Origin of the sequence: Nitrincola alkalisediminis, assembly GCF_009821115.1 — a bacterium.
In the GTDB taxonomy this organism is placed as follows: Bacteria; Pseudomonadota; Gammaproteobacteria; order Pseudomonadales; family Balneatricaceae; genus Nitrincola; species Nitrincola alkalisediminis.
The window spans coordinates 1-57,671 of record NZ_VYTY01000010.1; the positions used below are offsets into that span (position 1 = coordinate 1).

53 protein-coding genes and 3 tRNA genes (1 of these 56 running past the window's edge) are annotated in these 57,671 nt (G+C 46.6%); 43 read left to right on the forward strand and 13 right to left on the reverse strand.

Annotated elements, in window-relative coordinates; translation table 11 throughout:
* A partial coding sequence (locus tag F5971_RS14315) for an IS3 family transposase (RefSeq protein WP_193495613.1) occupies positions 1-119 on the forward strand: 119 nt, incomplete at its 5' end.
* Here F5971_RS14315 and F5971_RS14320 read toward each other — a convergent pair.
* Positions 112-636 carry a nitrogen regulation protein NR(II) gene (locus F5971_RS14320; RefSeq protein WP_193495615.1) on the reverse strand — a complete coding sequence of 175 codons (525 nt, stop codon included), beginning with the start codon at positions 634-636 and terminating at the stop codon, positions 112-114. The genes F5971_RS14315 and F5971_RS14320 overlap by 8 nt on opposite strands.
* On the reverse strand, positions 633-1,448 hold the full coding sequence (locus F5971_RS14325) for an alpha/beta fold hydrolase (protein ID WP_193495617.1): 816 nt from the start codon (positions 1,446-1,448) through the stop codon (positions 633-635). The genes F5971_RS14320 and F5971_RS14325 overlap by 4 nt, the downstream gene beginning before the upstream one ends.
* Before the next feature lie 245 nt (positions 1,449-1,693).
* On the opposite strand from F5971_RS14325, the gene F5971_RS14330 reads away from it, so the two are divergent.
* The 3 genes from F5971_RS14330 (at position 1,694) to F5971_RS14340 (ending at position 4,734) form a co-directional block, all read left to right on the forward strand.
* Positions 1,694-2,074 carry a response regulator gene (locus F5971_RS14330; protein ID WP_036508248.1) on the forward strand — a complete coding sequence of 127 codons (381 nt, stop codon included), beginning with the start codon at positions 1,694-1,696 and terminating at the stop codon, positions 2,072-2,074.
* Between the two features lie 293 nt (positions 2,075-2,367).
* The gene (locus F5971_RS14335) at positions 2,368-3,954 is read left to right on the forward strand and encodes a peptide chain release factor 3 (RefSeq protein WP_036508250.1); all 1,587 of its coding nucleotides are present in this window, start codon (positions 2,368-2,370) and stop codon (positions 3,952-3,954) included.
* 3 nt (positions 3,955-3,957) lie between these two features.
* Positions 3,958-4,734, forward strand: a complete 777-nt coding sequence (locus tag F5971_RS14340) for a TatD family hydrolase (protein WP_193495619.1) — start codon at positions 3,958-3,960, stop codon at positions 4,732-4,734.
* Here F5971_RS14340 and F5971_RS14345 read toward each other — a convergent pair.
* On the reverse strand, positions 4,722-5,129 hold the full coding sequence (locus F5971_RS14345; RefSeq protein ID WP_036508253.1) for a hypothetical protein: 408 nt from the start codon (positions 5,127-5,129) through the stop codon (positions 4,722-4,724). The genes F5971_RS14340 and F5971_RS14345 overlap by 13 nt on opposite strands.
* Before the next feature lie 22 nt (positions 5,130-5,151).
* Positions 5,152-7,065: a beta-ketoacyl synthase gene (locus F5971_RS14350; RefSeq protein ID WP_193495621.1), complete on the reverse strand. Its 1,914-nt coding sequence runs from the start codon at positions 7,063-7,065 to the stop codon at positions 5,152-5,154.
* A 192-nt stretch (positions 7,066-7,257) separates the two neighbouring features.
* On the opposite strand from F5971_RS14350, the gene F5971_RS14355 reads away from it, so the two are divergent.
* A complete protein-coding gene (locus tag F5971_RS14355) occupies positions 7,258-7,896 on the forward strand; it encodes a YiaD family glycine zipper/OmpA-like lipoprotein (RefSeq protein WP_036508257.1) in 639 nt (212 codons plus the stop codon).
* Positions 7,897-7,952: 56 nt separating this feature from the next.
* On the opposite strand, the gene zapB is transcribed toward F5971_RS14355, so the two are convergent.
* The 6 genes from zapB to map all read right to left on the reverse strand — a co-directional run bounded on the left by zapB (position 7,953) and on the right by map (position 14,709).
* Positions 7,953-8,147, reverse strand: coding sequence for a cell division protein ZapB (zapB, locus tag F5971_RS14360; RefSeq protein WP_036508260.1), 195 nt, complete (start codon positions 8,145-8,147; stop codon positions 7,953-7,955).
* 76 nt (positions 8,148-8,223) lie between these two features.
* A complete protein-coding gene (locus tag F5971_RS14365) occupies positions 8,224-9,432 on the reverse strand; it encodes a flagellar assembly protein T N-terminal domain-containing protein (RefSeq protein ID WP_036508263.1) in 1,209 nt (402 codons plus the stop codon).
* A gap of 70 nt (positions 9,433-9,502) precedes the next feature.
* The gene (locus tag F5971_RS14370; RefSeq protein WP_193495624.1) at positions 9,503-10,486 is read right to left on the reverse strand and encodes a LysM peptidoglycan-binding domain-containing protein; all 984 of its coding nucleotides are present in this window, start codon (positions 10,484-10,486) and stop codon (positions 9,503-9,505) included.
* A 50-nt stretch (positions 10,487-10,536) separates the two neighbouring features.
* A complete protein-coding gene (locus tag F5971_RS14375) occupies positions 10,537-11,106 on the reverse strand; it encodes an LPP20 family lipoprotein (protein WP_081763719.1) in 570 nt (189 codons plus the stop codon).
* A gap of 107 nt (positions 11,107-11,213) precedes the next feature.
* Entirely contained in the window at positions 11,214-13,913 is a 2,700-nt protein-coding gene (locus tag F5971_RS14380) for a [protein-PII] uridylyltransferase (protein ID WP_193495626.1), read from the reverse strand.
* A 25-nt stretch (positions 13,914-13,938) separates the two neighbouring features.
* Entirely contained in the window at positions 13,939-14,709 is a 771-nt protein-coding gene (gene map / locus F5971_RS14385; protein WP_036508271.1) for a type I methionyl aminopeptidase, read from the reverse strand.
* A 311-nt stretch (positions 14,710-15,020) separates the two neighbouring features.
* Here map and rpsB point away from each other — a divergent pair, with 311 nt between their 5' ends.
* From rpsB to rpoS, 26 genes are all read left to right on the forward strand, one after another.
* On the forward strand, positions 15,021-15,755 hold the full coding sequence (gene rpsB / locus F5971_RS14390; RefSeq protein ID WP_036508272.1) for a 30S ribosomal protein S2: 735 nt from the start codon (positions 15,021-15,023) through the stop codon (positions 15,753-15,755).
* A 107-nt stretch (positions 15,756-15,862) separates the two neighbouring features.
* Positions 15,863-16,723 (forward strand): translation elongation factor Ts, encoded by an 861-nt coding sequence (gene tsf, locus F5971_RS14395; protein WP_193495628.1) that lies wholly within the window; start codon positions 15,863-15,865, stop codon positions 16,721-16,723.
* 114 nt (positions 16,724-16,837) lie between these two features.
* Positions 16,838-17,593, forward strand: a complete 756-nt coding sequence (pyrH, locus tag F5971_RS14400; protein ID WP_036508274.1) for a UMP kinase — start codon at positions 16,838-16,840, stop codon at positions 17,591-17,593.
* Positions 17,586-18,143, forward strand: a complete 558-nt coding sequence (gene frr, locus F5971_RS14405; RefSeq protein ID WP_036508277.1) for a ribosome recycling factor — start codon at positions 17,586-17,588, stop codon at positions 18,141-18,143. Before pyrH ends, frr begins: the two co-directional genes overlap by 8 nt.
* 45 nt (positions 18,144-18,188) lie before the next feature.
* Entirely contained in the window at positions 18,189-18,953 is a 765-nt protein-coding gene (gene uppS, locus F5971_RS14410; protein WP_081763721.1) for a polyprenyl diphosphate synthase, read from the forward strand.
* Positions 18,946-19,755 (forward strand): phosphatidate cytidylyltransferase, encoded by an 810-nt coding sequence (locus F5971_RS14415; protein ID WP_193495630.1) that lies wholly within the window; start codon positions 18,946-18,948, stop codon positions 19,753-19,755. Before uppS ends, F5971_RS14415 begins: the two co-directional genes overlap by 8 nt.
* Before the next feature lie 25 nt (positions 19,756-19,780).
* On the forward strand, positions 19,781-21,133 hold the full coding sequence (gene rseP, locus F5971_RS14420; protein ID WP_193495632.1) for an RIP metalloprotease RseP: 1,353 nt from the start codon (positions 19,781-19,783) through the stop codon (positions 21,131-21,133).
* 46 nt (positions 21,134-21,179) lie between these two features.
* The gene (gene bamA / locus F5971_RS14425) at positions 21,180-23,525 is read left to right on the forward strand and encodes an outer membrane protein assembly factor BamA (RefSeq protein WP_193495635.1); all 2,346 of its coding nucleotides are present in this window, start codon (positions 21,180-21,182) and stop codon (positions 23,523-23,525) included.
* 14 nt (positions 23,526-23,539) lie between these two features.
* A complete protein-coding gene (locus tag F5971_RS14430) occupies positions 23,540-24,034 on the forward strand; it encodes an OmpH/Skp family outer membrane protein (protein ID WP_193495637.1) in 495 nt (164 codons plus the stop codon).
* A 10-nt stretch (positions 24,035-24,044) separates the two neighbouring features.
* Positions 24,045-25,082, forward strand: a complete 1,038-nt coding sequence (lpxD, locus tag F5971_RS14435) for a UDP-3-O-(3-hydroxymyristoyl)glucosamine N-acyltransferase (protein WP_036508287.1) — start codon at positions 24,045-24,047, stop codon at positions 25,080-25,082.
* 13 nt (positions 25,083-25,095) lie between these two features.
* Complete coding sequence (fabZ, locus tag F5971_RS14440) at positions 25,096-25,533, forward strand: 3-hydroxyacyl-ACP dehydratase FabZ (protein WP_081763722.1); 438 nt, start codon at positions 25,096-25,098, stop codon at positions 25,531-25,533.
* 2 nt (positions 25,534-25,535) lie between these two features.
* Entirely contained in the window at positions 25,536-26,306 is a 771-nt protein-coding gene (gene lpxA / locus F5971_RS14445) for an acyl-ACP--UDP-N-acetylglucosamine O-acyltransferase (protein ID WP_081763723.1), read from the forward strand.
* 15 nt (positions 26,307-26,321) lie between these two features.
* Positions 26,322-27,509, forward strand: a complete 1,188-nt coding sequence (gene lpxB, locus F5971_RS14450; RefSeq protein ID WP_036508292.1) for a lipid-A-disaccharide synthase — start codon at positions 26,322-26,324, stop codon at positions 27,507-27,509.
* On the forward strand, positions 27,502-28,068 hold the full coding sequence (gene rnhB, locus F5971_RS14455; RefSeq protein WP_237748515.1) for a ribonuclease HII: 567 nt from the start codon (positions 27,502-27,504) through the stop codon (positions 28,066-28,068). Before lpxB ends, rnhB begins: the two co-directional genes overlap by 8 nt.
* A gap of 63 nt (positions 28,069-28,131) precedes the next feature.
* Positions 28,132-31,635: a DNA polymerase III subunit alpha gene (dnaE, locus tag F5971_RS14460; RefSeq protein WP_193495640.1), complete on the forward strand. Its 3,504-nt coding sequence runs from the start codon at positions 28,132-28,134 to the stop codon at positions 31,633-31,635.
* A 94-nt stretch (positions 31,636-31,729) separates the two neighbouring features.
* Positions 31,730-32,689: an acetyl-CoA carboxylase carboxyl transferase subunit alpha gene (gene accA / locus F5971_RS14465; RefSeq protein WP_036508298.1), complete on the forward strand. Its 960-nt coding sequence runs from the start codon at positions 31,730-31,732 to the stop codon at positions 32,687-32,689.
* 17 nt (positions 32,690-32,706) lie between these two features.
* Positions 32,707-34,008, forward strand: coding sequence for a tRNA lysidine(34) synthetase TilS (gene tilS, locus F5971_RS14470; RefSeq protein ID WP_193495642.1), 1,302 nt, complete (start codon positions 32,707-32,709; stop codon positions 34,006-34,008).
* 45 nt (positions 34,009-34,053) lie between these two features.
* Positions 34,054-35,682, forward strand: coding sequence for a CTP synthase (pyrG, locus tag F5971_RS14475; RefSeq protein WP_036508300.1), 1,629 nt, complete (start codon positions 34,054-34,056; stop codon positions 35,680-35,682).
* Positions 35,683-35,717: 35 nt separating this feature from the next.
* Complete coding sequence (gene eno / locus F5971_RS14480; RefSeq protein WP_036508303.1) at positions 35,718-37,013, forward strand: phosphopyruvate hydratase; 1,296 nt, start codon at positions 35,718-35,720, stop codon at positions 37,011-37,013.
* Between the two features lie 78 nt (positions 37,014-37,091).
* Complete coding sequence (gene ftsB, locus F5971_RS14485; protein ID WP_036508306.1) at positions 37,092-37,391, forward strand: cell division protein FtsB; 300 nt, start codon at positions 37,092-37,094, stop codon at positions 37,389-37,391.
* On the forward strand, positions 37,388-38,455 hold the full coding sequence (truD, locus tag F5971_RS14490; protein WP_193495645.1) for a tRNA pseudouridine(13) synthase TruD: 1,068 nt from the start codon (positions 37,388-37,390) through the stop codon (positions 38,453-38,455). The genes ftsB and truD overlap by 4 nt, the downstream gene beginning before the upstream one ends.
* Before the next feature lie 55 nt (positions 38,456-38,510).
* On the forward strand, positions 38,511-39,266 hold the full coding sequence (surE, locus tag F5971_RS14495; RefSeq protein ID WP_036508311.1) for a 5'/3'-nucleotidase SurE: 756 nt from the start codon (positions 38,511-38,513) through the stop codon (positions 39,264-39,266).
* Positions 39,267-39,292: 26 nt separating this feature from the next.
* Positions 39,293-39,928, forward strand: coding sequence for a protein-L-isoaspartate(D-aspartate) O-methyltransferase (locus F5971_RS14500; RefSeq protein ID WP_081763740.1), 636 nt, complete (start codon positions 39,293-39,295; stop codon positions 39,926-39,928).
* A gap of 15 nt (positions 39,929-39,943) precedes the next feature.
* Positions 39,944-40,861: a polyprenyl-phosphate transporter gene (locus F5971_RS14505; RefSeq protein WP_036508317.1), complete on the forward strand. Its 918-nt coding sequence runs from the start codon at positions 39,944-39,946 to the stop codon at positions 40,859-40,861.
* Between the two features lie 17 nt (positions 40,862-40,878).
* Entirely contained in the window at positions 40,879-41,799 is a 921-nt protein-coding gene (locus F5971_RS14510) for a peptidoglycan DD-metalloendopeptidase family protein (protein ID WP_193495647.1), read from the forward strand.
* Between the two features lie 72 nt (positions 41,800-41,871).
* Complete coding sequence (gene rpoS / locus F5971_RS14515) at positions 41,872-42,870, forward strand: RNA polymerase sigma factor RpoS (protein ID WP_036508669.1); 999 nt, start codon at positions 41,872-41,874, stop codon at positions 42,868-42,870.
* Between the two features lie 57 nt (positions 42,871-42,927).
* Here the strand turns inward: rpoS and mutS are convergent, their stop codons facing one another.
* The gene (gene mutS, locus F5971_RS14520; RefSeq protein WP_193495649.1) at positions 42,928-45,513 is read right to left on the reverse strand and encodes a DNA mismatch repair protein MutS; all 2,586 of its coding nucleotides are present in this window, start codon (positions 45,511-45,513) and stop codon (positions 42,928-42,930) included.
* Between the two features lie 98 nt (positions 45,514-45,611).
* On the opposite strand from mutS, the gene F5971_RS14525 reads away from it, so the two are divergent.
* The 12 genes from F5971_RS14525 to F5971_RS14580 all read left to right on the forward strand — a co-directional run bounded on the left by F5971_RS14525 (position 45,612) and on the right by F5971_RS14580 (position 56,250).
* Positions 45,612-46,094, forward strand: a complete 483-nt coding sequence (locus F5971_RS14525; RefSeq protein WP_036508325.1) for a CinA family protein — start codon at positions 45,612-45,614, stop codon at positions 46,092-46,094.
* 81 nt (positions 46,095-46,175) lie between these two features.
* Complete coding sequence (recA, locus tag F5971_RS14530; RefSeq protein ID WP_036508328.1) at positions 46,176-47,219, forward strand: recombinase RecA; 1,044 nt, start codon at positions 46,176-46,178, stop codon at positions 47,217-47,219.
* Between the two features lie 69 nt (positions 47,220-47,288).
* Entirely contained in the window at positions 47,289-47,750 is a 462-nt protein-coding gene (locus F5971_RS14535) for a regulatory protein RecX (RefSeq protein WP_193495651.1), read from the forward strand.
* A 98-nt stretch (positions 47,751-47,848) separates the two neighbouring features.
* Positions 47,849-50,446, forward strand: a complete 2,598-nt coding sequence (gene alaS / locus F5971_RS14540) for an alanine--tRNA ligase (protein WP_193495734.1) — start codon at positions 47,849-47,851, stop codon at positions 50,444-50,446.
* 53 nt (positions 50,447-50,499) lie between these two features.
* Positions 50,500-51,735: an aspartate kinase gene (locus tag F5971_RS14545; protein ID WP_193495654.1), complete on the forward strand. Its 1,236-nt coding sequence runs from the start codon at positions 50,500-50,502 to the stop codon at positions 51,733-51,735.
* A 62-nt stretch (positions 51,736-51,797) separates the two neighbouring features.
* Positions 51,798-51,980, forward strand: coding sequence for a carbon storage regulator CsrA (gene csrA, locus F5971_RS14550; protein WP_036508336.1), 183 nt, complete (start codon positions 51,798-51,800; stop codon positions 51,978-51,980).
* Positions 51,981-52,046: 66 nt separating this feature from the next.
* Positions 52,047-52,136 (forward strand) — tRNA-Ser (locus tag F5971_RS14555).
* A 10-nt stretch (positions 52,137-52,146) separates the two neighbouring features.
* A tRNA-Arg gene (locus F5971_RS14560) sits at positions 52,147-52,223 on the forward strand.
* Positions 52,224-52,250: 27 nt separating this feature from the next.
* Positions 52,251-52,327: transfer RNA gene (locus F5971_RS14565), tRNA-Arg, on the forward strand.
* Positions 52,328-52,835: 508 nt separating this feature from the next.
* Positions 52,836-53,087 carry an OadG family protein gene (locus tag F5971_RS14570; RefSeq protein WP_193495656.1) on the forward strand — a complete coding sequence of 84 codons (252 nt, stop codon included), beginning with the start codon at positions 52,836-52,838 and terminating at the stop codon, positions 53,085-53,087.
* Positions 53,088-53,120: 33 nt separating this feature from the next.
* Entirely contained in the window at positions 53,121-54,935 is a 1,815-nt protein-coding gene (gene oadA, locus F5971_RS14575) for a sodium-extruding oxaloacetate decarboxylase subunit alpha (RefSeq protein WP_193495658.1), read from the forward strand.
* A gap of 13 nt (positions 54,936-54,948) precedes the next feature.
* Positions 54,949-56,250, forward strand: a complete 1,302-nt coding sequence (locus F5971_RS14580; protein WP_036508340.1) for a sodium ion-translocating decarboxylase subunit beta — start codon at positions 54,949-54,951, stop codon at positions 56,248-56,250.
* 55 nt (positions 56,251-56,305) lie between these two features.
* Here F5971_RS14580 and F5971_RS14585 read toward each other — a convergent pair whose 3' ends face one another.
* Together F5971_RS14585 and F5971_RS14590 are read right to left on the reverse strand one after the other, a co-directional pair.
* Complete coding sequence (locus tag F5971_RS14585) at positions 56,306-57,400, reverse strand: TRAP transporter substrate-binding protein (RefSeq protein ID WP_036508343.1); 1,095 nt, start codon at positions 57,398-57,400, stop codon at positions 56,306-56,308.
* A gap of 111 nt (positions 57,401-57,511) precedes the next feature.
* Positions 57,512-57,671, reverse strand: partial view of a DMT family transporter gene (locus F5971_RS14590; RefSeq protein ID WP_036508346.1) — the 3' end only. The gene runs 755 nt beyond the window's last position; 160 of the gene's 915 nt are visible here — the last part of the coding sequence; its start codon lies beyond the right edge, outside the window; the stop codon is at positions 57,512-57,514.

The following is a 57,671-nucleotide window of genomic DNA, read 5'->3' on the forward strand; positions in this document are numbered from 1 at the left end:
AAAAAGATGTCGCTGAATATATGCGATATTACAACTTGGAAAGACTGCACACAGCCAATGGCGACAAAACGCCGGTGGATTATGAAAACGAGCTAAAAAAAGTGTCCGGTTTTAGTTGACCAGTACAGTCATGCCTGTATTTGCAAAGCGAATGAGTCCCAAGTTTGAAACAGCCAATATTCCTATGTCTTGTGTTCCATCCAAAACAGTTTGAAGCATATAGCGGCTCTCGTCTGCATCCTTCGCCAAGAGCTGCAATTGTTTTCGAGTGCTTAAAAGCTCTTGTTCAAAGCTGGCTCTTTGTTCTGCAGGGAAAATAACCCAGAAGTAGCATGAGCACTCTTTGAAGTCACCTTTCGATACGTTTAATAGAACCGGTAAAGGAGATTGATGAGTTCGATTCATTTTTAAGTAGATTTCATTGATAGCACCGTCGTTGCGCAATAAAGGCCATAGATGTGTATGAAGGAAAATCTTTGCAGATGATGGAAAAAGCGCTTCAATTGTATGGGTCGTTAAAGGAAGCGTGAGTCCTAGAGATGTCAGTGCGAAATCATTGATAAATACGATGTGACCTGATAGGTCAGTAACAATGACAGAGCAGGGAAGTGCGTTGAGTTCTAAGTTGACTTTCAAAGGGAAAATTCCGGTTTTAGATAGTCGCTCATGGCTTCAATAACCAGTGAAGGATGACTCATATGTGCGGCATGACCTGCAACATTTAGAACATTTAATCTACTGTGTTCTATTTTTTGATGGACGTAATCTCCAACTGATAATGGAACAAGCGCATCTTCTTTGTGTTGAAGGATTAGGCTTGGTACTTTTAAGTTTGAAAAGTCTTGACGGTTATCAGAAAAAAACGTTGCGTTTGCAAAGTGGCGTGTGATGATTGGATCTGTAGAGCAAAAACTTTCAGATAATCGACCGGAAATCTCTGAGGCGGTACTCACGCCAGCAACAATGGGTGCTAAATAGCTTGCCCAACCTAAATAGTTTTGATCCATTAGATCAAGTAAACCTTCTAGGTCTTCACGATCAAATCCACCGAGATACTCTGGAGGAAGGTTTAAGAAGCAAGGTGAAGGACCCAAAAGTATCATTTTTTTAAAGAGGTGTGGTCGAGCGTTCGCAGCCAGTATGCCTATGCTGCAACTCACTGAGTGACCTACGAAAATGATGTCCTGATGAATGTCTAAGGCATCGCAAATTTCAAGAATATCCTGAGCATATCCTGCAGGCGTTTCGTAGCGATTGAAACAATAGTGACGAACGTCAGACTGGCCACTGCCTACATAGTCAAAAAGTATTTGCTGTGATTGAGTGTCAAACGCGGGTGTTATGCTAGACCACATGGCTTGACTGCAACCAAAGCCGTGGGCGTAAAGTATCGTGGGTTGCGTTGGGTCACCCGATATTTTGACATTGTTACGAAGTAGAATGTCCATGTTTTTCCCTGTTGGGCCTAAGAGGCTTTCTGTGATGTAAGAAAATAACGATTGAGGTGGATGGTTTTGCCGACTAGCGCATTTTGAATGTCGCATTGAATAGACAAAATCTAAGTGAACTATAGCGTATTTTTGTTCACCTAATCGTGGATGAATGAAATACTTCAGGTTGGACTGAAACATTTTTAACTAAATTTGAGCTATAGTGTAACCAGACGGATCCTAGTGCGGGTATGGGGGCAATCATGCAACTGAAAAAAATTCTACATGTAGATGATGATGAGTCGATTAGAGATATTGTAGAAATTGCACTGGTTGATCTTTCAGGGTTTACGCTGGTTTCAACATCAAGTGGTCAAGAGGCTATAGAACGGCTAGAACATTTCCAGCCTGATTTGATTTTGCTTGATGTGATGATGCCTGAGATGGATGGCTTGGAAACCTTGCGACGGATTCGAATTAAAAGTGAAACACAACGTACGCCTGTTGTCTTCATGACAGCAAGGGTTCAAGAGAATGAAAAGCAACAATACCTTAAGGCAGGAGCTGTTTCTGTTATAGAAAAACCCTTTGATGCAGCATGCCTTGGTGATCAATTAACGTCTATTTTTTTGTCTCAGAGTTAACGATTCACGTAAGTGGATGATCCTTTATTGCTCTTTTCTAAGCTTCTTTGTCTACTGAGGTGTCAGGCACCAGAAGTGTTGGTGATGGCCTAGTGTTTCAAACGTTGAACACCTACCCAAGCGGTAGGCACGTTATTGTGCGTGCTTCGGTTACTAGATAGATTGTGTATCGGTGCAAGATCAGCGAAAATAGCCGTCATTCATCATTAACCTACTAGGCCATTCGTGTGTACGCAATTTGCATGGTCTAATAAAGGTTGATATATCTGCATTCAAATCAAAAGAATCATTTAATGTCACACCAGAATTTTATTAACGAAGTTAACAAACGACGCACTTTTGCTATCATCTCCCACCCTGATGCGGGTAAAACCACGATTACCGAAAAATTACTCTTACTCGGCCAGTTGATTCAGGTCGCTGGTACAGTGAAAGGGCGTGGCAGTGATCGCCATGCGACGTCAGACTGGATGACGATGGAGCAAGAAAGGGGGATTTCTATTACCTCCTCGGTGATGCAGTTTCCGTTTAACGGACGCACGGTTAATCTTCTGGATACGCCTGGACACGAAGACTTCTCAGAGGACACCTATCGTACCCTAACGGCTGTTGATTCGGCATTGATGGTGGTCGATGGCGCTAAAGGGGTTGAGGAACGTACCATTAAATTGATGGAGGTTTGTCGTTTGCGCGACACGCCCATATTTTCGTTTGTAAACAAACTCGACCGCGACATTCGTGATCCAATTGATTTGCTTGATGAGATTGAGCAAGTACTGAAGATAGAAGCCGCTCCAATCAACTGGCCAATAGGTTCGGGAAAATGGTTTAAAGGCGTATACAACTTGTACACCGATACTCTGCACCTATACACCTCTGGGCAGGGGCATACCTTGCAGGATGATCGTCGTATTCATGGACTTGCCAGCGATGAAGCCAAAGCCTTGTTAGACGATGAGTACGAGAATTTTGTTGATGAGATCGAGTTGGTTAAGGGTGCCACTCATGCTTGGGATCAACAGGCCTACCTTGACGGAAAACTAACACCTGTATTTTTTGGAACAGCGCTGGGCAATTTTGGTGTTCGTGAAATGCTAACGGATTTTGTTGAGTGGGCTCCTGCACCACCCGCGCGACCGACTGAAACTCGACCTGTCGATGCGAGAGAAGAAACTTTCAGTGGCTTCGTTTTCAAAATTCAAGCGAATATGGATCCGAAACACCGAGATCGCATTGCATTTATGCGCATTTGTTCAGGCAGTTATACTCGCGGTATGAAAATGCGCCATGTGCGCACAGGCAAAGAGGTTCGGATCGCCGATGCCGTGACGTTTTTAGCCGGAGATCGTGAAAATGTTGAAGAGGCGTGGTCAGGTGACATTATCGGCTTACACAATCACGGCACGATACAAATTGGCGATACCTTTACGGCAGGTGAAGTGCTTAAGTTTACAGGTATTCCTCACTTCGCCCCTGAAATGTTTCGGCGTGTTCGCCCCAAAGATCCATTAAAAATGAAGCAGTTGCAGAAAGGCTTGCAGCAGTTATCAGAAGAAGGTGCGGTGCAATTGTTTATGCCGCTGAAGAACAATGACTTGATTTTAGGCGCGGTCGGGCAGCTGCAGTTCGAAGTCGTGGTGTATCGTCTTCAGGATGAATACAAAGTCGAGTGCTTATACGAAGGTGTTTCTGTTCAGACAGCCCGTTGGGTTGAGTGCAAGGATACCAAAATGCTTGAAGAATTTAAGCGTAAGGGGTATGAAAACCTTGCCCTTGATGGTGCAGGGCTCTTAACCTATTTAGCCCCTACCCGAGTTAATCTATCCTTAACACAAGAACGTTGGCCTGATATTGCTTTCAGAGCAACACGCGAGCACTAAGCTATGCATCTCATTGACACCCATTGTCATTTAGACTTTGAAGTGTTTGATGATTGCCGTCAGCAGATTGTCGAACAGGCCCTGCAAGTGGGTGTTCGACAATTTGTTGTACCCAGTGTGATACGTGCCCGCTTTCAAAACGTTTTGCAATTGGCCAACGATTTTCCCTGCATTTATCCAGCCTTAGGGCTGCATCCTTGCTTTATTTCAGTGCATCAGCGCAGCGATCTAGATGTACTGCAAGGCTTACTCTCTCATTCCCGTGTCTGTGCCTTAGGTGAAATAGGTCTTGATGCCAGAGAGGGGATGGCGGCAATGGAGGTCCAGCTTGCTTTGTTTGATGAGCAGCTCCTGTTAGCGAGACGTTTAGGCAAGCCTGTGATCTTGCATGTTGTTAAGGCGCATGATTTGGTGCTCTCTCGCTTAAGGCGGGTGCGGGGAGAAGCGGGAGGTGTGGTGCATGCGTTTTCAGGAAGTGAGCAGCAGGCGCGCGAATATGCCAAACTTGGCTTTTATCTAGGGATGGGAGGAAGCTTAACCTATTCGCGGGCGACAAAGCTTCAAGGGTTAGTGCAGCGTTTACCACTTAAATGGTGGGTGCTTGAAACGGACTCTCCGGATATGCCTTTGCAAGGGTTTCAAGGGCAACCCAACACACCGTCTCAAGTGCGTCGGGTTGCTGAAACATTTGCAGAGCTCAGTGGTGTCAGTCTTGAGGATGTCGCTGAGCAAACGAATCGTAATGCTCGGCAGTGTTTTGGTGTGAATTACTTACTGTAAATGGTTTTGAAAATATTATCGATAGTACGCCATGCCAAATTCGTGTGGTCATTGGCAGGCAGTCGATAGATTTGACCGTCTACATCAACACGCTCACTGACATAGCTTTGATCCGGAGGATTAATGAGCATCATGGCTAGGCTTCTCGGGTAATTTGGACGTTGAACAGTCTGACCGTACTTATCTTCAATGGGTTTGAACATGAAGCGAGCCCCAGCGATTCTGTTTAGCTCAAAACACTGTGTGCGACTGTCCCCTTGGCACAGGCGTAATGCTTGAGCATCAAGCGTGTAGTAGCGGTTATGTGCACTGTTCTCGTTAGGTTGCGTTTGCCCAAGACTCAAACAGCCCGACAGCAAGACTAGGGGGGCTAAGGCGAGAAATCGTTTTTTCACAACTAATGCTCCATGCTAAAACTTATTTTTGAAAATCCGCATAGGGGTTTTCAACGTCAATTGAAATCGCGTGCTCGTAACCAGGTAGCTTGATTTCAGTGTCACTAATACCGAGGTCTTCGCCATTGAGAACATGATTATCGTATAAATAGATCGGCTTGCTGAGACCTTTTTGGCTATCTTGGTCATATTGCTGTGCCTGCGCAAGGGTCGATTCTTGCTTATTTCGCCACGTGCTCAAGACGTCTTTCGAGTAGCGTTTTTCCAGCATTTGGTTGACAACATGTGGCGAGAGCAAAACGGCACTTGCATTGTTACCCCCAAAACCTTTGGCATTAATGATTGCACTGTCCATTCCTTTTGGACCGACATTCTGATGCTGTAAGGATAAATTCAAATGACTGTGATGCACATCGTCGGCGATAGCGGGTGTTGTGATCAGACCTGGAAGAATGCCGTATTGCCAAACACCTAGAGAGGCCATAATTTGGTCACCACCTGCGCAGCCTTGTGAGTGTCCCACAAAGGCCTTAACCGCGGATACGTTCCAGTGTTCAATACCAAAGGCTTTGGCGGTCTCATTAATAACATGAGATTCTGTGACTCTATTCTGAGGTGTGCTCGTGCCATGCGCCTGGACAAAACTACGTTCTTTGAGAGACGTCTCTCCCAGCATCTTTCGGATAAAGGAAGCGGCCTTTCCAAGCGTCATGTAGTTGCCAATACCGGGGGCTGAAATGGATTTTTTATGGCCATCGGCGTGAACATACACATCGCCAATTGCACCAAAAATCTGTGCACCTGTTTCAATGGCCAGATCGTCGCTCATGAGCACGAGGTATTGGCTGGACTCACCGATGGTAAAACCACAGTTATTACCAAATGGGCGACATGCTTTACGGTAGTCCGCATTGCTCAAGGATTCTAGGTTATCAAGCGCTTGTAGATACTTGTCTTCAGCCAAGGCGCCCATGGCTCTGAAACCTTCGATGATTTCAGGCGTGACGGGGGCATCGCTTCCGCCAACAAGTACAAGTTTGCGACGACCGCTTCGTATTTCTTGAACACCATTGTAAAGGTTGTACAAGAAGGTCGCACAGGCTCCTAAGGCGCCTCCAGTCATGCCCGCATTGCCGAGTAAATACGCATTAATAAAGTCTGCAGGCATTTGAGCATAACCCAACGGCATTTGCTTTGACGTGGTTCTTTTGCCTAAGGCGGCAAATTTGGTTAATCCACCAAACCCATTGTCATCCAGTTGTCCGATTGAATTACTCGCAAAGACAGCGATCTGATCGGGCGAAAGGCGTGCTGCGATTGAGTCATAATCGATCCCTACCGAACGTAAGGCATCGGATGCAGCAAAGACGCTCATTTGTAAGCCACGAGGATGGTTGCGAGATTGATACAGTTTGCCTGGATCAAAACCGGTGGGTAGCATGCCTGCACTTTGAACCGCAGCAACCCGTGTGTCATTAAACAAGACATCACAGCCACCCTGAATACTGACTTGAGTTTCGCTAGTGTTTAGGGGAGTGAGTATCCAGTTGGCCGGGATCTGTGCCGGTAAATGCTTATTGCGTAATTTGAAAACCAGTGAGCCATCACTGCCTTGCAGAGTGGCAGGGCGATTGAAAAGAAGATGATTCACATCAAACCAGTCGGGATGGATTCGACGGATGAGCGTGTTGTCTAAGATCTGCTGCGTGAGCCCCATCGGAAAATCAGGAAACGAAATGACGTCGCCGAGTTGATCCTCAAACTGACCATTATTAAAACGGATGAGCCCCATGAGCGACGCAAGCGATACAAGTGTTTCATTTCGACTGTTAGCGTCAAGTTGATCTAAAATTAAGCGGCGATACGCATGATGGGAAGAGGATCTTCCGGCTGGGTTGATGCCGCCGAAACCGACGATAACAGGAAGCTGTGACAAGGGGTGGCTCCTTGATGGGCTAATGCAAATGAACGTTCAATCACCGTATTTTATCCCTTCAGGCAGATCCATACCAGTATTCTCGGCAAGTGATTGTTTGAGTTTGTCGATAATATGGGCGCTTAATCAAAGGTTAAGCTAAACTGGTTTTAGATAGCGCTTATCAATACATAGCAGTCTTAGGAGTTCATAATGATTAAAAAAATAGCAGTGGTGTTGGCTTCAGCCGCGCTTGTGGGTGGATGTACAACCATGCAGCCTGCGGGTGGAAATACGGTTCGTGGCGGCGCGGGCGGTGCGCTGGGTGGAGCAGCACTGGGCGCGGCTGTTGCAGGTAAGGGGAATCGCAATGAAGGCGCCTTGGTTGGTGCCTTATTAGGTGCCGCGGTGGGTGGCGGTATTGGGTATTATATGGATCAACAAGAGGCGCAATTGCGTCAGCAGTTGCAAGGTTCGGGCGTTGATGTCAATCGTGTGGGTGATGAAATCCAATTGGTTATGCCAGGCAGTATTACCTTTGCAACCAATGAGGATCGGATAGACCCTTCTTTCTATCAAACGCTAGACTCCGTTGCCAATGTGTTACGCCAGTATGATCAAACCTACATCAATGTAGAGGGCCATACGGACAGTACGGGTGCTTTGCAATATAACCAGTCTTTATCAGAAAGACGTGCTCAGAGTGTATCCCAGCGTTTAATTTCTTCTGGTGTAAGTCCGATGAGGGTAAATGCGGTTGGCTACGGTCCGAGTCGTCCGGTTGCGGATAACTCAACAGCCCATGGTCGTGCTCTCAACCGTCGCGTTGAAATAAACATCCGCGGTCAATAAAGCCCTAGGCTCAAGTGTATTAAGTAGCTTGGAAAAGGTCCAAGCTACTTAAACAATCAAAGATCGGCACTGTCTGCTAAACGGTCAAACTTACCTAATAGCGCTTGCAGTCTATCTTGTGTGTGATTGCGTTCATGTTCAAGTGCGGTTTGAGCGCCTTTTAGCTCACTGATTTCAAGACGAAGTGTTTCAACCTCTTCAATCAGACTTTCAATTTTTTCTTCTAGCTGGTTAAACAGCTCGCTTTGCATGTTGGGCTCCGTTCACTTTCAGGTAAGGGTGTAAAAGTCAGGAAGCCTAAGGCGAGTCGAGCAGCCTGTCAACACCTCAGTGGCTTCTAACGATATCATCGACTTGTATATTTACATTCTGAGATGAATCATTAATCCGGCCGCTGGCAAAATTGGGTTGAACATTATCAAGCGTAAGCGTGACATGCGTATTATTAAGCTCGGCATACGGCATATGAAGTGGGTCGTAATAGGTCATGCGACGGTAAACACTGAGTCGATCGCCAGCCTTCAAACCGCTCATGGCACCCGCATTTATCCACAACCGATCATTTTCAGCGCGGGTGATGCGCGCACTAAAGGGTTGGCAGCGTAACTGATCACGGATGTCTAAGCTGGCTTGGCGCAACAGATTCAACACTTGAATACCATAGTCTTCTTGCCAGAAGGCTTGAGTCGCAAACCCTGTTTGTTTTTGTCCCGCATTCCAGCGGCCACTCGTGCTATAGCTCTGTCGATAGAAAAGAGCACCCGTGAGAGCATCATGGATAAACAAGTCAAAGACAAAATTGCGTTGATGACGAGTATGGGTCTGATCCATACGATGGTAAAGATCAACCAGAAGGTTGGGCTCTCTTGGACCAATCGGGCTTAGAGGCTGCATATCGCGTATTACGCCTGACACGATGTACTGCACTTGCGTTTGTTCGGTGTGACGTTGAATATTGGTGAGCGTTCCATCATCTAAGGTTTGAGTGGGAGCATTGTTTAGATTTGGATGAAGCGTCATATGCGTTGCAAGGTGTGTGTCGAATCCGGGCTGTTGAAGAACTTGTTGTGCGAGTAGGTCGGGCATTTGGTGCACAATTTTATGCAGACCACCTGTGTTTGCATGGATGGGGTGTTGTAAGGGGAAAGCGGTAAAGGCTACTTTTTTATGGTAAGCGACTTCGTTAATATCGCCGGAGCAGCCTTCATCCATACTGACATCAGCACGAATACGCAGAAATAAAACGTTGTCGATAACGCGTTCGTTGATGACTTGAATGTTACTTACGCGCCCGAGTGATGTCATTCGAACGTTATCGATCTCAATGGTTCCATTTCGAACAATCGATGTGGATGAAACATAAGCTGAACTACGCATGGCAGCAGCTTCTGCTGCATGAGCGATTGCAGTTCTACGCGCACTGATCAAGTCACCGTTGATGATGCTTGCACTGCCATCTGCTTCAACAACAAGATCCGCCCACGCATTGAACGAGAGAAGGAGTAGGCTTGTCAGTACGAGTCTTAAACACCACATTGCAGATTATCCAAAGAGTACGGAAAGGTATACGTTAGATAATTTAGTCTGTTTCTGCAATCATTTGCCGTCAGTTGACACGATCATCCGGTGCTGGGATGCGTTGTGCACTTAAAACCTTCGCAAAGCTACTGTTTTCAAAGGTCTTGAACACCAGTAAAACCCCTGCAGGACTTGTTGGGTACTCAATCAACCGGCCTTGCTCTTCGCTAACGAAATCTTTTTTATAGTAGTGCGCAAGGCGTCCAGCACCGACGCCCTGATTGGTGCCTTGGTTCAAGAGTACATACACTCCGTCGGGTTCGTTGTGGAAAACACGGGTAATACGCATTTCGTTGTTGCCGGGGGAGTGGGGCTCACGAATGGCACTGGTTTGCAAGTTTCTATACGGGTTTGAGGGTAGTACGTAAAGAGTGGATTCTTGTCGGTTGGGCGCTTGACTCATTAAGTGGAATTTGGCCCGATCAGCTTCTTTATGCATTAGTTGTGCTTCACCCACACGGAGTAACTCATGGATGGCCTGATTCTGAGTGACAGTATGGGATTCTTGGACGGCATATACCGGGTAACGCTCGCCAATATTGTACAGGCTGGAGACATTTGAGGCGTACATAACCTGCGCCTGTCCTTCACTAAGATTGGCTTGCACGCGTGGAGCTTGGGCGAGTTGGGCATCGGTAGCGAGTGTGCGTCGATCAGCAAAGCGCTGCAGGGACCCTCCCGCGACCTCGTCACGAACGGCGGCTCGGTATTGCTGCGCTAGCGCTTCTCTTGATGGATGCGTCTGGGTGCTCAGTTGCCCTGCATTATGTGTGGCAGACGTAGGCAAAAGGAGGCTGCTGCCAGCGCGAAGGGCATTGGGGTTGCGTAATTGTGGATTTAAAGACCAAATTTCCCTCCATCTGCGTTCATCTCCAAGGTGCGTCTTCGCTAGAGCGCTGAGCGTGTCACCCGCTTGGACTTGATACGTCATAGATGATGCCTGACTGTTCGCATGACTCGAGGCAATCAGCATGAAAGTGAGCAGTGATGGAATGAAAATGCGTCTAAGCATGTATGAACCCTATCCGATGGTCAGGCCACATCCTTGTGACAGAGAGACTGTTAGTAGCGTGGTGCGTAATAAAGGGTATCACGGTATGCGCTACCTTGAATCAGGCCATGTCCACGAGTGTGGTAGAGTCTTTCGGACTCAAGGAGTCTGCGCAGCTCAGAACGGCTAATCTTTAGCGCCATGTAGGTGATTGCAACGCCGTCCTCTTGGAACTCTTGGTGTGTAATGGTGGCACCTTGAATGAAGCTGTTTAATCGGGTTCTGAGTCGATCATGATTGGCTACAAAGTTATCAACGCTGGTATCCCCAAAAATATGGACGCCAGAGACTTGCTCTGCCATTTTGCGGTACGCATCGACTTCAGAGGCTCTCAGTGCCATCAAGCGGCGCTGCGGTGCACTTTCAAAGGTATTGCGGGGTGCGCCATAGCCAACAACGTTTAAGACCTGTTCGTCTGGGATGATCAATTGATCGCAACGCGACGATCTTACACAGCTGCTATCGGGTGATCCGATCATGTCGCCACATGCAGTTGTTCTGCATCCCGGTACTTGATGGGCACAACCTGCTAAGGTTGATAGAGCAAGGGCTGACAGTAATAGTTTGAATGTATTCGTCATAACAAGTCCTTAGTTCAGAGAACCGAATGCGGAGGCATTTTAATTTTTTCGGAATATATATCGGCCATCATTAATATTACTTTACCCGTTTTTTCGTTTTAAACAAGTTAGTTAGAGTGTTGAATGTGTTCGTCAAGTTTTTCACAAATGGTCTGTTGCAGTCTTGCGCATAAATCAGGGTCGCTAATCGGGTGTCCTGTGGCATCCGTGATAAAGAAAAAGTCTTCGACTCGCTCGCCAACATTTGAAATTTTTGCTTTGCGGACTGAAATGTTGAAATCAACGAAAATCCGACCTAAGCGTGCCAGAAGTCCGGGACGATCAGACGTGAAAACTTCTAATACGGTCTGGTGTGTGCTCGGATCGTTGCTTAAATTGACGCTTGTTGGAATGGCGAACAGCTTAAGCACGCGTGGAACTCGGCGTTGAATGATTTCAGGGAAGTCATCGGGGTCATCGAGTTCTTCGGTAAGGGCTGTTTGAATTCGGCTTAAGTACTCAGGATTGTCCGGTAGGGGTTTGTTGTCCTCGGATAATACAGTGTAGGTGTTCAATGTGCGGCCATTATCCGTCGGGATGATTCGAGCATCCAGCACGTTTAAATGCAGTTGGTCTAATGCGGCCACCGTCGCTGGAAAAAGCTGGGGAAGGTCATCCGCATAAATAAAGATTTCAGTCGCGCCTTCGTAAAGGCGATACGAGGTTTTTTGCACAAGGATGAGTGGTAGCGGACGGTCACCGTGCCCTAGAATGGCTTGGGTGTGCCATGCAATATTTGTCGCATCTTCTCTGAGAAAGTATTCATCGCCAAGCATTTCCCAAAATGTATGAACAGCTGCAACATCCATCTGCATTTGATTGAGCATGATCATCGCTTCTTGCTGTAGCTGTTCAATGCGATCCTCTTTGTTGATCGGGTTTTCAAGACCGCGTCTCAACGCGCGCTTAGTTTCCGTGTAAAGCTGGCGCAGCAGCGTCGCTCTCCAGCTGTTCCACAAACTGTGGTTGGTTGCGTTGATGTCAGCAACGGTGAGTACATAAAGATAATTTAGATGAATGATATCGCGCACTTCATGTGCAAATTGGTTGATAACATCTGGATCCGAAATATCGCGCCGCTGTGCTGTCATCGACATTTTTAAGTGGTTTTTAACCAGCCATGCCAGCAAGTGTGTGTCCCATTTGCCAATATGATGTCGCTTGCAAAATTGAATCACATCATCAGCGCCCAGTTCGGAGTGATCACCGCCTCGCCCTTTAGCGATATCATGGTAGAGGCCAGCGATATACAATAGCTCAATTTTGGGCAGTTGATTAATAATGCGGTGGGCGAGAGGGAAGTGCTCTTGCATGGACTCATGTCGAAATTGACGCATCATTTGGATGACTTTTAAGGTATGAGCGTCGACCGTGTAAATATGGAAGAGATCGTGCTGCATTTGTCCAACAACCTGCCCAAACTCTGGCAGGTAGCGACCAAGAATTCCATAGCGATTCATGCGTCTGAGCTGGGTCGAAACCCCTTCGCGTGAGCGCAAGAGTTCCATGAATAGTGACGTGTTGCGTAGATCGTTGCGAAACTCATCATCAATCAGGTGACGATGCTCGCGGATAAGGCGAATGGTCGATGCTCTCACACCTTTTATTTGAGGGTTCTGCGCCAGTAGAACAAACAATTCCATGAGTGCGAAAGGATGGTGTTCGAATACGCGATCGTATGCAACCTCAATGTAGTCATCATGAATTTTGAAGCGATTGTTTAAAGGCTCAATGCGGGGCTTGTCTGAGCGGCGTAGAATAACTTCATCGAAATACTGCAGTAGCATATCGTTAAAACCGGACATGGCTTTCGCCACTCGGTAGTATTTGCTCATGAATTGCTCAACCGCTAAACCACTGTCTTGATCTTTGTAATCAAAAAACTTGGCCAAGCTGCGCTGATGGTCGAACAAAAGACGATCTTCACGTCGCTTACTGATCATGTGCAGTGCATAACGCAGCGTCCAAAGATAAAGCTCCCCCTTGTTTAACGTATCGAGTTCGGAGTCGGTTAAAAAACCATGGTGAACAAGATCGTGTAAGTAGGTTGCTCCAAAGTGGCGCTTTGCAACCCAGCCGATGGTCTGGATGTCCCGAAGCCCTCCGGGTGAGTTTTTTAAATTGGGCTCTAAGTTGTAAGCGGTATCGTTGGTTTTTTCGTGGCGTTGGTTTTGTTCTTCAAGTTTTGCTTTGAAAAACTCTTTGTCGGACCAGGCTTCTTCTGATGTGACGCGCTGGTACATGTTGATTTGTAGGTCGGGGTTACCTGTTAAGGTTCTTGACTCGATCAGGTTGGTTGCGATGGTGATATCGTTACGGGAGGCTTCATAGCATTCATCAATACTTCTAACGCTTGAGCCTATGTCGAGTTTGATATCCCATAGAAATGTTAGAAACGCACTAATGGTGTCAGAGAATGTCTCAGGGTTAATGCCATCGGTTAAAATGAGAATGTCAACATCGGAGTAGGGGTGCAGTTCGCCCCGCCCGTATCCGCCGACAGCTACGAGTGCGAGTTTGTCTTTATGGGGCCAATCAAAGCGCTTCCAGATGGAGCAGAGTATTTGGTCGATAATCCATGCGCGGCCATAAATCAGCTTGCGTATGTCTGCTTGGTTGCAGAAGGCTTCGTCCATTAAGGTCTTGGCTTTGTCCAATGCTTGACGGTACACAGGAAGCGCGTTTTTAGTGTTGGCTAAGGCGTCTTCCAGTGCCAAGGGGTCAAGATATTCAGGCACGGCAAAAACAGACTGGCTCGTAGCGCCCATAGATTATCTCCAGATGCAGAAGGTGTTAAAAAGATTCTTCGTTGCGTCGAGTGAGTACTTCGTAACCATCCGCCGTGACCAAAATTGTGTGCTCCCATTGTGCTGAAAGACGTTTGTCAGCCGTCTCTACTGTCCAGCCATCGCGTTTGGATAATTTTACGTGACGCTTGCCAGCATTGATCATAGGTTCAATGGTGAAAATCATGCCTTCCTGTAACACATCTCCTGTGTTCGGACGTCCGTAATGAAGCACCTGTGGGTCTTCATGGAATTCTTTTCCAATGCCGTGGCCGCAGTACTCTCTGACCACCGAATAGTGTGCTTTTTCTGCATGTTGCTGGATAACAAAGCCAATATCACCCAAGCGAGCCCCGGGCTTGACAAGTTCTATGCCTTTGTAAAGGCACTCTTGTGTGACTTCGCATAGGCGTTGCGCGTGAGGTGCGACGTCGCCTACATAAAACATTTTGCTGGTGTCGCCATGATAATCATCCTTAATAACGGTAATGTCTATGTTGACGATGTCACCGTTTTTAAGTTTTTTATCATTCGGGATGCCATGACAAACCACCTGATTGACTGACGTGCAGATTGACTTAGGAAAGCCGTGGTAATTGAGTGGTGCAGGGATCGCGTTTTGGGTGTTGACGATATAATCATGACAAATTTGATTGAGCTCGTCAGTGGTTACGCCGACTTTAACGAAAGGTTCAATCATTTCTAGAACCTCGGCCGCAAGGCGCCCTGCTATTCTCATTTTCCCTATTTCTTCAGGCGTTTTAATGGTAATGCTCATGGTGCTACAGATGCTCCGAATCTCACAGACGTAAAGTTACTAATAGTCTATTGTAGCTAAATTCAAGAGTGAGTGATAACTCTTCAGTAGAGTGAGTGGCCTCATGATGGGATTGTATGACTTTTTAAATCGAATTTTAGTGCAGACGCTTTAAAAAAAAGCCATCTTATGCTATAAAATGCCCTCCCAAAAATCGTGCGTAAAGCACACTTAACACACACACTTATCGGCACATACTTTCTGGGTGCTGCGCTTGCAGTGGAAAGATGGGATAGGTGGAGGTTAAACCCACTTTTACAGGAATAGATACAATGGCAAAAGTTTCAATGCGTGACTTGCTAAAAGCAGGTGTTCACTTCGGTCACCAGACTCGTTACTGGAATCCAAAGATGAACAAGTTTATCTTTGGCGCGCGTAACAAAATTCATATCATCAACCTAGAGCATACGCTTCCTGCACTGAATGGTGCGTTAGATGTTGTGCAAAACATGGCGTCCAACAAAAACAAAATTATGTTTGTTGGAACCAAGCGTGCGGCAAGCAAGGTTATCAGGGAAGAAGCGCAACGCGCGGGTATGCCTTACGTTAACCACCGCTGGTTAGGTGGTATGTTGACTAACTATAAAACAATTCGTCAGTCGATCCGTCGTCTGCGTGAATTGGAAGCGATGTCACAAGACGGTACTTTCGATAAGTTGACCAAGAAAGAAGCATTGGTGCGTACTCGCGAAATGCAAAAGCTTGAATTGTCAATCGGTGGTATCAAGGATATGGGCGGTTTGCCTGATGCTCTGTTCGTTATCGATGTTGATCATGAACGTATTGCTATCAACGAAGCGAACAAACTGGGTATTCCTGTTATCGGTATCGTTGATACGAATAGCAACCCAGATGGCGTTGATTACGTCATTCCTGGTAATGACGATGCGCTGCGTGCTATCCAGATCTATGCTCAGTCAGTTGCTGATGCGTGCATCGAAGGTCTTGGTCAAAACGTAGGTGTGGTTAGCGAATTCGTAGAAGTCGAAGAGCAGGCTGCTGAGTAATCAGTTTGTCACACTCGCAGGATTAACTTGATTGATTCGCAATGAGGGGAGCGCGGCTCCCCTTTTTTCGATTCAGATAAACGTAAAAATTTTGAGAGGAAATCAACATGGCTAACATCTCTGCAGGCCTGGTTAAAGAGCTTCGTGAGCGTACTGGTCTGGGTATGATGGAGTGCAAAAAAGCACTCGTTGAAGCAGAAGGCGATATCGAAAGAGCGATTGACGATCTTCGTAAATCATCAGGAATGAAAGCAGCAAAGAAAGCAGGTCGTACTGCGGCTGATGGCGTTGTTGCCGTTAAAGTTGCTGATGACAATAGCTACGCTGTTGTGTTGGAAGTGAACTCAGAGACTGACTTCGTTGCTCGTGATGATAACTTCCTTGGTTTCGTTGAAAGCGTGTTGGCGAAGGCGTTTGCTGATAAGCAAACGGATATCGAGGCCTTGATGGCGGGTGATCTTGAGTCTGCTCGTGAAGCGTTGGTTCAGAAAATCGGTGAAAATATCAGCGTTCGTCGTGCATTCTTGGTTGAAGGTGCGGTTGTTGATGCGTATGTTCATAGCAACAACCGTCTTGCGACTGTTGTTTCGCTAACAGCGGGTGATGCTGAAATTGCGCGTGATGTTGCAATGCATGTAACAGCAGTGAATCCACGTGTTGTTCGTCCTGAAGATATGCCTCAGGAAGAACTGGATCGTGAAAAAGATATTATTATGGCTCAACCGGATATGGAAGGTAAGCCACAAGAAATCAAAGAAAAAATGGCTGTTGGTCGTATCAAAAAATACCTTGCTGAAAACAGCTTGGTTGAACAGGCATTTGTTAAAAACCCAGAGCAGACCGTTGGCCAATTGGTAAAAGCAGCTGGCGCTGATGTTGTTGCGTTTGTACGCATCGGTGTGGGTGAAGGTATCGAAGTTGAGAAAAAAGACTTCGCTGCTGAAGTTGCAGAGCAGCTAAAAGGCTGATCGTGTTCAGTAGTCCTCGCTCGCAGGGCTGCTTCTGTCGCGCTGAAAAAATCAGCGCGACGTCTTCGTTTTTCTTGTACACTACCTCATCTTATTCGAGCGGAGAAGCTACTCATGCCCAGCGCAGACAAACAATCAAGATATAAACGTATTTTGCTGAAACTGAGTGGTGAAGCATTATTGGGTGACGAAAACTTTGGTATAGACCCTAAAGTGTTGAACCGCATGGCGCTAGAGATAGGTCAGTTGGTTGGTATCGGTGTTCAGGTTGGTATCGTTATTGGTGGGGGTAACCTTTTCCGTGGAGCGGCACTGAATGCGGCAGGTTTAGACCGTGTGACAGGTGATCACATGGGAATGTTGGCGACAGTTATGAATGCCCTCGCGATGCGTGATGCGCTTGAACGTTGTAATATAGCGACCCGAGTGATGTCTGCTATCCCAATGAGTGGTGTGGTTGACCATTACGACCGTCGAAATGCAATGCGATATCTGCGTCAAAACGATGTGGTTATTTTCGCAGCAGGTACTGGAAATCCGTTCTTTACGACGGATTCGGCGGCGTGTTTGCGCGGAATTGAAATTGAAGCGGATGTTGTGCTTAAAGCGACAAAGGTTGACGGTGTCTACACTGCAGATCCGATGAAAGACCCAACCGCTACTCGTTACTCGCACCTGAGTTTTAACGAGGTGTTGGAAAAACAATTAGGTGTAATGGACATGACAGCGATCTGTCTCACGCGTGATCACAATATGCCTGTGCGAGTGTTTAATATGAATAAACACGGCGCCCTGGTCAATGTGGTTATGGGTGGAGATGAAGGTACGTTGATTGATGCAGGTCCTGAAGCAGGAGGTTCAAATGATTAATGAAATTATCCGCGATGCCGAAGTTCGTATGAAAAAGAGCACGGAGTCGCTTGTAGACAATTTTAAAAAAATTCGTACAGGGCGTGCGCATCCCAGTATATTGGATAGTATTCAAGTGTCCTATTATGGTTCGCCAGTGCCGATTCAGCAGGTTGCAAACGTAATGGTTGAAGATGCGCGCATGCTCACCATCGTTCCCTGGGAAAAGAAAATGGTGCCAGAAATCGAAAAGGCCATCATGAAGTCGGATTTGGGAATTAATCCAAATACATCGGGCGATGTGATTCGAGTCCCCATGCCTGCTCTAACTGAAGAGACGCGTAAGGGATATACACGCCAAGCGCGTGCAGAAGCAGAGGGTGCAAAGGTCGCAATTCGTAACATACGCCGTGATGCGAACTCAAGTTTTAAAGACGCCCTTAAGGGTAAAGAAATAAGCGAAGATGATGATCGTCGCGGTCAAGATTTAGTTCAAAAACTAACCGATAAATATGTGGCTGAAGTGGACGCATTGCTGGCTCATAAAGAGTCAGAGTTAATGGAAATATAACAAATATTTATGGACGCGAGGCGCTAAGCCTCGCTGACGTCTACTATGTCTAATCAAATGACTCTTACATCGATCCCAAATACGAGTATACCTCGTCATATTGCAATCATTATGGACGGAAACAATCGTTGGGCAAAGCAACACCGCTTACCTGGATTGGCAGGCCATAAAGCGGGTGTAGCCAGTGTGCGCAGTGTCATTGAGGGGTGTCTAGAGGAAGGTGTTAGTGTATTAACCTTGTTTGCATTTAGCAGTGAAAACTGGAAGCGTCCTGAGCCTGAGGTTAGAGGCTTGATGGATTTGTTTTTTATCTCGTTAAATCGAGAGGTTAAAAAACTCAACAAGCATGGTATACGTTTAAATATCATTGGTGATCGCTCTCGATTCTCAATGAAATTACAAGAAAAAATGAAAGCGGCTGAAGTATTGACTGAAAATAATTCGAAGTTGATTCTGAATGTCGCTGCCAATTATGGTGGTCGCTGGGATATAACGAATGCCGCAAAATTGATTGCGCAGCGTTGTCTCGAAAGTCAGATGACGCCATCTGACATAAATGAAACCACTTTTCATGATTTTACATCACTAGCCAATTTCCCAGATCCTGATCTTTGTATACGAACAGGTGGGGAAAAACGAATCAGTAATTTTTTGATCTGGCAAATGGCCTATGCTGAACTTTATTTCAGTGATTCATACTGGCCAGATTTTGATAAACACCAATTATCAAGTGCAATTAAGGACTATAGCCAGCGTCAGCGTCGATTCGGTAAAACCGGTGAGCAGATAGAGGCTAATCACATTGCTTAAACAACGACTCATTACAGGCCTTATTTTAGGTGTAGGGATTTTAGCCACTGTTTGGTGGGCGCCATTGTGGCTGTTTTCTTTGATAGTGGGGGCCGCAACCGTATATGGTGCTTGGGAATGGTCAAACTTTTGTCGCTTTAAGCCCATTGGGCGCATTGCCTATGTTGTGATGTTGGCCGTTTTAATCTTGTTGTTATTCGTGGGGATGGATGATGCACTTGCAGCCATTATTACGATATCGGCGGTTGCATTTTGGTTAGGCGCTTTGGTGTTAGTGTTACGTTACCCCTCCGAGATTAAATGGCGAGCACGAGGGCATAAACTTATTATTGGGATGTTTGTTTTAATACCCGCTTGGTTGGCTTTGGTGCGCTTGAAAGAGATGCCCAATGGCGAAATGTTAATACTGCTATTGCTTCTCTTGGTTTGGGGCGCGGATACTGGTGCCTATTTTGCGGGTCGAGCCTTAGGAAAGCATAAGTTGATGCCCAATGTCAGCCCAGGGAAGACGATTGAAGGCTTCGTCGGTGGTTTGGCTGTGTGTATGTTTATTGCGCTATCCTTCTCGATATGGAACGAACTAACTGGAGCAGCGTTGGTCTATTTGGTTCTGTTGTCAATTGTAACCGCTATGGCTTCGGTTTTGGGTGATTTGTTCGAAAGCATGTTTAAGCGAGAGCGAGGAATTAAAGACAGCGGCACATTGCTTCCAGGGCACGGTGGAGTCTTGGATCGAATCGACAGTTTAACGGCGGCGGCCCCTGTGTTTTTGTTCGGGCTACAAATGGCACCTCCTTTTTAAATGCAAATAATTTGAGAGACGGTTAATGGGCGTATTGCAGACACTTTTAGCAACCCTAGTCACGTTGGGAATACTGGTGACTATTCACGAGTGGGGTCATTATTGGGTTGCTCGGCGTTGTGGTGTCAAGGTGCTGCGTTTCTCTGTTGGTTTTGGTAAGCCCTTGTTTAGCTGGAAAGGCCGTGATGATACTGTCTATGCCGTTGCAATGATTCCCTTGGGTGGATATGTCAGCATGCTGGATGAACGTGAAGGGAATGTTCCGCCTGAGTTCAAACATCAAGCCTTTAATAACAAACCTGTGTTGCAGCGAATTGCGATTGTCGCCGCAGGTCCTATCGTGAACTTGTTGTTTGCCGTATTAGCCTACTGGTTTTTATTTGTTGTCGGAACTCAGGTTATTGTTCCTAAAGTGGGTGATGTGCGTCCAGGATCGCCTGCGGCCATGGCCGGTATAAACCCGGGTGAAGAAATTCTGAGTGTTGATGGCTATAAGGTTGTTTCTTGGGATCAGGTTAATCTGCGCTTGGCGGCAAGGATAGGTGAGACAGGGCAAGTGACTGTAATCGCTGCTGAGCCTGGTCGCAGTGAACGGGTATACCAAGTTGAATTAAACAATTGGCGCGTTGATCTTGAGCGTGAATCACCAATTACTGCAATGGGATTTATGCCGTGGAGGCCAGATGTTGCACCTGTTTTGGGGCAGTTGTTAGACGATGGTCAAGCCGCATTGTCGGGTTTAAAAATGGGTGACCGCATTGTGGCCGTTAATGATGAGTGGATTGAAAGCTGGCAGCAGTTAGTTGAAAAAGTGCAGGGCAGTGCGGGTGAGCGCTTAAATATATTGGTTGAACGTAACGGTGAACGTTTGGAATTTGATGTTGTGCCCGCTGCACGTCACAGTGAACAAGGTGTTGTAACGGGATACATAGGTGCGGGTGTTGCAGCAACCACTTGGCCAGATGATATGATTCGAGAGGTTCGCTACAATCCGATTGTCGCTTTAAAAATGGGGGTTGAAAAAACAGGTCAGATGATTATGTTGACCTTGGATTCCATTCGAAAGATGATTGTCGGTGTTATTTCTGTAAAAAACTTGAGTGGACCGATTACCATTGCTAAAGTGGCGGGGGATTCGGCAGCATCCGGTTTGGAAACCTTTATTAGCTTCCTTGCTTACCTTAGTATCAGTCTTGGAATCTTGAATTTACTTCCAATACCGATGCTAGATGGCGGTCATCTGATGTATTATATGGTTGAACTGATTAGAGGTAAGCCAGTTAGTGAGCAAGTGCAGATGTTTGGCCTGAAAATAGGGATGTTCCTACTTTTCAGTCTTATGGCGCTTGCAATCATTAATGATATCGCTCGTCTTTAACGCGTAGAGACTACTTTAACTGAAACTATCAAAAAGAATTTTTGGCATGAAACGCACGCTCACATTGTTTTTAGTTTCACTCCTTTGGGTCGCACCTGCCCACTCAGACAATGTCTTTGTGGTCAATGATATTCGAGTCGAAGGATTGCAGCAGGTCGACGCAGGCAACGTCTTCCGTAATTTTCCTATCGCAACCGGAGATCAAGTGGATGGGGCGGCTCTTGCTGCCGCGACTCGCCAACTTTTTCGTTCAGGATTCTTTGAAGATGTGCAGTTAGTGCGTGAAAATGACGTGCTAGTACTTGTCTTGCGTGAGCGACCTGCCGTTGCGATTATTCGCATTGAAGGCAACAAGGCCATCAAGGAAGAACAGTTACGCGAAGGTTTGAAGCAGTCAGGCCTTCAAGAGGGCGATATCTTCCGTCGAGCAACACTTGATCAAATCGAACTTGATTTAATGCGAGTCTACACCACGCAGGGTCGTTACGGTGCCGATATAACCACTGAAGTTGAGAACCTGCCGGGTAACCGTGTGGCATTGAACATTAATATTACTGAAGGCCGTGTGGCGAGCATCAGTCATATAAATATTGTGGGGAACACCGTTTTTACAGATAAAGAATTGACGGATCTGTTTACCCTTCAGTTGCCGAATTTTTGGTCTTTTTACACGAAGTCCGATCAGTATTCTCGTGAAAAACTGTCTGGGGATCTAGAGCGTTTACGCTCTTACTACTTAGACCGCGGTTATATCAACTTCTCAATTGACTCGACGCAAGTTGCTTTGTCGCCGGATAAGCAAGACGTCTTTATCACGGTTGATATCACCGAAGGTGAGCAATTTAAAGTGGCAGATGTTGTGTTTGTCGGAAATCTAGTGGTATCTGACGACGTGCTTCAATCCAAGCTCAGTATGACCGCAGGTGATGTGTTCTCGCGCAGAGAAATGACCGATTCACAAGAGCGTCTTGTTCGTTTACTTGGCGATCAAGGCTACATGTTTGCGAATGTGAGCCCAATCCCTGAAATCAATGACGATAACACGGTATCGATTCGTTATTTTATCGAACCAGGTAAGCAAACCTATGTGCGTCGTATCGGTATACGGGGTAACACACGTACCGCTGATGAAGTCATTCGTCGCGAAGTTGAACAGATGGAAGCCGGTGTGGTATCAAGTGCGGCTATCGAGCGTTCGCAAACACGTATCGAGCGTACTGGATATTTCCGCTCTGTGAATGTTGAAACGCGCCCAGTTGCCGGCACAGATGATCAAATCGATTTAGAGTTTATTGTTGAAGAGCAGCAGTCAGGACAGTTAAGCGCAAGTATCGGCTTCTCACAAAGTGAAGGGATTATCTTGCAATTGGGTGTTTCCCAAGAAAACTTCTTGGGCTCAGGTAAGAGTGTTGCGTTTAATGTCTCAAACAGCTCAACCTTAACAGAGTATAGCTTTAACTACTTAGATCCCTTCTTCACAGTCGATGGTGTGAGTCGTGGGTTTAACGTGTTTTACAGAGAAGAAAACTTCGACGAAGATGATCGTGGTGATTACAATACAGATTCGTTTGGTGGCGGTATTACCTTTGGTTATCCGATAGATGACTTTCAGCGTTTGAGCTTTTCAGGTGATGTTGAGTTCCTACGTCTAAAAAATAACCTTGCCCTTCAAGGCACTGAAGTGTTTGATGTTATTAATCGTTTCACCCAAGACAATGGTGATGAGTACCTCAACTGGAAGTTGACGGCAGGTTGGAGTGACAATCGCCTGAATCGTGGATTTTTCCCGACCAAAGGCCGTTCACAAGGGGCGAGCTTAGAAGTTTCCATTCCTGGAAGTGATTTGGATTACTATCGTGCCCAGTATAACAATCGTTTTTACTGGCCAATCAATAGTGATGAAACCTGGATAGCTTCGCTGAGAAGCCGTGTCGGTTATGCGGATACTTACGGTGATAAAGATTTCCCCTTCTTCAAAAACTACTTCGCAGGCGGTTTAACCTCTGTGCGTGGATTTGAAGCAAATAGCTTAGGCCCTCGTTATAGCCGTGGAAATGTCAGCAGTGCCCAGCGTTCGATGGGCGGAAACGTATTAGTGTCAGGTAGTGCTGAGTTGATTTTTCCAATGCCCTTCTTAAAAGATAAGACTGCATGGCGCCCCTTGGTATTTATGGATGCGGGTAACGTATTTACAACCAAATGTTTAAAGGGAGCAACTCAAAATACATGCAAAGAGGGTGTTGATTTTGGAGATTTGCGTTATTCAGCAGGCGTTGGTTTGAGTTGGCTTACCCCTGTAGGTCCCTTATCAATCTCGTTGAGTAAGGCATTAAATAGTAAATCTGGTGACGAAACGGAAGTGTTCCAGTTCGCACTAGGTCAGTCATTCTGATTTAAGGGGAAGTAATGAAAATTAAAGGTACTTTAATACTGTTGATGCTTGTGTTCAGCAGTCAAGCGTTTGCAGATAGATTCCGTGTGTTAGGCGTGCAGGAAGCATTACTGAGCTCCAAGGCAGCTGAAGATTTTAGAGCGTCAATGGAGCGAGAATTTGCGGCCGAAGAACGTGCGTTGATTGAATTAGAGCGTCAAGCGGTTGCTGTACGAGATCGTATTCAGCAAAATCAAGGTCTCATTCCTGATCAGGAAATGGAGCAGCTACATCTGCAATTCCAAAAAGCCTTCACCGAATATCAAACACGTGGTGAAGCGATGGCCGAAAAACAAATTGAGCGTGAACAAGAGTTCTTGGCATCAATGCGTCCTAAACTGGATCAAGCCATTCGTTCGTTGATTGAAAATGAAAAAATAGATGTTGTCTTTGCAAAGCAAGCAACGGTATATGCTAGCAGCACTATTGATATCACACCTCGTGTGATCGAACTTTTAAATAGACAGTAAGCGACAACCGATGGCATCAGAGGTCGGCTTTTCTTTGCAGACTCTTGCCTCTATTGTTGAAGGTAGGATTCAGGGTGATCCAGCGATGATAATCAATGGATTAAATACCCTGAATCTTGCGGGTAGAGGTGAACTTTCCTTCTTTGCGAATCCACGATATATCCACCAGCTTAGCGAAAGTGGCGCAGCTGCGATTTTGGTATCAAGTGATTATGCCCACCTAGTTAAGAACTCAGCCGTGATAGTAGCGGACCCTTATTTGGCGTTTGCAAAGCTGACACATCATTATGATTGGCGTCGGCCAGCTCAGCCGGGTATCTCACCTCAGGCTATTGTGGATCCAACGGCTGTTGTTCATGAGTCGGCCCAGATTTGCGCCAATGTCGTTATTGAGGCCGGAGTTAAGATTGGCGCCAACGTGTATATCGGTCCGAACTCAGTGATAGGTTCGCATTCTATAGTAGGCGATGCTTGTCGATTAGAGGCCAATGTGACGCTGTACCCTAATGTTCATTTGGGTGAGCGGGTCTTGATTCATAGTGCCAGCGTTTTGGGTGCGGATGGATTTGGATTTGCGAAAGAGCAGCGGCAATGGGTGAAAATCTGTCAGTTGGGTGGCGTGAGAGTAGGCGATGATGTTGAAATAGGGGCGAGTGTTACCATTGATCGAGGGGCGCTAGCGGATACTGTCATCGAAAAAGGCGTCAAACTGGATAATCAAATCCAGATAGCGCATAACGTTCAAATAGGTGAGCACACCGCTATCGCAGGGGGTACCGCCGTTGCTGGCAGTACTCGTATTGGCAAATATTGTACGATTGCCGGAATGTCAGGGATTACAGGACACCTTGAAATAGCGGATAATACGCATATTACGGCCATGACGTTGGTCAGTAAATCAATTGATAAAGCAGGAGCTTACTCATCTGGAACGGGTCAGGAACCTCATCAGCAATGGAAGCGTAACGTAGTGCGTTTCCGGCAGTTGGACGAGCTGGCTAAACGGGTACGTAAGCTTGAACAGACACTAGCAGAAGACAACGAATAAGGTTTAATATCAAATGATGGATGTAAAAGAAATCCGTAAATATCTACCACACCGCTATCCATTTTTGTTGGTGGATCGTGTGCTTGAGCTAGTGCCTGGCGAGTCTATCGTTGCGATTAAAAATGTAACTGTTAACGAGCCCTTTTTTAATGGACATTTTCCTGATCATCCCGTGATGCCAGGCGTTCTTTTAGTCGAAGCCATGGCGCAGGCGGCGGGGATTTTGGGTTTCAAAACAATGGATAAAACGCCAGAAGACGGATCTATATACTACTTTGTAGGCGCGGACGATTTACGCTTCAAGCGTCCTGTTGTGCCTGGAGACCAAGTCAAGTTAGAAGCTCAGGTTTTATCTGAGCGACGTGGTATCTGGAAGTTTGCCGTTAAAGCAACCGTTGATGGCGCAATCGTCTGCAGTGCGACGATTTTATGTGCAGATAGGAAGGTGTGAGTTTGATTCATCCGACGGCAATTATCGATCCGAGTGCAAAGTTAGCAGTCAATGTTAAAGTTGGACCTTGGTCCTACATTGGGCCTGATGTTGAAATTGGCGAAGATACGCAGATTGAGTCACATGTTGTTATCAAAGGTCCAACGCGTATTGGTAAGGGTAACCGTTTTTTTCAATTCGCCAGTATTGGAGAAGAGTGCCAAGATAAAAAATACCGCGGTGAACCCACCCGTCTAGAGATTGGTGACTTTAATGTCTTTCGCGAAGGTTGCACGGTTCATCGAGGCACAATTCAAGATCAAGGTTTGACCTTGATTGGCAGTCATAATTTATTCATGGCTTATGTGCACGTTGCCCATGATTGCAGGGTCGGCAACCATGTTATTCTGGCCAATAATGCTGCGCTTGCAGGGCATGTGAGCGTTCAGGATTATGCGATACTTGGTGGTTTTACGGCTGTGCATCAGTTTTGCCAAATCGGTGCCCATGTCATGTGTGGCGCTGGTACCGTTGTGCTGAAAGACATACCTGCTTATGTCATGGCCAGCGGAAATTCTGCCACGCCACACGGTATTAATTCTGAGGGCTTAAAGCGTAGGGGATTCGGTAGCGAGACCCTTGCTGAAATACGTAGGGCGTATAAAGTCATCTATCGACAAGGTTTGACCCTTGATGAGGCCATTGCACGTCTCAAGCAAAGCTCTCAAGCGGAACCTGCTTTAAACGTGTTGATTGATTCTTTAGAGGGATCAGAACGAGGAATCATCCGTTAGGGGTGTGGTAAGCGAGTGAATTCAAAAAGGGTTAAAATTGCTATAGTCGCTGGTGAAGCATCCGGCGATATCCTAGGTGCGGGGCTGTTGAAAGCATTAAAGTGTCATTTTTCCAACATCGACATTGAAGGCATCGGTGGAGATTTGATGCTGGAAGAAGGGCTTCGCAGTCTCTATCCAATGGAACGCTTATCTGTGATGGGACTAACAGAAGTGCTAGGGCGTTTGCCTGAACTTCTGAAGCTGCGCAAGCGTTTAGCCGAGCACTGGAAGCAAAACCCGCCAGATGTTTTTATTGGAATAGATGCCCCTGACTTTACACTAGGTCTTGAAGAGCACTTGAAAGCGTCAGGAATTGCAACGGTTCATTATGTCAGTCCTTCCGTTTGGGCATGGCGTAAAAAACGTATTTTCAAAATCAAACGAAGCACAGACCTGATGCTGACTTTGCTGCCATTTGAAGCCGCCTTCTACGAGCAGCACCAACAGAGAGTTGCTTTTGTTGGCCATCCGCTTGCCGATGATATTCCTCTACTTCCGAATGCCGAGCATGCCAAGTCCCTTTTGAAAATTGCACTGGATAAGCGTGTTGTGGCCTTGCTACCTGGAAGCCGTAAAAGTGAAGTTTCGCAGCTCGCGAAAGTGTTCTTGCAAACAGCACAGATGCTCACTAAACAGGATCCAGATCTTGTTTTTGTGTTGCCAGCTGCGAATCAAAAGCGATATCAGGAGCTGCAAACGCTTATTTCAGACGAGTTTTCTGAGCTGAATGTGCAGTTGTTGCTCAAACAGTCCCAAATTGCGATGGAAGCAAGCGATGCGATTTTAATCGCGTCAGGTACGGCCACACTTGAAGCTATGCTTTATAAAAAGCCGATGGTAGTTGCTTACCGTTTGTCGCCTATCACCTATTGTATATTATCAAGAATGATTACAAGTCAGTGGGTGTCATTGCCCAATCTTTTGGCACAACAAACCTTGGTGCCAGAGCTCCTGCAACAGAAAGCAACACCCAATCTGTTAAGTGAAGCCCTATTGCAATCCCTTGAAAACACAGCTTATCGAGCCTCGCTGGTTGATCGTTTTACCGAAATTCATCATAAACTTCGTCAGAATGCGAGTGAAAAAGCAGCCGCAGCGGTCATATCCCTAATGCAAGATAAGCAACGACTGGCTACAGATGTTGAGGTTCGAAATGTCTAGGATTGCTGGTGTTGATGAGGTTGGGCGAGGCCCTTTAGTCGGAAATGTTGTGACGGCAGCTGTAATATTGGATCCAGAGCGTCCGATTATTGGCTTGCGGGACTCAAAAAAACTGACCAAAAAAAAACGAGAAGCACTGTTTGATGAAATCTGTGAAAAGGCACTCAGCTATGCAATTGCCTATGCCACACCTACGGAAATAGATGCATTAAACATCTTGCAGGCAACGATGTTGGCGATGACTCGAGCTGTTGAAGGGCTTTCGATTGCGCCGGATCTTGTACTGATAGATGGCAATCGCTGTCCGAGTTTGCCGTATGAAAGTAGAGCAATTGTCGGTGGAGATGACCAAATTGCAGAAATCAGTGCGGCCTCTATTTTAGCGAAGGTGGTTCGGGATCGTGAAATGCAAGCGTTAGATGAGCGCTATCCTATGTATGGGTTTGCCCAGCATAAGGGGTATCCAACCAAGGCACATCTCCTCGCGTTACGTGAGTATGGTCCCATCGAAGAGCACCGGCGGAGCTTTAAGCCCGTCCGTGTATTGCTCGAATCATAATGCGGAGCAGATTGCTCAATTCGCTTCAACTTTGATCCACGTGTTCAATATGGGAAAATCGAAATGTCTACACCCTCCTTTGTGCACCTGCGCGTTCATACGGAATATTCGCTTTACGACGGTCTTGTCCGTATCAAAAAATTGGTCGCCCAAGCACAAGCGGCTGGTATGCCTGCGGTCGCCGTAACGGATCAAACGAACCTCTATGCGCTCATCAAATTCTATAAGGCTGCGTTAGGGGCCGGAATTAAACCCATTTGTGGTGTTGATTTTTGGGTGGTGAACCCACAGGATGATCGTGCAGACCCTTTTCAATTCACCTTGCTGATCAAAAATCGTAAAGGCTATAAAAATTTAATGGAGTTGGTATCAAGGGCCTATTCTGAAGGGCAAAATTTATTTCCCGGTAGAGCAGTTGTTCGCCGAGAGTGGATTGCAGAAAAAGCAGAAGGCCTGATAGCGCTGTCCGGTGCAACAAAAGGTGATGTTGGGCGTGCGGTCTTGGCAGGTAATTCCGCCCTGGCTGAAGAGTCGCTTCAATACTGGATGAATGTATTCCCTGATGCCTACTATCTGGAGGTTCAACGGACAGGACGGCCTGGAGATGAAGAGTGGCTTCATGCCAGTGTCGCGCTTGCGAATCAGTTTGCATGCCCATTGGTTGCAACCAATGAAGTGATGTTCTTAAAAGCAGATGACTTTGAGGCTCATGAAGCAAGGGTTTGCATCAATCAAGGACGGGCGCTTGACGATGCTTCCCGCCCTAAAGACTATTCCGATCAGCAGTATTTCCGAAGCGCAGATGAGATGGCGCGCTTGTTTTCGGATTTGCCGAGTGCTTTAGAAAATACGGTTGAGATTGCCAGACGTTGCAGCATAGACGTCGAGTTAGGTACCTACTACCTTCCTGAGTACCCCATTCCTGACGGAATGACAATGGACGACTATTTTAGAAAAGTCTCCTGTGAGGGTTTGGAAGAGCGTCTTGAATTTATCTTACGAAAAGATGACCCTGAGTATGAGTCTAAGCGCCAAGTCTATTTTGATCGTTTAGACTTCGAACTAAACATCATCATTCAAATGGGGTTTCCAGGCTATTTTCTAATCGTTATGGACTTCATCCAGTGGGCAAAGGATAACGGCATTCCTGTGGGTCCAGGGCGTGGTTCGGGAGCGGGCTCCCTTGTTGCCTATGCTCAAAAAATAACAGACTTGGACCCACTTGAGTACGACTTACTTTTCGAGCGCTTTTTGAACCCCGAGCGTGTTTCGATGCCTGACTTTGATATCGATTTCTGTATGGATAATCGAGACCGGGTAATCGATTACGTGGCAGAAGCCTATGGCCGTGAAGCGGTTTCGCAAATTATCACCTTCGGAACGATGGCGGCCAAGGCGGTTGTAAGGGACGTTGCGAGGGTGCAGGGTAAGCCATTTGGTATGGCAGATCGGCTTTCAAAACTCATTCCATTTGAAGTGGGTATGACGCTGGAAAAAGCGATTGAGCAAGAGCCTGCGCTTAAAGAGTATATTGAATCGAGTGAAGATGTTGCCGAAATCTGGGAAATGGCTCTCAAGCTAGAAGGAGTCACTCGGAACGTTGGTAAGCACGCTGGAGGCGTCGTCATAGCGCCGACCAAATTGACTGACTTTTCCGCGACCTATTGTGATGAGGAAGGACAAGGCCTAGTTACCCAATATGATAAAAACGATGTTGAGGAAGCGGGGCTGGTCAAGTTTGACTTTTTAGGCTTAAGAACGCTGACCATCATTGATTGGGCGCTTAAAACCATTAATACATTAAGACGCCAACAGGGGAAAGACGATTTACGGATCGAAGGAATTGACCTAGAAGATCAAGCCGTCTTTAAGCTGTTGCAACGGGCTGAAACCACCGCTGTATTTCAGCTTGAGTCGAGCGGGATGAAAGACTTGATTCGTCGTCTTCAGCCGAGCCGTTTTGAAGACATTATCGCATTGGTGGCCTTGTTCAGACCAGGTCCATTGCAATCAGGCATGGTTGATGACTTTATCAACCGTAAGCATGGTCGAGCAGCACTTGCATGGCCTCACCCAGATTATCAATTAGACAGCCTTCAGCCAGTACTTGAGCCAACCTACGGGATTATTCTCTACCAAGAACAAGTCATGCAGATTGCTCAGGTGATGGCGGGCTATACGCTGGGTGAGGCAGACTTGCTGCGCCGTGCCATGGGTAAGAAAAAACCCGAAGAAATGCAAAAACAACGTCAGTTCTTTTTGGATGGCTCGGCTAAACAAGGCATTGATGTAGGGCTTGCGGGAAATATCTTTGACTTGGTTGAAAAGTTCGCAGGCTACGGTTTTAACAAGTCACACTCTGCTGCCTATGCGCTCGTGTCCTATCAGACAGCCTGGTTAAAAACCTATTACCCCGCACCCTTCATGGCGGCAGTACTGTCGTCCGATATGCAGAACACAGATAAGGTTGTTGTGTTTATTGAAGAGTGTCGGCAGATGAAGTTGACGCTACGCTTACCCGATGTCAATACCAGTGAATTTATGTTTACGGTCAATGAGGCGGGCGACATTATTTATGGTCTAGGTGCCGTAAAAGGGGTGGGTGAGGGGCCCGTCGAGGCGATTGTTACGGCCCGTCAGCAGGGCGGCCCTTTTACCGATATTTTTGATTTTTGTGCACGTGTAGGTGCTAAAAAGTTAAATAAGCGAGTGATGGAAGCGCTCGTGCGTTGTGGTGCGCTAGACAGTTTAGGAAATGTGGGGCGCGCCGTTCTTTGGAATGCGATCAGTCCAGCCCTGCAAGCAGCCGATCAGGCCGCGCGTAATCAAGATGCCGGCATGTTTGATTTATTCGGAGATGTCGAGGCGGAAACCCCGAGTGATCCATATGCCGATTATCAAAAAGTCCGTGAGTGGACAGATAAAGAGCGCTTGCTTGGTGAAAAAGAAACCCTGGGACTCTATGTGACCGGGCACCCAATTGATGAATATGAAAAAGAACTGTCACGAATGATTAGTAGGCGCTTGGTGGAAATTCAACCACAAAAAGGGCGCTCACAAAAAATGGCAGGATTGGTGGTTGATTTACGGTTAAAGAAGACTAAGAAAGGCGACACTCTGTGTTTTGTTACGCTTGATGATCGCAGCGCACGAATGGAAGTCACGCTCTTTGGTGAAGCCTATGAGGCTGCCAAAGGCTTTGTTGCCAAGGATAAAGTCCTCATCATTGAAGGTGAGGTTGCGAACGATGAGTATAATGGCGGCATTAAGGTGCGTGGGCAAACGGTGATGAGCATTGTGCAAGCCCGAGCTAAGCAGGCCTTGGCATTGCAAGTATGCTGTGATGAGCGCGTGTTGCACCGTCAAACGCTTCAGTATTTAAAAACACAAATGGAGCAAAATCGATATGATTCGGAGCGTCTCCCTGTGCATCTTCGTTTCTCACGGAAAGACGCCGAAGGGGTAATAGTGCTGGGTACTGACTGGCAGTTAGAGCCGAGTGATGAGCAATTGCTTGCACTTAAAGAAATATTTGGTAATGATGCGGTCGAATTGCGTTGGCCGTAAGGGGCAGGATTGGACTGGAGATCAGATGAATCTGCAGGTAAAATCGTAAAACTGTTTAAATTTTTTAACCTTAATTAATGTAGAACTGAAGCGCATGAATCCTAACTACCTCGATTTTGAACAGCCCATCGCCGAGCTGGAGGCCAAAATCAATGAGTTACGCCATGTCGGTGCCAATAATGCGGATCTCAATCTGTCAGAAGAAATTGATAATCTGCAGGAGAAGAGCCGTAAGCTGACTCGCTCAATTTTCTCTGATTTGAGCGCATGGCAAGTGTCACAGCTCTCTCGTCACCCTCAGCGCCCGTATACTCTGGATTACATTGCGCTGGCGTTTGATGATTTTGATGAAGTGCATGGTGATCGGCATTTTGCCGATGATGCAGCTATTGTCAGTGGCATAGCGCGCCTTGATGGAGAACCTGTTGTCCTGATTGGCCATCAAAAAGGGCGCGACGTGAAGGAGAAAGTAAGGCGCAACTTTGGTATGCCGCGTCCAGAAGGCTACCGAAAAGCTCTGCGTGTCATGGAGATGGCCGAGCGCTTTAAGATGCCATTGTTTACCTTCATTGACACGCCGGGTGCTTATCCTGGTATCGATGCAGAAGAGCGTGGGCAGTCCGAAGCCATTGCATTTAACCTTGCACGTATGTCACGTCTTAATACACCCATCATCTCTACCGTTATTGGTGAGGGTGGTTCGGGTGGTGCATTGGCGATAGGTGTTTGCGATGAATTGTTGATGTTGCAATATGGCACTTATTCCGTTATTTCGCCTGAAGGCTGTGCTTCTATTCTTTGGAAAAGCGCAGAGCGTGCACCCGATGCCGCTAAAGCCATGGGGATTAACTCTGAACGCCTGCATGAGCTGGGCTTGGTTGACCAGATCATTCCCGAACCCTTAGGGGGAGCGCACCGAGATCCTGCCGAAATGGCCAAACGCGTAAAAGAAGCGTTGCAGTCTAGTTTGGCTAGACTTCGTTCATTGGATCAGGAGCAACTCCTAGAAAGACGTTATGCGCGTTTAATGTCCTATGGGGCTGATAAGCTCTGATTGTTAGGTTGTAGAGTATGAACCCAGTGGTGGCTTTGCAGGCGTTAGCCGGAGCACATCCTGATGTCAGGCGCTGGGTGATTGCGTACAGTGGCGGTTTAGACTCCGAAGTCTTGCTCAGTGCTGCCACTCAAGCATTTCCTGTTTCGTCGCTGCTTGCTATTCACGTGAATCATCAACTTCAAGATGGTGCGGTGGCTTGGTCCGAACATTGCCGACAGCGTTGTACTGAGCTGAATGTTGCCTTTGTCTGCGTAATCGTTTCACCTTTATCGTCATCAGAGCAAGATGCACGAAATGCCCGTTATCAAGCATTTGCAGATCATTTAGGTGAGGGTGATGCATTGCTTATGGCCCATCATGCCGATGATCAAGCCGAAACACTGATATATCGGTTAGTACGTGGGGCGGGTGTGCGTGGTTTGGCGGCGATCCCAGCGGAACGGCCTTTTTATTCAAGCAAAATACTAAGGCCTTTTTTATCAGTTTCGCGAAGAACACTTGAGGCTTGGGCGCATGAGCAGCACCTGAACTGGATCGAGGACCCATCGAACAAACAGGAGGACTATGCGCGGAATTATATTCGACTGCGCGTACTGCCCGAGTTGCAAACGCGTTGGCCTCAAGTGGTGGGACGACTTGCTAAAACAGCGAGTTATATGACCGAAGCAGACAAGGTTTTAGTTGAAGTGGCGCAACAGGATTTACACAGTTTGTTAAGCAAGTGTGAGTCGATAAGTGTTGCTCCCTTATTGCGCTTATCCATTCCGCGCCAGCACAACGTTTTGCGTTATTGGATTCACCAGCGGGGAGGGGAGTTGGATGAGTCAAGTCTTCAATCCATCCGAAAACAGTTGTTGTGCGAGCAGCCGTCCTCATCGGCGTCTGTTCAAGTTTCCAAAACACATCGAATTTGCGGCTATCGGCAGCATTTGTTTTATTTGCCCCTAACGTTACCGTCGATTGAGGTATTTGAGCGTCAATTGAATATGGTAGCAGGGACTTATACGCTAGAAACAGGTATTCTAACGATCGAAGGCGAATGCTTGGCAATCGGTTCGGTAACGCTCATCTACCGTCAAGGCGGTGAACGACTTCGGCCTCGTGGGCGAGGTGGATCGGTTAGCTTAAAGCAGCTGTTACAAGAAAAGGGCATTCCACCCTGGTGGAGAGAAAATTGGCCCGTATTGATGATGGGTGATACGCTAGTCGCTGTGCCAAGTGTCTGTTTTACAGATAATTGGCCAAATGAATGCAATCTTCGCGTGATATGGCATCCTTTTGGATTGTCTGAAGAGCCTTTTTTTGCTACTGTGTAATACCATCTTTACCCCTCCAAATATCATGATTTTTACAGGTTTTGCATGACGCGCTATATATTCGTCACCGGCGGTGTAGTGTCCTCTTTGGGCAAAGGTATTGCTTCAGCCTCACTGGCAGCCATTCTTGAAGCACGTGGCCTAAGGGTTACTATGTTAAAGCTCGATCCATATATCAATGTGGACCCGGGTACTATGAGCCCCTTTCAACACGGTGAGGTGTTCGTTACTGATGATGGCGCTGAAACAGACTTAGATCTGGGTCACTACGAGCGTTTTATTCGGACAACGATGACCCGCCGTAATAACTTCACAACAGGTCGTGTGTATCAGCATGTCCTGAAAAAAGAACGCCGTGGTGATTACCTTGGCGGGACTGTGCAGGTTATTCCTCACATCACAGATGAAATTAAACGTCGTGTTGTTGAAGGTGCAAGTGGCGCTGAAATCGCACTGGTTGAAATCGGCGGAACGGTTGGTGACATAGAGTCCTTGCCATTCCTTGAAGCGGTTCGACAGCTTAGAATCGAGGTGGGAGCCGCCAATGCGTTATTCATGCATTTGACGCTTGTTCCTTATATTGCGACAGCTGGAGAAACGAAAACCAAGCCGTCTCAGCACTCTGTGAAAGAGCTGCGTTCAATTGGTATTCAGCCGGATATTCTGGTTTGTCGTTCAGAGCAACCTTTGCCTGTGTCGGCAAGGCGTAAATTGGCGATGTTCACCAACGTTGAAGAGCGCGCGGTTGTTTCCTTGCCGGATGCAAAATCAATTTATGCCATCCCTCAGTTGTTGGCTGAGCAGGGTGTGGACGATATTGTGATTGATCGCTTCCGTCTCGACTGCCCACCTGCTGACTTGAGTGAGTGGGATCGTGTGTCTGACAGCTTCCTAAATCCGGATGGAGAAGTCACCATTGCGATGGTGGGCAAGTACATGGAGCTGTTAGATGCCTACAAGTCCCTGATCGAAGCCATTACACATGCAGGTATAGCACTGCGTCGTAAAGTTAAAATTGAATACATTGATTCTGAGCGTGTTGAACGTGAAGGTGTTGATATATTAAAAGGCGCGTCGGCTATTCTGGTTCCAGGTGGCTTTGGCGAGCGTGGCGTCGAAGGTAAAATTCTGGCGGCTCGCTATGCGCGAGAAAATAAAGTGCCTTATCTGGGGATTTGCCTTGGAATGCAGGTTGCTGTTATCGAGTTTGCTCGACATGTTGCAGGCCTAGAAGGCGCAAACTCAACAGAGTTCAATAAACAGTCGGCTCATCCAGTTGTAGGATTAATCACAGAGTGGGTTGATCTTGATGGTAATGTTGAGCAGAGAACCGCTGATACGGATCTCGGTGGAACCATGCGTCTAGGTGCGCAGGTTTGCCATTTGATTCCGGGCTCTAAATCGGCTGAAGTCTATGGCGCAACCGAAATTCGTGAGCGCCATCGTCATCGTTATGAGGTCAATAATCACTATGTTCCATTATTAGAAGCGGCTGGGCTAATAATTGCTGGGCGTTCTGCTGATGGTGAGCTAGTTGAAGTCGTTGAGGTGCCAGACCATCCGTGGTTTGTCGCGTGCCAGTTCCATCCGGAGTTTACTTCAACCCCGCGTTATGGGCATGGCTTGTTTACAGGATTTATTAAAGCCGCTCTGGAATACCAGTCGCAGGATTAATTTTCAGTTAAAACAAAAATCGGAGAATGATACATATGGCAAAGATTGCTGATATCAAAGCGCGTGAAGTGCTTGATTCGCGTGGCAACCCGACGGTAGAAGCAGATGTGATTTTAGCGTCTGGTGTTGTGGGAACTGCGTGTGCTCCCTCTGGAGCGTCGACCGGTTCACGCGAAGCGCTTGAGTTGCGTGATGGTGATAAGTCACGCTACATGGGCAAAGGTGTCTTAAAGGCAGTTGCTGCTGTGAATAACGCTATCCGTGATGCTTTGCTGGGAATGGATGCAACTGAACAGCGTGCCATCGACAACAAAATGCTTGAACTCGATGGTACGGACAATAAGTCTGTTTTGGGTGCAAATGCTATTCTGGCCGTTTCGTTGGCTGCAGCTAAAGCCGCCGCTGCAGAAAAAGGCATTCCTCTCTACGCACACATTGCAGAGATTAATGGCACACCAGGCCAGTTTTCCATGCCTGTCCCCATGATGAATATTCTCAATGGTGGCGAACATGCGGATAATAACGTCGATATTCAAGAGTTCATGGTTCAGCCAGTCAACTTTACGTCCTTTAGTGAAGGTCTGCGCTGCGGAACGGAAATTTTTCACTCATTAAAAGCCGTTCTTAAAAATCGTGGTTTGAGTACAGCGGTTGGCGATGAAGGCGGTTTTGCTCCAAACTTAGGCTCAAATGAAGAAGCCTTGGTTGTCATACGTGAAGCAATTGAAAAAGCTGGCTATGAGTTGGGTAAGGATGTCACACTTGCTCTGGATTGTGCGGCGTCCGAATTTTATAAAGCGGGTCAGTACGATTTATCAGGCGAAGGCAAAGTCTTTGACTCATCTGCCTTTGCTGATTACCTTAAGTCTTTATCCGAAAAATATCCAATAGTATCAATCGAAGATGGTATGGATGAGTCGGATTGGGCGGGTTGGGCTGATTTAACCCGTAAAATTGGCGATAAAGTACAGCTCGTTGGCGATGATCTATTTGTGACCAATACCAAGATTCTCGCTGAAGGGATCGAAAAAGGCATTGCGAACTCAATTCTTATTAAGTTCAATCAGATCGGTACATTGTCTGAAACCCTAGACGCAATACGTATGGCAAAAGCGGCGGGCTTTACAGCCGTTATTTCGCATCGTTCTGGTGAAACGGAAGACACGACCATTGCTGATCTTGCGGTGGGTACGGCAGCAGGACAGATTAAAACTGGCTCATTGTGCCGTTCTGACCGTGTGGCTAAGTATAACCGTTTGTTGCGTATTGAAGCTGAATTAGGTGATAAGGCTGTTTACAATGGCTTGGCCGAGATTAAAGGACAAGCTTGATTTATCCTAGGATGAACCAAAAAGGGAAGGGGGCTTAGCCCCCTTTTCTGTGGTTATTGAAAGAGACTGAGGTCATTAGTGTTTCGTTGGCTCTTAATAATACTGGTGTTGATGCTAGCAGGATTGCAGTACCGCTTGTGGCTCGGAGATCCCAATCTGCGTCAGGTGTGGTATCTTGAGGAGCAAATACAGAAACAAAAACGTGAAAATCAGCAGTTGACTGAGCGTAACCACCGGCTAGAAGCAGAGGTTGCCGATCTTAAGTCAGGCTTGCGTGCGATTGAAGAGCGTGCAAGAAGCGAAATGGGATTGATCAAAGAGGGTGAAACCTTTTTTCAGTTAATTGAACCTCGTCCAGAACAGGTACGCAAGCGATGAGCCTTCTCCCACAGTTATTATCCAGATCTGAAGCTTGGTTGTGGGGGAAACCCATTTCCGCTGCACGAATTCGAGAACAGCCCAGTGATTTTTGTGTTGAGGAAATACTAGGGTTTGAGCCTGATGGGGAAGGAGAACATGTGTTTGTTCTTATTCAGAAAACAGGTGAAAATACGGAATGGGTCGCAAGACAGTTGGCAAAGTTCACAGGGACGAACCCTCGCGACATAGGGTATGCGGGTAAAAAAGACCGACATGCGATTACACAGCAGTGGTTTAGTTTTAAGCATCCTATTAAAGCGCCGCCCATTCGGTGGTCGTTATTCGAAACATCAACCATTAAAGTGCTTCAGCATACCCGACACGGTCGAAAACTGAAAACAGGTGTTTTGCAAGGCAATCGCTTTGAATTGTTGTTGCGCAATGTAACCGAGCCTCTTGCTTTAGTTGAGCGTTTCAAAGCCATACAGAAGGCTGGTGTCCCTAATTACTTTGGTGAACAGCGTTTTGGTCAAGCCTATGGCAATATTACCCAAGGTGAGGCGTTGCTGGCGGGTGTGTTAAAAGAACGGCAAAGCCATAAGCGTGGTTTGTATATTTCGGCTTTACGCTCTGCGCTTTTTAACCAAATTGTATCTGAACGTATCCTGCAGCATCGCTGGGAAACGGTACAGATTGGTGATGTGCTCATGTTACCTAGCAGTCAAAGTTGCTTTGTGGTCGAGCAAGGGATGTCAGATATGGCCGCTCGTTTAGCAGCCGGAGAGTTGAGTCATACGGCGCCAATGTGGGGTGCTGGGGAACTCATGACACAAGGCGTAGCTGCTGATTTCGAGAAGTCCATCGTGAGTGAATGGCAAGCATGGGCCGATGCGCTTGAGACGTTAGGTCTGCGTCAAGAAAGACGGCGTGCACGATTAATGCCTGAATTTGCTGAACTTAATCAGGTTACAGAGAGTCAGTTCCGTGTTACCTTTTCGTTGCCAGCCGGCTCATTTGCAACCAGCGTGCTGAGAGAGTTGTGCCTGGTAGAGAATAGCCAGCAGGTAGAACTGGCAGAATAATAAATGACTTAAGTGTATACAGCGGATGTGCTTGATTGCACACATGAGAGAAGTGATGAGAATATTGGTCTCAAACGATGATGGAGTTTATGCTCCAGGGTTGGCATCCTTGGCGAGAGCCTTAGCAAGGGATGCGGATATATGTGTGGTTGCGCCCGATCGAAATCGAAGCGGTGCCAGTAACTCCTTAACCCTTGACCGCCCATTAGAAGCCTATCAGCACTCCAGTGGGTTTTTTAGTATTAATGGAACTCCGACCGATTGCGTTCATTTAGGACGGTCGGGTTTGTTTCAAGAAGGCTTTATACCCGATATTGTGGTGTCAGGTATTAATGCAGGTGCTAACTTAGGCGATGATGTTTTGTATTCGGGCACCGTTGCTGCTGCAACGGAAGGTCGAACGTGTCGCTTACCACCGATTGCCGTGTCTATGGATAGTTTTCATCCAAAACATTATGATACCGCTGCGGAAATTGTTCGTAATTTAGTGCAGAAATTAGACAGGTTAGTTGTTGCACCAAGAACTGTTCTTAATATTAATGTTCCAGATGTTCCCATAGATCAAATTAAAGGGATTCACGTTACTCGATTAGGGCACCGATTAGCAGCTGATTTGCCAGTCGAAACCTTCGATCCTAGAGGGCGAGTGAGGTATTGGATTGCAGGAGCGGGTGCTGCAGCTGATCGTGAACCCGGAACGGATTTTTATGCAGTAGAACAGGGGTATGTTTCAATTACACCTGTGCAGATAGACATGACGCATTATTCGGGTATGGATAATCTGGCGTGTTGGCTTGAGGACCTTGTGTGACCGATTTAGATCTTCAGGGGATTGGAATGACATCACGAAGAACGCGAGAGCGGATGATTGCTCGTCTTCGTGAACAGGGCATCAAAGACGAGCGTGTGCTGGAGGTTCTTTTGGCCACACCTCGTCATTTATTTCTTGATGAAGCGTTAGCGCATCGTGCGTACGAAGATACCGCGCTCCCCATTGGCTTTAATCAAACAATCTCCCAGCCGTATATTGTTGCGCGTATGACCGAAATACTGTTGGCTGCAGGCCCGCTAAAAAAAGTGTTGGAGGTTGGAACTGGCTCTGGATATCAGACAGCTGTTTTAGCCAGTCTCGTGCACCAAGTGTGTAGTGTCGAACGCATTCGCCCTTTACAGGATCGTGCGCGTCAAAAACTGCAAAGGCTTAAGATATTTAATGTCATGATGCGCCATTCCGATGGTGGCATGGGGTGGCCTGAACAGGGGCCATTTGATGGTATTTTGGTAACGGCAGCACCCGAAGAAGTACCTGAAGAGTTATTAGAACAGTTAGCGATAGACGGTAGGCTGGTGATTCCTGTGGGTGGTAATCGACAGCAGTTGAAACTTGTTATACGCAAAGAAGCGCGTGTATTTGAAACACGTGTGCTTGAAGATGTTAACTTTGTGCCGCTGTTAAGTGGAACAATACGCTGACTAGGAAGTAGGTTTATGCAGCGAACAATAGCCGATTATTTGGCATTGGTAGGAAAAGGAATGTTGATGGGAGCCGCTGATGCTGTTCCTGGAGTGTCCGGTGGAACGGTAGCGTTTATCACAGGTATTTATGAAGAACTCATTGAAAGCATCCGCCGATTTAATCTTCAAGCGCTGTCCCTATTATTTAAAGAAGGGCCTGTGGCTGTTTGGCGTTATGTGAATGGCTCTTTTTTGATAACCCTTATTTTTGGGATTGTCCTAAGCCTGCTTACACTGGCAAGGATTGTTTTATATCTACTTGAGGAGCATCCTGTCTTACTTTGGTCATTTTTCTTTGGCTTAATACTCGCATCCACTTGGAGTGTTATTCGCCATACGAATAAATTGGATTTTCGAGTTGTCGGTATTTTTCTGCTAGGTGTTTGTATCGCTTATGTGGTGACCTCAATGTCACCTAGCCAAGTGACACCGAGTGTTTGGTTGGTGTTTTTTTCAGGAATGATTGCGATTTGCGCGATGATATTGCCGGGTATCTCCGGAAGTTTTATTTTGTTGTTAATGGGGATGTATGCGCCTGTTTTAACAGCGGTTAAAGACTTTCAGCTTGGCTTTATAGGCTTGTTTTTAGCGGGCTGTGTGGTGGGCATTATGAGCTTTTCTCGAGTTTTAAGCTGGGCATTCCACCATCATAAAGTCGCAACCCTGTCACTTCTGGGTGGATTCATGTTGGGGTCATTAAACAAAGTATGGCCTTGGAAATATACGCTCTCATATAGTATAAATCGGCATGGGGAAGAAGTTCCTTTACTGCAAAGGAATGTGCTACCGGAGACGTTTTTTGAAATGACTGGGCAAGACCCTTATACATTAGGTGCGCTTGCTTTAATGATACTCGGTATTGGCTTAGTGGTTCTGCTGGATCGTCGCTGAATCTTAATGGAGCAACTGTGGGAAAACGCTTAGGTGCATTATCATTTGTTCTAATGTTCGCTCTTTTGGCAGGCTGTGGAAGAGGGTTTGCACCTGTTACCGATCAGTCTTTAGGTGCGAGAGGTGCTGCAAATACACAAACATCATCGCGTCCAGCTCCCTTAGCGAACCCTGGAACCTATACGGTCAAGCAAGGGGATACCCTTTACTCTATCTCTTGGCGGTATGGGCTGGATTATCGAGAGGTTGCGCGTTGGAATTCAATTGATCAACGCTACCGTATTTATCCAGGCCAAGTGCTAAGGTTGACCAACACGGGATCATCGACCACGCAAGTAGCGGCATCAGCGCCAGCTCGTCAGGCTGCTCCTGTTGCATCAACAGCGTCTAGGCCTGCAGCGCCTGCAACGCAAACGTCGAGTGGCAGTGCTTCTCCCCGTCCTGCCTCGGCGCAGCAACCCCCCGTACAAACACCCCCATCAGCACCGCCACCTCAAACAACGGCTAGCACGGCGACATCAACGACGGCCGCGTCAAGTGCATCGGCTGCGACATCCACAGCGGGGGGCGTCCGGTGGCAGTGGCCTGCATCGGGAAATATTATCCGGCGTTTCTCTGATCGAGAGGGAGGCAACAAGGGGGTCGATATTGATGGTAAGATGGGTGACCCAATCCTTGCGGCGGCAGATGGTCGAGTTGTGTATGCGGGTAGTGGTTTGCTTGGCTATGGAAACTTAGTGATCATTAATCATAATCAACAGTTTCTTAGCGCATATGCGCATAACAGTCGCATTCTAGTGAGTGAAAATGATACTGTAAAAGCTGGAAGTAAAATAGCCGAGATGGGGAATTCGGGCACTGACCGTGTTCAGCTACACTTTGAGATCCGTCGAGACGGTAAACCCGTAGATCCATTAACCTATCTGCCAAGACGATAACAATAACAACACAATAATGATAAACAGGTATACCCTGATTGCTGGCTTAGTAAGGATTAAAACATGGTTTCGATGAATGATAGCGATAAGTTCGATGAAGAGTTTATTTTGGATGCGGATCTAGAAGATAGTGACTCTGATGATGATCTTGATCTAGATTCCAGTGACGATGGTAGCGACTTTATCGATAGCGGACGAGGACGAGGTACTAAGGCGCATGAGGATCTGATGAGTGCGCGAAGTCTAGATGCAACTCAAATGTACCTAAATGAAATTGGATTTTCGCCCTTACTATCGGCTGAAGAAGAGGTGCACTTTTCAAGATTAGCCTTAAAGGGTGATGATGCAGCACGCAAACGCATGATTGAAAGCAACTTACGTTTAGTTGTTAAAATTGCCCGTCGTTACATTAACCGTGGATTAACATTGCTGGATCTTATTGAGGAAGGTAACCTAGGACTGATTCGAGCCGTCGAAAAGTTTGATCCTGAGCGAGGTTTTCGCTTTTCAACCTATGCAACTTGGTGGATTCGTCAAACCATCGAGCGTGCAATTATGAACCAAACGCGCACTATTCGTCTCCCTATTCATGTTGTTAAAGAGCTCAACCTTTATCTTAGAGCCTCTCGTCAGTTGGCTCAAAAATTAGATCATGAACCCACCTCTGAAGAAATCGCGGCGTTGGTCGACCGTCCTGTTGAAAGTGTTGAGCGTATGCTTGGTTTGAATGAGCGGGTGACCTCTGTGGATACGCCAGCTGGAGGAGGAAGTGATAAGCCGCTGCTGGATACGATCGCAGACGTCGACTCTGCTGACCCCGAAGTTTTACTCCAAACGAATAACATCAGTGGTAACCTAAACCGTTGGTTAGATATGTTACCGACTAAGCATTCAGAGGTGTTATCAAGACGTTTTGGTTTGCGTGGATATGAAATCAGCACTCTTGAAGAGGTGGGTAATGAAATTGGCCTAACGCGCGAACGTGTTAGGCAAATTCAAGTTGAAGGGCTGCGCAAGCTTAGAGATATTGTCGAGAAAAATGGCCTTACCGAAGAAGATTTGCTCCAGTAAGCATCCTATTCAACTGACTCAGATAGCTTAGATGCATTCTGAGTCAGTTGTCGTGTTTTAACACAATTTCTTTAGCTCGTTTAACAGCACTAATGCCTCAATCGGTGTCAGATTGTTAGGGTTTATTTCGGCTAATTTTTCCTCAACTTGGCTCTTGGTTGAAAATAAATCAACTTGGCAGGGCTCATGAACCTTAGTGCTCGTCTGCGGCGCAGCTTGGTGAGACTTGGATTCAATTTCAAGTTGATGAAGCTTTAATCGTGCAGACTCAATAACACTGGTCGGTACCCCTGCAAGCTGTGCGACTTGTAAACCGTAGCTTTGACTGGCAGCACCCTCTTTGACTTCATGCATAAACACGATGCGGTCTTGATGTTCGATCGCAGTTAAGTGAATGTTAGCAACTCCAGAAAGCTGCTCTGCCAGTAATGTCAATTCAAAGTAGTGAGTGGCAAATAGCACGAAGGCTTTGGTCCTGTAGGCCAAGTATTCTGCACAAGACCACGCCAACGAGAGCCCATCAAACGTGCTTGTTCCTCTCCCAACTTCGTCCATCAAGACCAGACTGCGTGCTGTCGCATTATGTAAAATATTCGCCGTTTCATTCATCTCGACCATGAAGGTTGAACGTCCCCCTGCTAAGTCATCTGACGACCCCATCCGGGTGAAAATACGATCGACTAAGCCTATCTCTGCTGAGTGAGCGGGTACATAGCTGCCAATATGCGCCATTAATACAATTAAGGCTGTTTGGCGCATATAGGTAGATTTACCGCCCATGTTAGGGCCTGTGATAATCAACATGTGACGTGTGTCATGAAGATTGATTGAGTTAGCGACAAAAGGAGACGACGTCGTTGATTCCACCACTGGGTGACGGCCTTCTGAAATGGATAGGATACGATCTTCCGAAAGCTGCGGCGCAACATAATTAAGATGATAGGCTCTATCGGCCAGGCTGTTCAATAAGTCCAGCTCTGCTAACGCTGAAGCGGAAAGTTGCAGAGGGCCTAGCTGCTGTTGCAAAAGGGTCAGTAGCCCCTCGTAGAGCTCTTTCTCGCGCGCCAATGCTCTCCCTTTGGCGCTCAGCGCTTTGTCCTCAAAGGCTTTGAGTTCTGGGGTAATGTAGCGCTCTGCGTTTTTTAATGTTTGGCGGCGAATGTAATCGGCAGGTACTTGAGTGGCTTGATTCCGACTGAGCTCAATGTAGTAGCCATGCACACGGTTATACCCGACCTTTAAGGTTGCAAGTCCTGTGCGCTCCCGCTCCCGCTGCTCCAGTTCAAGCAAATACCCGCCTGCATTTTCACTTAATGCACGCAGTTCATCGAGTTCTGCATCATAGCCCTCGGCAATGACGCCGCCATCTCTAATGACAACGGGAGGAGCGTCGGTCACCGCTTGTGAGAGTAGCGTCGCTAGATCAGGAAAATCACTGATTTGTTCAGCTAAATCTTGCAATAAGGGGGCGTCTGTATTTTGTAGAAGCCGCTGTACGAGGGGTAAAGCTTGAAGACTGTGTCTAAGTCTTTCTAGATCTCTGGGTCGTGCTGAACCTAGAGCCACCCGAGATAAAATGCGTTCTGTATCGCCGATAGGCTTAAGCGCTTCAGAGATCGCTTCAAAATGTAAATCCTCCAAGCACCATCTAATGGCATCTTGACGTGACTTTAATCTTGCCAAATCACGCAGAGGGCGATGTAACCATCGCTTTAGCAAACGACTGCCCATTGCCGTGCAAGTAGTGTCGAGCACAGCTGCAAGTGTGTTTTCGCGTCCACCCTGTAGATTTTGATCCAATTCGAGGTTCTTACGCGTGGCGCCATCAAGTTGGACGGCTTCGTTGCGCTGCTCAATTTGTATTCTGCGAATATGAGGAAGTTGGCTGCGTTGAGTGTCACGTGCATACTGTAATAAACAGCCTGCCGCCGCGATACCCGCATGCATATCTTGGCAACCAAATCCGCTTAAATCTTTAACTTTAAATTGATCGCATAGAAGTTTTTGGCAAGTTTCGTTATCGAAGTACCAAGGTGGTTGAATTCTGACCCCTTTTCGGCTTTGGATTAAAGGAAAGATGGAGGGACTATCGCTGCACAGTAGTTCGGCGGGCTGAAGTCGTTCAATTTCACTGAGCAGACCTTCCTCACTATCGAGCTCAAGTAAACTAAAGCGTCCAGAGCTAAGATCCAGCAACGCAATCCCGTAGCGTGTGTTTTGAAAGTACGCAGCGACCAAAAGATTGTCACGGGACTCATCCAGAAAAGCCTCATCCGTAAGTGTACCCGGTGTAACAATGCGAGCGACTTGGCGGTCGACAGGGCCTTTGCTGGTGGCGGGATCACCGACTTGTTCACAAATAACAACCGATTCACCTTGGCGGACAAGTCTGGCAATATATCCCTCAGCCGCATGATACGGAACTCCGGCCATAGGGATAGGTTGGCCGTCCGATTTCCCTCTTGCCGTTAACGAGATATCGAGCAAAGCAGAGGCGCGTTTGGCATCATCGTAAAAGAGTTCATAAAAATCACCCATACGATAAAACAGTATTTGATGAGGGTGTTCTGCTTTTATGCGCAGATACTGCTTCATCATAGGGGTATGATTATCGGAAATGCTGGCTGGGAGTGAAGAAGTCATTGTGCCCTTAAAGGTTGAAAAATCAAAAGTCGTCTGTAACTGAGTTAAGCCTCTATTCTAAGATAAAAGTTCAACAGAGCGTATAGGAGAAAAATCCGATGCATATAAAAAAACTCGCTGCCGAGGTTGGAGAGTTGCTTCGTGAGTATCAGGCGCATGTTTCCACAGCTGAGTCTTGCACGGGTGGAGGGATCGCTCAGGCAATTACATCGACTCCGGGTTCTTCTGCTTGGTATGAATACGGTTTTGTCACCTATTCAAATACGGCTAAAACCCAGCTTTTAGGGGTAAATGATGCATTAATTCAAGCAAAAGGCGCCGTGAGTGAAGATGTCGTTAAAGCGATGGCGGAGGGGGCCTTGCAGAAAAGTGGTGCTGATATTTCTGTGGCCGTCAGTGGTGTTGCTGGACCGGATGGTGGAACACCTATGAAACCAGTAGGTACAGTATGGTTGGCTTGGGCGATGAAAGGGCAGCCAACGAGAACCTGCCTGAGTTTTTTTCAAGGGGATCGTGATAGTATCCGTGAGCAAACAGTTATTCAGGCACTTGAAGGAATTCTTGCTTATTTGCCGCGATGACTTGCAATCTTGAAAAGTTATGAAATAATACTGTTCAGATATACAGTATTTTAGATTAAGCATCCTTACATGAGGTTCGCAATGGACGAAAATAGAAAGAAAGCCCTTGATGTCGCACTGTCTCAAATTGAACGTCAGTTCGGAAAAGGGGCGGTGATGCGTATGGGTGATCAGCCAAGAGAAGTGATCCCCAGTGTTTCAACGGGATCATTAGGGTTGGATATCGCATTAGGACTAGGAGGTCTGCCTTATGGACGTATCGTTGAAATTTACGGTCCTGAGTCGTCAGGTAAAACAACGCTAACGTTACAGGTTATTGCTGAAGCACAAAAGCAGGGTAAAACCTGTGCCTTCGTAGATGCTGAACATGCATTGGATCCTATTTATGCCGAAAAATTAGGAGTTGATGTTGACTCACTGCTGGTCTCTCAACCGGATACAGGTGAGCAAGCATTAGAAATCACCGACATGTTGGTACGTTCAAATGCTGTTGATGTCATTGTCGTTGACTCGGTCGCAGCCTTAACGCCAAAAGCTGAAATTGAAGGCGAAATGGGTGACTCCCACATGGGCTTGCAGGCACGATTGATGTCACAAGCATTGCGTAAGCTCACGGGGAGTGTAAAAAACGCGAATACTTTATTGATTTTCATCAACCAGATTCGTATGAAAATTGGTGTTATGTTTGGTAGCCCTGAAACGACAACTGGCGGTAATGCGTTGAAGTTTTATGCATCTGTTCGTTTGGATATTCGTCGTATAGGCTCAGTGAAGCAAGGCGAGGAAGTCGTGGGCAGTGAAACGCGCGTTAAGGTTGTGAAAAACAAAGTTTCACCTCCTTTTAAACAAGCTGAATTCCAAATCATGTATGGCAGTGGAATCTACCATATGGGTGAAGTTATTGATTTGGGTGTTAAAGAAAAACTGATTGATAAAGCGGGTGCTTGGTACGCTTATAAGGGCGATAAAATAGGACAGGGTAAAGCCAATGCGGCTCGTTATCTCGAAGAGCATCCTGAAATAGCAGCTGAGGTTGAAGCTGAAATACGCCGTCGTTTGCTCACTGGATCAGATGTCAAACAGTCAGACATGGATACCGAAACAGAAGCGGATTTAGATTCTTAATCTCATACGCTAGAACGCATGTCAGCTCTAGCGTTGATTGCGTCACACCTCTAAGACAGGAGGCAGGATATGTCCTCGGAACTCAACGCACAGGAATTGCGTTACAAAATTATTAGCTTGCTGGCTCGCCGTGAGTATTCACGTGCCGAGTTGAGCAAGCGTCTTCAATCGCAAACCTCCGATATTTATGTATTACATTCTGTGTTGGATCAATTAGCCGAAGATGGCTATCAAAGCGACTACCGCTTTACCGAAATGTTTATCCGAAACCGATTGGGTCAATGTTACGGTGAAGCACGCATACGCTACGAGCTTCGTCAAAAAGGAATTGAGGAGGAGTTGGTTGATACGATTCTAGGTGAGTTTGACCCCGATTGGTTTGAACTTGCAAAAACTTTAGCGAATAAACGGTTTACACTTACCGAAAATCCACCCGCTAAAGACTACGCTAAATGTATGAGGTATCTTTTAAATCATGGGTTTAGTTACGATCAGGCGCGGGAAAGTTTAAAACGTCAAGTAATTGACTAGGCTTTTTAAAATTTATCGTACATTTTAGAAGGATTCGATATAATATCGGGTCTTTTTGAAACCGTACCCCAGGCAGCGGATCAGTTACTATGAAATACATGACCAGCGCAGAGATACGTCAGGCGTTTCTTGAATATTTTAGTCAGCAAGGGCACACCATTGTCCCCTCAAGCTCGCTTATACCGGGTAATGACCCGACCTTGCTTTTTACAAATGCGGGTATGGTCCAGTTTAAGGATGTCTTTTTAGGCACTGATAAACGTGATTATGTCCGAGCGACCACTTCTCAACGTTGCGTTCGAGCAGGTGGTAAACACAATGATCTTGAGAACGTCGGATACACAGCTCGCCATCACACATTTTTTGAAATGCTCGGCAACTTCAGTTTTGGCGATTACTTTAAGCAAGACGCTATACGTTTTGCATGGACGTTCCTAACGGAAGTGTTGCAGTTACCCAAAGAAAAGCTTTGGGTAACCGTCCATCATAGTGACGACGAAGCCGAACATATCTGGAAAAACGAGATAGGTGCCGATCCTCAAAGATTTTCTAAGTTGGATGAGGATAACTTCTGGTCAATGGGTGACACAGGACCGTGCGGCCCTTGTACCGAAATATTTTATGACCATGGACCGGATGTTGCAGGTGGGCCACCAGGAAGCCCAGACGATGACGGTGACCGTTATATCGAAATCTGGAACATCGTATTTATGCAATACAATCGGTCAGCTGATGGCAAGATGTCGCCCTTGCCGAAGCCATCCGTAGATACGGGAATGGGGCTTGAACGTGTTGCTGCTGTGTTGCAGCAGGTTCACAGTAATTATGAGATTGATTTGTTTGTGGCCTTGTTACAGGCTGCAGCAAGCGCTGTTGGTACTGATGACCTGCAGCAAAAGTCATTGAGAGTTATTGCGGATCATATACGTTCTGCCTGCTTTTTGATTATTGATGGCGTTGTGCCTTCAAATGAAGGACGTGGCTATGTGTTGAGACGTATAGTGCGCAGAGCCATTCGTCATGGTAATAAGTTGGGCGCGAAAGATGTTTTCTTCCATAAGTTAGTAGCCGCGATGGCGAATGTGATGGGAGACGCCTATCCGGAATTGCGCACACAGCAAGCCAACATAGAGAAAATTCTGTTAAAAGAAGAGCAGCAGTTTGCACGCACTTTGGAGAACGGCATGTCGATTCTGGAGCAAGCAATCGCTTCATTGGCCGACTCAGTTTTGCCGGGTGATATAGTGTTCAAACTCTATGATACCTATGGATTTCCAGTCGACTTGACGGCTGACGTTGCGAGAGAACAAAACTTAACGCTTGATATGGCTGGCTTTGAAGCAGAAATGGAGCAGCAGCGCCAAAGAGCGCGCGCCGCGGGTCAATTTGCTGTTGATTACAATGATCAAATTCAGCTAGACGGTGAAACTCAGTTTACTGGGTATGAAGCTCTTGAGGATCGCAGTAAAGTCGTTGCGCTTATTTTGAACGGCGAAAAAGTTGAGCAGTTGTCTGCAGGTCAGCAGGGGATTGTTGTATTAGAAAATACCAGTTTTTACGCTGAGTCCGGTGGTCAAGTGGGAGACTCGGGACGGCTGCTTTGGGATAAGGGTGAGTTTCAGGTACAAGACTGTACCAAAGAAGGTAAGCACCATTTACACCATGGTGTTTTACAAGAAGGTGTTTTATGCGTTGGGGACTCCCTCGTCACCGAGGTTGATCAGGCGAAGCGTCAGGCAACGGCTCTCAATCACTCAGCAACACATTTACTGCATGAAGCATTGCGTCGTGTGCTCGGCGAGCATGTTATGCAAAAAGGCTCTTTAGTGAATGCTGAGCGCCTTCGTTTCGATTTTTCGCACTTTGAGGCTGTCACATCCGATGAGTTGGCTGAAATTGAGGCGATGGTCAATCAGCAGGTCTTAAATAACTCTCTCGTAACCACTGAGTTAATGGAGTTGGATGCTGCAAAAGCAAAAGGTGCCATGGCGCTGTTTGGAGAAAAATATGACAGCGAAGTTCGTGTGCTAGCAATGGGAGATGGCTTCTCTACAGAGCTTTGTGGGGGAACTCATGTAAAACGAACAGGTGATATAGGCGTATTTAGAATCCTTTCTGAAAGCGGTATTGCTGCAGGAGTACGACGTATTGAGGCTGTTACAGGGCTGAATGCGCTTGCGTATATCTCTGAGACTCAAAAAGCCTTAGAGGATATCGCGTCGATGTTAAAAGCATCGCGTCCGTTGGTGGTTGAAAAAGTTAAAGCACTCTTTGACCGCCAGCGCGTTGTTGAAAAAGAATTAGAACGTTTGCAGGCTAAGTTGGCGACAGCCCAGAGTGGTGACTTACTTGAAAAAGTCATGGATGTTCAGGGTGTAAAAGTATTGGCAACATTGGTTGAAGGGGCAGATCCAAAGACTCTTCGAGATTTATTGGATAAGCTTCGTAACAAGCTTGAAAGTGGCGTTATTGTTCTCTTTTCTGCTGTTGATGGTAAAGCTAGCGTGATTGCAGGTGTCAGTAAAGATCTGACAAATCGTATAAAAGCGGGCGATCTTGTTAAGACGATTTCTGCAGACCTTGGTGGCAAAGGGGGCGGGCGCCCAGATATGGCTCAGGGCGGTGGTGCTGATATTGAGGCTATTCCTTCAATTGTTCAGAGAGTTCCCGCTTTGGTTGAGCAGGCGATAAGCTAAGTTTTGTTGGCCTATACCTGCGCGGTGCGCAGGTGTTACCGGAGAAATTTGAAATGGCGTTATACGTACAGAAATACGGTGGGACTTCAGTAGGTTCAATTGAGCGTATCGAAGCTGTAGCGGATAAGGTCAGCTCATTCCGTCAGCGCGGCGATGATGTTGTCGTTGTGCTGTCAGCTATGAGCGGTGAAACCAATCGTTTAATTGGTTTGGCTAAGAGTATTACGTCTGAACCTGATCCGCGGGAGTTGGACGTACTAGTGTCAACGGGTGAACAAGTGACGATTGCGCTTTTATGCATGGCATTGCAAAAGCGCGGCTTTGAAGCTCGTTCGTACACTGGGGCGCAAGTGAAAATTCTAACGGATCGAGCTTACAGTAAAGCACGTATTCAGGATATTGAAACTGAAAGAATGCGTTCGGATCTTGCGGCAGGACGAGTTGTGGTTGTGGCTGGATTCCAAGGCGTTGACCCTGACGGGAATATTACTACACTTGGAAGAGGTGGATCCGATACTACAGGTGTGGCATTGGCGGCTGCGTTAAAAGCAGATGAGTGTCAAATTTATACAGATGTTGACGGTGTCTATACAACAGACCCCAGAGTGGTTGAGTCGGCGCAGCGTCTTGAGAAAATCACCTTTGAAGAAATGCTCGAGATGGCCAGCTTAGGCTCAAAAGTACTGCAGATTCGAAGCGTTGAATTTGCGGGTAAATATAAAGTACCCCTGCGTGTGCTTTCAAGTATGGTTGATGGCCCAGGCACACTGATTACAACAGAGGATGAGACTGACGTGGAAAAACCGGTAATTTCAGGTATCGCGTTTAATCGTGATGAGGCTAAACTGACAGTAGTAGGTGTGCCTGATATTCCAGGTGTTGCATCGCGCATCTTGGGTCCAGTGAGTCGCGCTAATATTGAAGTTGACATGATTGTTCAGAACGTAGCTGGTGATAAAACCACGGACTTCACCTTTACGGTTCATCGCAACGATTATGAGAAGACTAAGAAAATTCTCGAAAAAGTTGTATCTGAGTTGGGCGCACGTGAGTGCTCGGGTGATAATAAAATTGCTAAAGTATCGATTGTCGGTGTTGGGATGAGATCCCATGCCGGTGTTGCTAGCAAGATGTTTGATACGCTGGCAAACGAAAATATTAATATTCAGATGATCTCAACATCTGAAATTAAAGTATCAGTAGTGATCGCAGAAAAATATCTTGAGTTGGCGGTGCGTGCACTCCACTCATCATTTAATCTCGATGCAACTGATACAGTGTCTGAGTGAATGTAGGATGCGTCATCCTGTAATCACTTTATCAGCTTAAACAAAGGACGAAGGAGATTCACATGCTGATTCTAACAAGACGTGTAGGGGAAACTCTAATGGTGGGTGATGATGTCACCGTGACAGTATTAGGGGTTAAAGGTAACCAAGTTCGTATCGGTGTGAATGCACCCAAGGATGTATCTGTTCATCGTGAAGAGATTTATCAACGAATCCAACGCGAAAAACAGGAAGAAGAAAATTAATTTAACTTTTTGTTAAATAAAGCTTCCCAAAGAGAAGTTTTGCTAGTATTATTTGCGCCGTTGTTAGGTGAGTTGGCCGAGTGGCTGAAGGCGCGCCCCTGCTAAGGGCGTATAGGGGAAACTCTATCGAGGGTTCGAATCCCTCACTCACCGCCATTTTGATAATGCGCCCGTAGCTCAGCTGGATAGAGTACCTGGCTACGAACCAGGCGGTCAGAGGTTCGAATCCTCTCGGGCGCACCATCAAAATGAAACAACGGCTTTAAATGTGCGCCCGTAGCTCAGCTGGATAGAGTACCTGGCTACGAACCAGGCGGTCAGAGGTTCGAATCCTCTCGGGCGCACCACTAAAGTCAAAACGTAATACTCGATCATAATGATCGTAATAAAGTCTCCAAGTCTCCAAGTCTCCAAGTCTCCAAGTCTCCAAGTCTCCAAGTCTCCAAGTCTCCAAGTCTCCAAGTCTCCAAGTCTCCAAGTCTCTGATCTGCTTTCTAATCATTCTTATTAAGTATTTACCTGCGTTTTTCTGTTGTTGCCACTTTATCGTTTCATTCTGCTTTCGCAGTTTCCTTGTTTGCTCACTTTCCTAGATGATTTGTGACTTTGTGCCTTCCTTTCTCCATGTCATGACATGCTTTCGTATAAATTATGTAAAAAAACTACATAATCACCTTGCTGTTGCTGCAGGTATTATTTTTAGATTTAATAGCCATACCATGTTGTCGCCTAGCCTTAAATCAGCTTTAATGCAGGTCGATAAAAATAATAAGAGGTTGTGTCTTGAACACTTTTCGTTTTTTTAACGAAATTAATAGGCACAATTCTCGTTTACGCTACTACAGGAGTGAACAAATGGACGAACTACTATCGGAAGGCTTATCACTTATGGTCTTTGGTATGGGTTTTGTCATCGTCTTTCTGACCCTATTGGTGATAGCCACCTCGGCTATGTCTAGGATCGTAATGCGTTTTGAGCCAGCACCTGTTCCCAAAGCAGCTGCAAAAGCTAAAACCATGTCCTCAAATCCTGCTGACGATGCTCAGTTGATCGCCGTCATGACAGCCGCGATTCATAAATTTCGTAATGACCGTAAGGGTCAATAATTCAATTTTATCAGTCAGAGAAAAGGTTAGCCTATGTCAGTCGTAAATAAACCGCTTGGCATCACCGAGCTTGTATTGCGTGATGGTCATCAATCGCTCCTCGCAACCCGTATGCGTCTTGATGACATGCTTCCTATCGTAGCAAAAATGGATCAAGTCGGTTATTGGTCAGTTGAAAGCTGGGGTGGTGCAACATTTGACTCCTGCATACGTTATTTGGGTGAAGATCCTTGGGTGCGTATCCGTGAGTTGAAAGCCGCTATGCCTAACACGCCTCAACAAATGTTACTGAGAGGGCAAAATTTGTTGGGATATCGTCATTATGCTGACGATGTGGTGGCTAAGTTTGTTGAACGAGCAGCGACCAACGGTGTTGATGTTTTCCGTATTTTTGATGCGATGAATGATCCACGTAATTTAGAAGCTGCGATTAAAGCTGTTAAGAGCGCGGGTAAACATGCTCAAGGTACGATTTCATATACGACCAGTCGTGTTCATACGATTGACATGTGGGTCAGCTACGCGAAGACGCTAGAAGACATGGGTGCCGATTCGATTGCAATCAAAGATATGTCCGGTATTTTGACGCCGTATGATGCCTATGACCTGGTGTCACGTCTCAAAGCACAAACGGATCTTGAGGTTCAGTTGCAATCACACGCTACCTCTGGTTTGGCTGATATGACGCTTTTAAAAGCAATTGAAGCCGGTATTGATCGTGTTGACGCTTCAATTTCTTCAATGTCAATGACCTATGGCCATACCGCAACAGAAACCGTTGTTGCTGCTTTGCAAGGTCAGGGGCGTGATACAAATCTGAATTTAGAGCTGCTTGAAGAAATAGCGGCTTACTTTAGAGACGTTCGTAAAAAATACGCTAAGTTTGAAGGTTCGCTCAGAGGAACCGATTCACGCATTTTACTTGCGCAAGTGCCTGGCGGAATGTTGACCAACATGGAAAGTCAGCTGAAAGAGCAGGGTGCAGCGGATAAGTTTGACGAAGTATTGGCTGAAATCCCTAAAGTACGTGAAGATTTAGGCTTAATCCCTCTTGTGACACCGACATCTCAGATTGTTGGAACACAAGCTGTTATCAACGTTCTGATGGGTGAGCGTTACAAAACGATTTCAAAAGAAGTTCAGGCTATCCTGAAAGGTGAGTATGGTTCAGCGCCTGCACCTTACAATGCAGAGCTGCAAGCCAGAGTCCTAGAAGGCTCTGCGGCCATAACCTGTCGTCCAGCCGATTTGATTGCTGACGAAATGGATAAGCTGACGGCTGAGCTAAAGTCGACAGCGAATGAAAAGTCCATTAAGTTGGAGAGTGGTGATCGCTTAGTTGATGATGTTTTAACCTATGCGCTTTTCCCTCAGATCGGTCTTAAGTTTTTAGAGAATCGTGGCAATCCTGATGCATTTGAGCCCGCACCAACAGCGCAAGCGCCTGTTGCGAAGGCAGACGAAAGCAAGTCCAACATGCCTAAAGTGGCAGGTGATTCAGAGGTTTACACCTTAACCGTCAATGGACAAACCTATGTCGTACAAGTGACTGAAGGTGGAGATATCACTTCAGTGACACCTGTAGCGTCTTCTGCGCCGACAGCTGCACCCGTTGCTGCCCCTGTTGCAGGTTCGGGCGACCCTGTGCCTGCACCGCTAGCCGGAAACATCTGGAAGGTAGAGGTATCGACTGGCCAACAGGTAAAAGAAGGCGATGTTCTGGTTATCCTTGAGGCGATGAAAATGGAAACTGAAGTCCGTGCAGCAAGAGCAGGTACTGTGGTTTCTGTTGATGTCAAAGAAGGTGATTCCGTGCAGGTCGGCGATAGTTTGCTGACGCTTGCCTAATAGGTATTAATGAATGGAAAAGCTACTCAGTATCTGGTTTGCCTCGGGGATGTACAACATCACCTTTGGCCAGTTCTTTATGATTATCGTTGGCTTGGTGCTTCTGTACCTTGCAATTAATAAAAAGTTTGAACCTTTACTGCTGGTGCCAATTGGCTTTGGTGGCATACTTGCCAATATTCCAGAGGCGGGTATGGCATTTTCTGCGGTTGAAAACGCATTGCACTTTGCACGGCCAGAAGTCGTTCGTGACTTGGCTGCTACATTGGGTGCTACGTCTTTTGATCCAGACCAGTTAAAGCATATTTATTATGACTCTAACGCATCCACGCATGCAGCAGCTTCTTTAGTTGCACAAGATGCGGGTTATAGTAATGGCATGCTATATAACTTTTATACCATAGCAGTGGCCTCAGGAGCCGCACCCTTATTGATTTTCATGGGTGTGGGGGCAATGACAGACTTTGGTCCACTGTTGGCAAACCCTAGAACCTTGTTTTTAGGTGCTGCTGCGCAGTTTGGTATCTTTGCTACGGTATTAGGTGCCGTGGGTCTGACCTCTTTGGGCTGGATGAATTTCTCCATCAAGGAAGCCGCAGCTATCGGTATCATTGGTGGTGCTGATGGTCCAACCGCGATTTACGTTTCGACAATGCTGGCTCCACATCTGTTGGGGGCTATTGCAGTGTCTGCGTATGCCTACATGGCATTGGTACCTATGGTTCAGCCACCAATTATGCGTGCGTTAACCACTCAGCGTGAACGTAAGATTGTAATGAGTCAGCTACGTCATGTGTCGAAGCGTGAAAAGATCTTTTTCCCGATTGTATTGATGCTGCTAGTTGCCATGTTGCTACCCGATGCTGCACCTTTATTGGGAATGTTCTGCTTTGGTAACCTAATGCGTGAGTGTGGGGTTGTGGATCGTTTGAGCGATACGGCGCAAAATGCATTGATCAATATCGTGACGATTTTCCTCGGCTTGTCTGTGGGATCAAAGCTGAGTGCAGATAAATTCCTTGATTTACAAACACTGGGTATTCTTGTGCTGGGTATTGTGGCATTTGCGGTTGGAACAGCAGCAGGTGTCCTTATGGCAAAATTGATGAACCAGATGATGGGAGGAAATGCGATCAATCCATTGATTGGCTCAGCGGGTGTGTCCGCTGTTCCGATGGCGGCTCGCGTGTCTAACAAGCTTGGTTTAGAAGCAAATTCACAAAACTTCTTATTAATGCATGCAATGGGTCCGAACGTAGCGGGTGTAATCGGCTCGGCGGTGGCTGCAGGTGTTATGATTAAGTTTGTTGGATAAAATGTAAAAAGCAAAAAAAGGCAGTTCATTAGAACTGCCTTTTTTATTGGAATCGTTACTTCAAATCAAAGTATTTAGCACGAGCGGCCAAGAAGGCCTGGTCTACCGTTTCGGTTCTTGTCCGTAGAATGTTCAGCGAGCTAATGTAGCTTTCGGCTGTTTTCTTCGTCAGTGCATCACCACTCTCACGCAGCTCGGTTAAAATTTCTTTAGCGGCAACGGCACCTGCTTGAAGAATTTCATCTGGGAATTGGTGAACTCGGACACCGTGTTGCTCTACGAGCGTTTTCAATGCAATTGGATCATTGGCATAAAACTCTGATGCCACCTGGTCGTATTCGGCTTGGCAGGCAGATTCTACAATGGCTTGTAAATCTTTTGGCAATGCAGAGAATTTATCTTTATTCACAACCAGTTCAGTGGCAAGACCTGGCTCGATAAAGCTTGGGAAGTAGTAGTCTTTACAGATTTGGTGGAAGCCAAGTGCCAAATCGTTGTAGGGGCCTACGAATTCAGCTGCATCGAGTGCGCCAGATTGAAGGGCGGCATAGATTTCACCGCCAGCCATATTGACGACCGTTGCGCCCAGTTTTTGCCATACCTGACCACCGATGCCGGGGGTGCGGAAGCGAAGTCCTTGAATATCGCTGAGGCCTGTGAGCTCTTTGCGGAACCAACCGCCCGCTTGTGTACCTGTATCACCTGAAAGGAAGGCTTTAACACCAAACTGATCATAAACTTCGTCATAGATTTCTTGGCCGCCCATATAGCGCATCCAAGCGGCTAATTCACGCGAGGTCATTCCGTAAGGAACACCGGTGAAGAACGACGTTGCACGGCTTTTATTTTGCCAATAATAAGCTGCACCATGGCTCATTTCAGCTGAGCCTTCGATCACAGCATCAAAGGTGCCTAACGCTGGAACGAGCTCACCTGCGGAGAAAACCTGAACAGTTAAGCGGCCATCGGACATGTTGGTAATACGATCAGCAAGACGTTGAGCGCCCGTGCCGAGCCCAGGGAAGTTCCGTGGCCAAGTGGTCACCATGCGCCAAGTGATTTTGCGTTGTGCAATGGCTGGGGCAGCAACTGAGGCCGCTGCTACACCTGCACCAATCGCAGCACCTTTAATAAAATTACGACGCTTCATACATATACTCCACTTTGTTATTGTTTGTCTGTCAATAAGAACGTTATTCAATATAGCCTGTAATGTCTATCCGTAGTACTACGGATAGAAATATCTTTGTTTTATCAATGATTATGCGTGAGCACGTTTATGACTGAGTCGCGTCGCCATCGCAATACCACTAAAGATTAATACCATCCCGACCCAATGGAAAACGTAGAGTTTTTCATTCAAAAAAAGACTGGCCAACAATATGCCCCAGACAGGGATAAGGTGGATGAAATAGCCTGTT

Excerpts from the sequence above, each read along its gene's own strand:
- F5971_RS14325 (WP_193495617.1), bottom strand. The coding sequence starts at position 1,448 with ATGGACATTCTACTTCGTAACAATGTCAAAATATCGGGTGACCCAACG.
- F5971_RS14330 (WP_036508248.1), top strand. The coding sequence starts at position 1,694 with ATGCAACTGAAAAAAATTCTACATGTAGATGATGATGAGTCGATTAGA.
- F5971_RS14335 (WP_036508250.1), top strand. The coding sequence starts at position 2,368 with ATGTCACACCAGAATTTTATTAACGAAGTTAACAAACGACGCACTTTT.
- F5971_RS14340 (WP_193495619.1), top strand. The coding sequence starts at position 3,958 with ATGCATCTCATTGACACCCATTGTCATTTAGACTTTGAAGTGTTTGAT.
- F5971_RS14355 (WP_036508257.1), top strand. The coding sequence starts at position 7,258 with ATGATTAAAAAAATAGCAGTGGTGTTGGCTTCAGCCGCGCTTGTGGGT.
- zapB (WP_036508260.1), bottom strand. The coding sequence starts at position 8,147 with ATGCAAAGCGAGCTGTTTAACCAGCTAGAAGAAAAAATTGAAAGTCTG.
- F5971_RS14365 (WP_036508263.1), bottom strand. The coding sequence starts at position 9,432 with ATGTGGTGTTTAAGACTCGTACTGACAAGCCTACTCCTTCTCTCGTTC.
- F5971_RS14370 (WP_193495624.1), bottom strand. The coding sequence starts at position 10,486 with ATGCTTAGACGCATTTTCATTCCATCACTGCTCACTTTCATGCTGATT.
- F5971_RS14375 (WP_081763719.1), bottom strand. The coding sequence starts at position 11,106 with ATGACGAATACATTCAAACTATTACTGTCAGCCCTTGCTCTATCAACC.
- F5971_RS14380 (WP_193495626.1), bottom strand. The coding sequence starts at position 13,913 with ATGGGCGCTACGAGCCAGTCTGTTTTTGCCGTGCCTGAATATCTTGAC.
- map (WP_036508271.1), bottom strand. The coding sequence starts at position 14,709 with ATGAGCATTACCATTAAAACGCCTGAAGAAATAGGGAAAATGAGAATA.
- rpsB (WP_036508272.1), top strand. The coding sequence starts at position 15,021 with ATGGCAAAAGTTTCAATGCGTGACTTGCTAAAAGCAGGTGTTCACTTC.
- tsf (WP_193495628.1), top strand. The coding sequence starts at position 15,863 with ATGGCTAACATCTCTGCAGGCCTGGTTAAAGAGCTTCGTGAGCGTACT.
- pyrH (WP_036508274.1), top strand. The coding sequence starts at position 16,838 with ATGCCCAGCGCAGACAAACAATCAAGATATAAACGTATTTTGCTGAAA.
- frr (WP_036508277.1), top strand. The coding sequence starts at position 17,586 with ATGATTAATGAAATTATCCGCGATGCCGAAGTTCGTATGAAAAAGAGC.
- uppS (WP_081763721.1), top strand. The coding sequence starts at position 18,189 with ATGTCTAATCAAATGACTCTTACATCGATCCCAAATACGAGTATACCT.
- rseP (WP_193495632.1), top strand. The coding sequence starts at position 19,781 with ATGGGCGTATTGCAGACACTTTTAGCAACCCTAGTCACGTTGGGAATA.
- bamA (WP_193495635.1), top strand. The coding sequence starts at position 21,180 with ATGAAACGCACGCTCACATTGTTTTTAGTTTCACTCCTTTGGGTCGCA.
- F5971_RS14430 (WP_193495637.1), top strand. The coding sequence starts at position 23,540 with ATGAAAATTAAAGGTACTTTAATACTGTTGATGCTTGTGTTCAGCAGT.
- lpxD (WP_036508287.1), top strand. The coding sequence starts at position 24,045 with ATGGCATCAGAGGTCGGCTTTTCTTTGCAGACTCTTGCCTCTATTGTT.
- fabZ (WP_081763722.1), top strand. The coding sequence starts at position 25,096 with ATGATGGATGTAAAAGAAATCCGTAAATATCTACCACACCGCTATCCA.
- rnhB (WP_237748515.1), top strand. The coding sequence starts at position 27,502 with ATGTCTAGGATTGCTGGTGTTGATGAGGTTGGGCGAGGCCCTTTAGTC.
- dnaE (WP_193495640.1), top strand. The coding sequence starts at position 28,132 with ATGTCTACACCCTCCTTTGTGCACCTGCGCGTTCATACGGAATATTCG.
- accA (WP_036508298.1), top strand. The coding sequence starts at position 31,730 with ATGAATCCTAACTACCTCGATTTTGAACAGCCCATCGCCGAGCTGGAG.
- tilS (WP_193495642.1), top strand. The coding sequence starts at position 32,707 with ATGAACCCAGTGGTGGCTTTGCAGGCGTTAGCCGGAGCACATCCTGAT.
- pyrG (WP_036508300.1), top strand. The coding sequence starts at position 34,054 with ATGACGCGCTATATATTCGTCACCGGCGGTGTAGTGTCCTCTTTGGGC.
- eno (WP_036508303.1), top strand. The coding sequence starts at position 35,718 with ATGGCAAAGATTGCTGATATCAAAGCGCGTGAAGTGCTTGATTCGCGT.
- truD (WP_193495645.1), top strand. The coding sequence starts at position 37,388 with ATGAGCCTTCTCCCACAGTTATTATCCAGATCTGAAGCTTGGTTGTGG.
- surE (WP_036508311.1), top strand. The coding sequence starts at position 38,511 with ATGAGAATATTGGTCTCAAACGATGATGGAGTTTATGCTCCAGGGTTG.
- F5971_RS14500 (WP_081763740.1), top strand. The coding sequence starts at position 39,293 with ATGACATCACGAAGAACGCGAGAGCGGATGATTGCTCGTCTTCGTGAA.
- F5971_RS14505 (WP_036508317.1), top strand. The coding sequence starts at position 39,944 with ATGCAGCGAACAATAGCCGATTATTTGGCATTGGTAGGAAAAGGAATG.
- rpoS (WP_036508669.1), top strand. The coding sequence starts at position 41,872 with ATGAATGATAGCGATAAGTTCGATGAAGAGTTTATTTTGGATGCGGAT.
- mutS (WP_193495649.1), bottom strand. The coding sequence starts at position 45,513 with ATGACTTCTTCACTCCCAGCCAGCATTTCCGATAATCATACCCCTATG.
- F5971_RS14525 (WP_036508325.1), top strand. The coding sequence starts at position 45,612 with ATGCATATAAAAAAACTCGCTGCCGAGGTTGGAGAGTTGCTTCGTGAG.
- recA (WP_036508328.1), top strand. The coding sequence starts at position 46,176 with ATGGACGAAAATAGAAAGAAAGCCCTTGATGTCGCACTGTCTCAAATT.
- F5971_RS14535 (WP_193495651.1), top strand. The coding sequence starts at position 47,289 with ATGTCCTCGGAACTCAACGCACAGGAATTGCGTTACAAAATTATTAGC.
- alaS (WP_193495734.1), top strand. The coding sequence starts at position 47,849 with ATGACCAGCGCAGAGATACGTCAGGCGTTTCTTGAATATTTTAGTCAG.
- F5971_RS14545 (WP_193495654.1), top strand. The coding sequence starts at position 50,500 with ATGGCGTTATACGTACAGAAATACGGTGGGACTTCAGTAGGTTCAATT.
- csrA (WP_036508336.1), top strand. The coding sequence starts at position 51,798 with ATGCTGATTCTAACAAGACGTGTAGGGGAAACTCTAATGGTGGGTGAT.
- F5971_RS14570 (WP_193495656.1), top strand. The coding sequence starts at position 52,836 with ATGGACGAACTACTATCGGAAGGCTTATCACTTATGGTCTTTGGTATG.
- oadA (WP_193495658.1), top strand. The coding sequence starts at position 53,121 with ATGTCAGTCGTAAATAAACCGCTTGGCATCACCGAGCTTGTATTGCGT.
- F5971_RS14580 (WP_036508340.1), top strand. The coding sequence starts at position 54,949 with ATGGAAAAGCTACTCAGTATCTGGTTTGCCTCGGGGATGTACAACATC.
- F5971_RS14585 (WP_036508343.1), bottom strand. The coding sequence starts at position 57,400 with ATGAAGCGTCGTAATTTTATTAAAGGTGCTGCGATTGGTGCAGGTGTA.